Annotated in this window: 45 protein-coding genes, 2 tRNA genes and 1 other RNA gene (2 of these 48 running past the window's edge); 27 read left to right on the top strand and 21 right to left on the bottom strand. The window is 58.3% G+C overall.

Annotated elements, in window-relative coordinates:
* Positions 1-2,128 carry the 3' portion of an Orn/Lys/Arg family decarboxylase gene (locus tag AB4N84_RS06600; RefSeq protein ID WP_460045681.1) on the top strand. Its footprint begins 158 nt before the window's first position, so 2,128 of the gene's 2,286 nt are visible here — the last part of the coding sequence; the start codon falls outside the window, past its left edge; its stop codon occupies positions 2,126-2,128.
* Positions 2,129-2,688: 560 nt separating this feature from the next.
* Here AB4N84_RS06600 and AB4N84_RS06595 read toward each other — a convergent pair.
* Complete coding sequence (locus AB4N84_RS06595; protein WP_460045680.1) at positions 2,689-3,117, bottom strand: hypothetical protein; 429 nt, start codon at positions 3,115-3,117, stop codon at positions 2,689-2,691.
* A gap of 38 nt (positions 3,118-3,155) precedes the next feature.
* On the opposite strand from AB4N84_RS06595, the gene AB4N84_RS06590 reads away from it, so the two are divergent.
* Positions 3,156-4,019 carry a LysR family transcriptional regulator gene (locus tag AB4N84_RS06590; RefSeq protein WP_460045679.1) on the top strand — a complete coding sequence of 288 codons (864 nt, stop codon included), beginning with the start codon at positions 3,156-3,158 and terminating at the stop codon, positions 4,017-4,019.
* 30 nt (positions 4,020-4,049) lie between these two features.
* Here the strand turns inward: AB4N84_RS06590 and AB4N84_RS06585 are convergent, their stop codons facing one another.
* The 4 genes from AB4N84_RS06585 to AB4N84_RS06570 all read right to left on the bottom strand — a co-directional run bounded on the left by AB4N84_RS06585 (position 4,050) and on the right by AB4N84_RS06570 (position 7,789).
* Positions 4,050-4,898 carry an HPP family protein gene (locus AB4N84_RS06585; RefSeq protein ID WP_460045677.1) on the bottom strand — a complete coding sequence of 283 codons (849 nt, stop codon included), beginning with the start codon at positions 4,896-4,898 and terminating at the stop codon, positions 4,050-4,052.
* Between the two features lie 462 nt (positions 4,899-5,360).
* The gene (locus tag AB4N84_RS06580; protein ID WP_460045676.1) at positions 5,361-5,642 is read right to left on the bottom strand and encodes a hypothetical protein; all 282 of its coding nucleotides are present in this window, start codon (positions 5,640-5,642) and stop codon (positions 5,361-5,363) included.
* Positions 5,643-6,069: 427 nt separating this feature from the next.
* Complete coding sequence (locus tag AB4N84_RS06575; RefSeq protein WP_460045675.1) at positions 6,070-7,248, bottom strand: sugar transporter; 1,179 nt, start codon at positions 7,246-7,248, stop codon at positions 6,070-6,072.
* A 256-nt stretch (positions 7,249-7,504) separates the two neighbouring features.
* The gene (locus AB4N84_RS06570) at positions 7,505-7,789 is read right to left on the bottom strand and encodes a hypothetical protein (RefSeq protein ID WP_074752147.1); all 285 of its coding nucleotides are present in this window, start codon (positions 7,787-7,789) and stop codon (positions 7,505-7,507) included.
* Between the two features lie 250 nt (positions 7,790-8,039).
* On the opposite strand from AB4N84_RS06570, the gene AB4N84_RS06565 reads away from it, so the two are divergent.
* Complete coding sequence (locus tag AB4N84_RS06565; protein ID WP_460045674.1) at positions 8,040-10,700, top strand: autotransporter family protein; 2,661 nt, start codon at positions 8,040-8,042, stop codon at positions 10,698-10,700.
* Between the two features lie 525 nt (positions 10,701-11,225).
* On the opposite strand, the gene AB4N84_RS06560 is transcribed toward AB4N84_RS06565, so the two are convergent.
* The 7 genes from AB4N84_RS06560 to AB4N84_RS06530 all read right to left on the bottom strand — a co-directional run bounded on the left by AB4N84_RS06560 (position 11,226) and on the right by AB4N84_RS06530 (position 21,822).
* Complete coding sequence (locus AB4N84_RS06560; protein WP_460045673.1) at positions 11,226-12,161, bottom strand: restriction endonuclease; 936 nt, start codon at positions 12,159-12,161, stop codon at positions 11,226-11,228.
* Positions 12,162-12,187: 26 nt separating this feature from the next.
* Complete coding sequence (locus AB4N84_RS06555) at positions 12,188-13,585, bottom strand: restriction endonuclease subunit S (RefSeq protein ID WP_460045672.1); 1,398 nt, start codon at positions 13,583-13,585, stop codon at positions 12,188-12,190.
* On the bottom strand, positions 13,582-15,129 hold the full coding sequence (locus tag AB4N84_RS06550) for a class I SAM-dependent DNA methyltransferase (RefSeq protein ID WP_460045670.1): 1,548 nt from the start codon (positions 15,127-15,129) through the stop codon (positions 13,582-13,584). The genes AB4N84_RS06555 and AB4N84_RS06550 overlap by 4 nt, the downstream gene beginning before the upstream one ends.
* A 66-nt stretch (positions 15,130-15,195) precedes the next feature.
* Positions 15,196-16,707: an RNA-binding domain-containing protein gene (locus AB4N84_RS06545; protein WP_460045669.1), complete on the bottom strand. Its 1,512-nt coding sequence runs from the start codon at positions 16,705-16,707 to the stop codon at positions 15,196-15,198.
* Positions 16,708-16,805: 98 nt separating this feature from the next.
* Entirely contained in the window at positions 16,806-20,270 is a 3,465-nt protein-coding gene (gene hsdR / locus AB4N84_RS06540; protein ID WP_460045668.1) for a type I restriction-modification system endonuclease, read from the bottom strand.
* Positions 20,271-20,569: 299 nt separating this feature from the next.
* Complete coding sequence (locus tag AB4N84_RS06535; RefSeq protein WP_460045666.1) at positions 20,570-20,845, bottom strand: hypothetical protein; 276 nt, start codon at positions 20,843-20,845, stop codon at positions 20,570-20,572.
* Positions 20,842-21,822: an integrase domain-containing protein gene (locus AB4N84_RS06530; protein ID WP_460045665.1), complete on the bottom strand. Its 981-nt coding sequence runs from the start codon at positions 21,820-21,822 to the stop codon at positions 20,842-20,844. The genes AB4N84_RS06535 and AB4N84_RS06530 overlap by 4 nt, the downstream gene beginning before the upstream one ends.
* 715 nt (positions 21,823-22,537) lie before the next feature.
* Here AB4N84_RS06530 and AB4N84_RS06525 point away from each other — a divergent pair.
* A complete protein-coding gene (locus AB4N84_RS06525) occupies positions 22,538-23,539 on the top strand; it encodes a restriction endonuclease (RefSeq protein WP_460045663.1) in 1,002 nt (333 codons plus the stop codon).
* Positions 23,540-23,918: 379 nt separating this feature from the next.
* Here AB4N84_RS06525 and ssrA read toward each other — a convergent pair.
* The 5 genes from ssrA to AB4N84_RS06500 all read right to left on the bottom strand — a co-directional run bounded on the left by ssrA (position 23,919) and on the right by AB4N84_RS06500 (position 30,719).
* Positions 23,919-24,310, bottom strand: a transfer-messenger RNA (tmRNA) gene (ssrA, locus tag AB4N84_RS06520).
* Positions 24,311-24,422: 112 nt separating this feature from the next.
* Positions 24,423-24,713, bottom strand: a complete 291-nt coding sequence (locus AB4N84_RS06515; RefSeq protein ID WP_460045662.1) for a hypothetical protein — start codon at positions 24,711-24,713, stop codon at positions 24,423-24,425.
* Between the two features lie 208 nt (positions 24,714-24,921).
* The gene (locus AB4N84_RS06510) at positions 24,922-27,732 is read right to left on the bottom strand and encodes an FAD-binding and (Fe-S)-binding domain-containing protein (protein WP_460045661.1); all 2,811 of its coding nucleotides are present in this window, start codon (positions 27,730-27,732) and stop codon (positions 24,922-24,924) included.
* Positions 27,733-27,807: 75 nt separating this feature from the next.
* Complete coding sequence (gene lldD, locus AB4N84_RS06505; RefSeq protein WP_460045659.1) at positions 27,808-28,953, bottom strand: FMN-dependent L-lactate dehydrogenase LldD; 1,146 nt, start codon at positions 28,951-28,953, stop codon at positions 27,808-27,810.
* Positions 28,954-29,021: 68 nt separating this feature from the next.
* Positions 29,022-30,719 (bottom strand): lactate permease LctP family transporter, encoded by a 1,698-nt coding sequence (locus AB4N84_RS06500; protein WP_460045658.1) that lies wholly within the window; start codon positions 30,717-30,719, stop codon positions 29,022-29,024.
* Positions 30,720-31,139: 420 nt separating this feature from the next.
* Between AB4N84_RS06500 and AB4N84_RS06495 the strand changes: the two genes are divergently transcribed.
* A complete protein-coding gene (locus AB4N84_RS06495; RefSeq protein WP_460045657.1) occupies positions 31,140-31,907 on the top strand; it encodes a GntR family transcriptional regulator in 768 nt (255 codons plus the stop codon).
* 162 nt (positions 31,908-32,069) lie between these two features.
* Here AB4N84_RS06495 and smpB read toward each other — a convergent pair whose 3' ends face one another.
* A complete protein-coding gene (smpB, locus tag AB4N84_RS06490; RefSeq protein WP_062389795.1) occupies positions 32,070-32,552 on the bottom strand; it encodes an SsrA-binding protein SmpB in 483 nt (160 codons plus the stop codon).
* Positions 32,553-32,680: 128 nt separating this feature from the next.
* Here smpB and AB4N84_RS06485 point away from each other — a divergent pair, with 128 nt between their 5' ends.
* Genes AB4N84_RS06485 through AB4N84_RS06475 form a run of 3 tightly spaced genes read left to right on the top strand, consistent with a single transcriptional unit; the run spans position 32,681 to position 34,839 of the window.
* The gene (locus tag AB4N84_RS06485) at positions 32,681-34,084 is read left to right on the top strand and encodes a sodium-dependent transporter (RefSeq protein ID WP_460045655.1); all 1,404 of its coding nucleotides are present in this window, start codon (positions 32,681-32,683) and stop codon (positions 34,082-34,084) included.
* Between the two features lie 7 nt (positions 34,085-34,091).
* Complete coding sequence (locus tag AB4N84_RS06480) at positions 34,092-34,526, top strand: type II toxin-antitoxin system RatA family toxin (RefSeq protein WP_074756400.1); 435 nt, start codon at positions 34,092-34,094, stop codon at positions 34,524-34,526.
* Entirely contained in the window at positions 34,519-34,839 is a 321-nt protein-coding gene (locus tag AB4N84_RS06475; protein WP_460045654.1) for an RnfH family protein, read from the top strand. The genes AB4N84_RS06480 and AB4N84_RS06475 overlap by 8 nt, the downstream gene beginning before the upstream one ends.
* Positions 34,840-34,924: 85 nt before the next feature.
* Here AB4N84_RS06475 and AB4N84_RS06470 read toward each other — a convergent pair whose 3' ends face one another.
* Positions 34,925-35,449: an outer membrane protein assembly factor BamE gene (locus tag AB4N84_RS06470; RefSeq protein WP_074756396.1), complete on the bottom strand. Its 525-nt coding sequence runs from the start codon at positions 35,447-35,449 to the stop codon at positions 34,925-34,927.
* 98 nt (positions 35,450-35,547) lie between these two features.
* On the opposite strand from AB4N84_RS06470, the gene fur reads away from it, so the two are divergent.
* Complete coding sequence (gene fur / locus AB4N84_RS06465; protein ID WP_346829045.1) at positions 35,548-35,961, top strand: ferric iron uptake transcriptional regulator; 414 nt, start codon at positions 35,548-35,550, stop codon at positions 35,959-35,961.
* A 65-nt stretch (positions 35,962-36,026) separates the two neighbouring features.
* On the opposite strand, the gene recN is transcribed toward fur, so the two are convergent.
* Positions 36,027-37,700: a DNA repair protein RecN gene (gene recN, locus AB4N84_RS06460; protein ID WP_460045653.1), complete on the bottom strand. Its 1,674-nt coding sequence runs from the start codon at positions 37,698-37,700 to the stop codon at positions 36,027-36,029.
* Between the two features lie 276 nt (positions 37,701-37,976).
* Between recN and grpE the strand changes: the two genes are divergently transcribed.
* The 7 genes from grpE (at position 37,977) to greA (ending at position 48,109) form a co-directional block, all read left to right on the top strand.
* On the top strand, positions 37,977-38,543 hold the full coding sequence (grpE, locus tag AB4N84_RS06455; protein WP_074756390.1) for a nucleotide exchange factor GrpE: 567 nt from the start codon (positions 37,977-37,979) through the stop codon (positions 38,541-38,543).
* 105 nt (positions 38,544-38,648) lie between these two features.
* A complete protein-coding gene (gene dnaK, locus AB4N84_RS06450; RefSeq protein WP_460045652.1) occupies positions 38,649-40,565 on the top strand; it encodes a molecular chaperone DnaK in 1,917 nt (638 codons plus the stop codon).
* Between the two features lie 337 nt (positions 40,566-40,902).
* Positions 40,903-42,033, top strand: coding sequence for a molecular chaperone DnaJ (dnaJ, locus tag AB4N84_RS06445; protein WP_074756386.1), 1,131 nt, complete (start codon positions 40,903-40,905; stop codon positions 42,031-42,033).
* 10 nt (positions 42,034-42,043) lie between these two features.
* Positions 42,044-42,850, top strand: a complete 807-nt coding sequence (gene dapB / locus AB4N84_RS06440; protein ID WP_460045651.1) for a 4-hydroxy-tetrahydrodipicolinate reductase — start codon at positions 42,044-42,046, stop codon at positions 42,848-42,850.
* Between the two features lie 293 nt (positions 42,851-43,143).
* Positions 43,144-44,280 (top strand): glutamine-hydrolyzing carbamoyl-phosphate synthase small subunit, encoded by a 1,137-nt coding sequence (gene carA, locus AB4N84_RS06435; protein ID WP_460045650.1) that lies wholly within the window; start codon positions 43,144-43,146, stop codon positions 44,278-44,280.
* A 128-nt stretch (positions 44,281-44,408) separates the two neighbouring features.
* Entirely contained in the window at positions 44,409-47,630 is a 3,222-nt protein-coding gene (gene carB / locus AB4N84_RS06430) for a carbamoyl-phosphate synthase large subunit (protein WP_460045648.1), read from the top strand.
* Positions 47,631-47,632: 2 nt separating this feature from the next.
* Positions 47,633-48,109 carry a transcription elongation factor GreA gene (gene greA, locus AB4N84_RS06425; RefSeq protein WP_074756533.1) on the top strand — a complete coding sequence of 159 codons (477 nt, stop codon included), beginning with the start codon at positions 47,633-47,635 and terminating at the stop codon, positions 48,107-48,109.
* A gap of 142 nt (positions 48,110-48,251) precedes the next feature.
* Here greA and yhbY read toward each other — a convergent pair whose 3' ends face one another.
* Positions 48,252-48,560: a ribosome assembly RNA-binding protein YhbY gene (gene yhbY, locus AB4N84_RS06420; protein WP_062390112.1), complete on the bottom strand. Its 309-nt coding sequence runs from the start codon at positions 48,558-48,560 to the stop codon at positions 48,252-48,254.
* 102 nt (positions 48,561-48,662) lie between these two features.
* Here yhbY and rlmE point away from each other — a divergent pair, with 102 nt between their 5' ends.
* From rlmE to infB, 11 genes are all read left to right on the top strand, one after another.
* On the top strand, positions 48,663-49,316 hold the full coding sequence (rlmE, locus tag AB4N84_RS06415) for a 23S rRNA (uridine(2552)-2'-O)-methyltransferase RlmE (RefSeq protein WP_460045647.1): 654 nt from the start codon (positions 48,663-48,665) through the stop codon (positions 49,314-49,316).
* Between the two features lie 191 nt (positions 49,317-49,507).
* The gene (gene ftsH / locus AB4N84_RS06410; RefSeq protein WP_346829054.1) at positions 49,508-51,418 is read left to right on the top strand and encodes an ATP-dependent zinc metalloprotease FtsH; all 1,911 of its coding nucleotides are present in this window, start codon (positions 49,508-49,510) and stop codon (positions 51,416-51,418) included.
* Positions 51,419-51,426: 8 nt separating this feature from the next.
* Positions 51,427-52,278 carry a dihydropteroate synthase gene (gene folP, locus AB4N84_RS06405; protein WP_460045646.1) on the top strand — a complete coding sequence of 284 codons (852 nt, stop codon included), beginning with the start codon at positions 51,427-51,429 and terminating at the stop codon, positions 52,276-52,278.
* Positions 52,279-52,293: 15 nt separating this feature from the next.
* A complete protein-coding gene (glmM, locus tag AB4N84_RS06400) occupies positions 52,294-53,637 on the top strand; it encodes a phosphoglucosamine mutase (protein WP_460045644.1) in 1,344 nt (447 codons plus the stop codon).
* Between the two features lie 66 nt (positions 53,638-53,703).
* Positions 53,704-54,459 carry a triose-phosphate isomerase gene (tpiA, locus tag AB4N84_RS06395; RefSeq protein ID WP_460045643.1) on the top strand — a complete coding sequence of 252 codons (756 nt, stop codon included), beginning with the start codon at positions 53,704-53,706 and terminating at the stop codon, positions 54,457-54,459.
* Between the two features lie 4 nt (positions 54,460-54,463).
* On the top strand, positions 54,464-54,847 hold the full coding sequence (gene secG, locus AB4N84_RS06390) for a preprotein translocase subunit SecG (protein ID WP_460045642.1): 384 nt from the start codon (positions 54,464-54,466) through the stop codon (positions 54,845-54,847).
* A gap of 45 nt (positions 54,848-54,892) precedes the next feature.
* A tRNA-Leu gene (locus AB4N84_RS06385) sits at positions 54,893-54,978 on the top strand.
* A 98-nt stretch (positions 54,979-55,076) separates the two neighbouring features.
* Positions 55,077-55,153, top strand: a tRNA-Met gene (locus AB4N84_RS06380).
* Positions 55,154-55,282: 129 nt separating this feature from the next.
* Complete coding sequence (gene rimP / locus AB4N84_RS06375) at positions 55,283-55,741, top strand: ribosome maturation factor RimP (RefSeq protein ID WP_074756531.1); 459 nt, start codon at positions 55,283-55,285, stop codon at positions 55,739-55,741.
* A 47-nt stretch (positions 55,742-55,788) separates the two neighbouring features.
* Complete coding sequence (gene nusA / locus AB4N84_RS06370; RefSeq protein ID WP_074756367.1) at positions 55,789-57,270, top strand: transcription termination factor NusA; 1,482 nt, start codon at positions 55,789-55,791, stop codon at positions 57,268-57,270.
* 27 nt (positions 57,271-57,297) lie between these two features.
* On the top strand, positions 57,298-57,671 hold the start of the coding sequence (gene infB / locus AB4N84_RS06365; protein ID WP_074756365.1) for a translation initiation factor IF-2. Its footprint extends 2,161 nt past the window's final position; the window shows 374 of its 2,535 coding nt (coding positions 1-374); its start codon is at positions 57,298-57,300; the stop codon falls past the right edge of the window.

Raw genomic sequence — 57,671 nt, 5'->3', positions numbered from 1 at the left:
GTCGATTCTGAGCACCGATCCGGCGATTCAATGCGTGCTGCTCAGCTGGGAAATGGACACCAGTGAAGACCACCAGGAGTGCATTGATCTGCTCACCACCTTGCGTGAGCGCAACACCCGCGTGCCAGTGTTTCTGATCAGTGATCGCAGCACCGCGTCCAGTGTGCCGCTGATTGTCATGCAGCACGCCGATGACTTCATCTGGCTGCCCGAAGACACCAGCCGCTTCCTGAGCGGGCGGATCATGGCCGCAATCGAACGCTACCGTCAGGCGGTGCTGCCGCCGATGTTCGGTGCGTTGCTGAAGTTTGCCCGCAGCTACGAATACTCGTGGCACACGCCGGGTCATGCAGGCGGTACCGCCTTCCTGAAAAGCACGGCGGGCCGGGCGTTTTATGAATTCTTCGGCGAAAACCTGCTGCGCTCCGACCTGTCGATTTCTGTGGGTGAGCTGGGCTCATTGCTCGATCACAGCGGGCCGATCGGCCAGGGCGAGCGTTATGCGGCGAAAGTGTTCGGCGCCCACCGCACGTATTACGTGACCAACGGCTCGTCGATGTCGAACCGCGTCATTCTGATGGCCAGCGTGACGCGTGATCAGATCGCCTTGTGTGACCGCAACTGCCACAAGTCTGCCGAACATGCGATGACGCTGTCCGGCGCGATTCCGACGTATCTGGTCCCCACCCGCAACCGCTTCGGCATCATCGGTCCGATTCTGCCGCAAACCCTCAGCGCCGAGGGCGTGAAAGCGGCAATTGCCAACAACCCGCTGGTGAAAAGCCACATCGATCCGACGCCGGTGCACGCCATCGTCACCAACTCCACCTACGACGGTTTGACCTACAACGTGACGCGCGTGGAAGAACTACTGGGGCAAAGTGTTGACCGGCTGCATTTCGACGAAGCCTGGTATGGCTATGCGCGCTTCAATCCGCTGTACAAGGACCGCTTCGCGATGCACGGCAGTCCCGACGATCACGACGCCTCCAAGCCAACGGTGTTCGCCACCCAGTCGACCCACAAGCTGCTGGCGGCGCTGTCTCAGGCGTCGATGATCCATGTGCGTAACGGGCGCAACCCGATTCCCCATGGCCGCTTCAACGAGTCGTACATGATGCACGCCTCGACCTCGCCGAACTACGCGATCATGGCCTCGTGCGACGTGAGCTCGGCCATGATGGAGGCGCCGAGCGGGCAGATTCTGACCAACGAATCCATCGAAGAGGCCATCGCGTTCCGGCAGGTCATCTCGCGCATGCAGAGTGAGATGCTCTCCAACGACGACTGGTTCTTCTCGTGCTGGCAGCCACCGTCAGTGCCGATCGGCGCGACCTCCATTCCCTTTCACGAGGTCGATCCGGTCCGGCTCAAGACCGACCCGAACTGCTGGGTGCTGCACCCCAATGAGGTCTGGCACGGTTTCGGCGACATCGAAGACGGCTATTGCATGCTTGACCCGATCAAGGTGTCGATCCTCAGTCCCGGCATGGGCGACGACGGCAACCTGCTGGACTTCGGCATTCCGGCCTGTGTGTTGACCGCCTACCTCGGGCGGCAGGGCATCGTGGTCGAGAAGACCACCGATTTCACCATTCTCTTTCTGTTCTCGATCGGCATCACCAAGGGCAAATGGGGCACGCTGGTCAATGCGCTGCTGGACTTCAAGCGTGACTACGACACCAACCTGGAACTGGAGCTGTGCCTGCCCGATCTGCTGACCGCCAACCAGCAACGTTATGCCGGCATGGGGCTCAAGGACCTGGCGCAAGACATCTTTGCCGCCATGAAAAAGACCAAAACCACAGCCGCCATGTCGCAGGCGTTTGGCACGCTGCCCAAGGCCGAGTTCAGCCCGGTGGAAGCCTACGAAAAACTGGTCAGGAATGAAGTCGAACAGGTCACGCTGGAAGAGGCGGCCGGGCGCATCGCGGCCACCGGTATCGTGCCTTATCCGCCGGGGATTCCCCTGCTGATGCCGGGGGAAAACGCAGGGCCTTCCGACGGCGCCTTGCTGGCGTATCTGAAAGCACTGGAAAGCTTCGACCGATCCTTCCCCGGATTCACCCATGACACCCACGGGATCGAGAGCGAGGCGGGGGTTTACCGGATGCTGGTGTTGAAGTGATCAGCCGGACCGCTTCGACTGACGTCAAACGGTCTGACAGGATGCGGTTGTGTGGGGGATTCTATGGTTCTCAAACCATTGGTGTCAGTCCGTTTCTTGAGGGCCGCAACGCCTGATAGCATGCGCCACATCCCAGATGACGCAGAGCGTCATTGAATGCGTTACCACGCGGAGCGTGGGAACAATCAGCAGCGCAGCGCGTGCTTTGGCTTTTGATTTTCATGCCGCAGCAGGGCAGACACCACAAAACGCGACTTGGGTGCAGGCTGAACGCAGGCGGCGCGGAGTGGGACGAGCGGCATGGATGCCGCGAGAGCGCCGCAAGGACATGGATGTCCGTTCGGCGCGGGCCCACGGAGCGTCGCCGAAGTGAAGGAACCCGACGAAGTCGGCCCAACCAGGAGCATAGGACCCTTGGTTACTTGGGGTCTTTTCAAGTAACCCGCCGAAGGCGGAACAGTTTGGCCGTTAGGACAAACCATCAGCGTCACCCCGGGCAGTGGAGTCGCACACCAGAGCAAGTCCGCTTCCACAATGGATCTATTGCGTGGCGACTTGCCTCAATTGCTCTGAAGCTTCTGCAGCGCCTGCTGCGTCAAGGAAACACACTCTCTCGCGCCATCATCGTTATGCCGCGCCAAGGCTGATTCGGCACGGTGGACGGTGGTGTCGACGTCGCTTCTCACCGCATCGCTGAGGTCCGGTTTAGACGCTTTGGTGTCGCGAATCTTGCTCAGGTTTATCTGGCACAAGCTGTTGTCGTCGTTGGCCGTTGCGGTGAAGGGCAAGGCAAAGGCAGTCAGGAGCAGGCCGGTGAGCAGGGCGTGTTTCATGTTGTTTTCCGCAGAAAGGTAGGTAAGGGGTTCGTGATGTGGACGAACCTGCTGCATGAGACAGCGGATTTTGGATTTGCGCCAGATACCGGGCCTGTTTAACGTCGGATATCGCTCAGGTTTTTCAGGTCGGGCGACGGGCTGCTGCGCTACCATGGCCCGGCCACCCTGACGCCAGCCGCCGAGCCGTACCGATGGACATCGACCTCGCCCGTACCTTTCTTGAAATCGTTCGACTGGGCAGCCTGATGGCTGCTGCTGAGAAGCTGCACGTCACCCAGACCGCGATCACCGCGCGCGTGCAGAAGCTCGAAAGCCACCTCAACTGCCGGCTGTTCATCCGCAATCGCACAGGCGCGAAGCTGACGTCCGATGGCGAGGCGTTTGTAGTGTTCGCCAATCAGCTCGTCCAGACCTGGGACGCCGCGCGGCGGGAGCTGCCGTTGCCGGATGGCTATCGCCATGTGTTGCGCGTGGGCGCGGAAATGAGCCTGTGTAACCCGTTGATGCTCAGTTGGGTGCGTGAGATCCGCAATGCGATCCCGGACTACGCGTTGCATGCCGAGGTCAAGGACGGTGACGTGTTGATGAAGGAAGTCGAGCGCGGCGTGCTGGATGCCGCGTTGGTCTACCAGCCGGCCTATTGGCCCGGGCTTCAGGTCGAGGAGTTGCTGGAAGAGAAGCTGATACTGGTACGGGTGGTGGGCAAGCCCGATCCGTATGTGTACATCGATTGGGGCCCTTCGTTTCGCGAGCAGCACGACGCCGCGATGCCGGAAAAATCCAGGGCCGCCGTGGCCTTCAATCTGGGGCCCTTCGCGTTGCAGTACATCCTCGATAACGGTGGCTCGGGCTATTTCCGCACGCGCGTGGTTCAGTCCTGGCTGGACCGGGGCGTCCTTGAGCGCGTGCCGCTGGCGCCGGAGTTCAGCTACCCGACGTACCTGGTGTATGCGCGGGACAATCCCTCGGCGACCTTGCAACGGGCCTTCGAGCTGTTGCGTGAGATTGCCAAAGAGAAGGGTGACTGGTCCCAGCGTTGGGATCCGTCGGTGTAGTGCACAGCGCCCTTAAAGGGCGAGGCTCAGTCAATCCACCAGACTGATGATGCCGATCACCTTGCGGTCTGCGTCGAGCACCGGCAGGTATTTGCTGCTCTGTCCGGCCAGCATCTTCATGGCATCTGCCACCGAGTGTTCCAGCGACAAGCTGTGGGTGCTGCGCGAGATGATGTGCTCGGTGTCGATGTCCGTCCGGTTGCGATGCTGGGCGTGCGCCTCGGTCTTGTGCAGGATCGTCTCCAGGTCTTCGCGCGACACGTCGACAAACGCGCCCACGTCGTCGAGTGCCTTGTCCAGGTCCTGACTGTTGAAACCTGCCGATTCTGAAGTCGCGACTTGGGCCTGCGGCGCTGCTTTCGTCTGCGCTCTGGGATAGCGCACGAGTGTCAGGTTGTTGTAGACCAACGCGGCAACCAGCAGGCAGATGGCGTTGAGCATGACAGGGAAAAGCACCTGCAAGCCGAGCGCCGACAGCTCCTGTTTCGAGGTGATGATGCTGATCGCGACGGCAGCGCCAGGCGGGTGGAGGCAGCGGCATACGCACATGATCACGATGGCCGAACACACCGCGACACTCGCCGCGGTGATGGTGTTGCCGAACAGGCGAATGCACAACAACGCGACCAGCGTCGAGATCAGGTAACTGCCAATGATCGACCACGGCTGCGCCAGTGCGCCGGTCGACACGGCAAACAGCAACACCGCCGATGCGCCAATCGGGCCGAGCAGATGCAGCGTGATGTCAATGCCGAACAACTGTCGGCTCAGCAATGCACTGATGAAAATGCCCAGGCAGGCGCCCAGGGCCGCGCGCGTCCATTCAGCGGGATGGGTGTTGAGGGAGTGGGGGATGAAGCTGCGCAAAAGCGTTTTCAACGGGTGAGTTTCCGAGTCTGAAAAAAGGAGCTCGTCGGCAGAGACAAAGCTCCCGCACAAAGGGGCAAGTGCCAGATATTTCAAGAGGCAGAACAACGATTGGAGAGCCGTTGCGGCAGCTTTCCGTTCGGATATGAAGCACGCCGATTGTGGTCAGGAAACGGGCGGGAGGCAAATTCGAAATAATGCACTCATGATTCAATAATTTTGAATTAATCAGCTTATAAGCCGTATTTAGATTTTTAACCTCACTGCTGGTGAGCTTAATGCCTGGCTTGGTGAGATAAATGAGGGGGGCGATATGGCAAATGCTGACGATACGGTCAGGTCAGGCAAAGCGTGTCTGGGGAGGGAGGGGCGTTACCAGGCATCAGAAACAGAAGGGGGAAAAGCAACAGGCCATTGGCGAGGTTGTTGGCGAGCAGGGGGACTCGCAAAAACCGGCGTCAATGGCCTGTGATCTTACAGGCTGCGCGGCTGCGCCCACTGGCGGGTTCTCTTGGCAGGTCGCGCGCTTTCAACATCCAGCAGATGCATGGCCAATACATCAGTCAAGAAACGGAACTGATCGTTAAAGCCCACCACTTCATTGCTGAAGTGATTTTCCGCCGACGGCATCATGAAGGCATCGAAGCGTTTGTCTTCAATCAGGCTGTGACGGTTTTTACGAACGACGACATGTTGTGAGTAATAGTTATTACCAAATTTGGGAAAACTAACGTGCAGGGTGACGTCTCGGGTCATGTCGAGTGCTCCGCATCAAACAGAAAGTTGAAAGGTGAAAAGTGCTGATAAGTGTCAGCTACTGGGGCCTTAGTTGGCCCGAGCCATAACACGATGACTGTCTTCGTCCGCCGTGACGTGCACGGGTTCCAGAGCGAAGAGTTTGAGGGCGACGACGTAACTGGTGAAAGCGGTCAGCGTCAAGCAAGTCAGAAGATGAATAACCATTTTTCCTGCCCTCAGTTCGTGTTTGGGTGTGAGGTGATAGTACGCCCCTGAAATTTGAGCGGAAGGCAAACGCAGGAATGTTGGTTATCGACAGGAATGATGGTACGGGCGGAACCTGGAAACGTAGCGTTAATCCTGCGGCACTCCGTGTCAGGCTCGCCAAGGCGTCCGACACGGCGCAACCGCGGGCAGAGGCGCTGCTACAGCTGCTGCCCAGCCCTCACGCGCGAAGGGTCTCGCCGTAGCGATAGGTCGCCAGCCCTGCCAGCACCAACCCGCTGAACGCCACGAGGCCGCCCACCAGGCCGATGTTGGCGATGCCCAACTGGCTGATCACGACGCTGCCCAGCAGTGCGCCCCCACCGATGCCGATGTTGTAGATGCCCGAGTGAAGCGACATCGCGACATCGGTTGCATCCGGGGCCATCGCCAGTACCTTGGATTGCATCACCAGGCCAAAGCACATGATCGCCATGCCCCATACCACGCTCAGGGTCGCGACCCATGAGGCCTTGCCGGATAACGGCAGCAACAGAATCAGACACAATGCGATCGCGCCAATGGCGGTGATCAACAGCCCGCGCGGGTAGCGGTTGTTGTAGCGGCTGAACACGATGGAACCGAGGATGCCGGCGCCGCCGAACAGCAATAGGATAATGGTGGTCATCTCGCCGCTCATCTTGGCGACGACGTCGGCGAAGGGCTCGATGTAGCTGTAGGCGGTGAATTGCGCGGTGATGACCAGCGCCGTCAGCACATAAAGCGACACCAGTGCCGGACGCTTGAACAGGATCGGCAGGCTGCGCAGAGAACCTGAATTCTGGCTTGGCAGCAGCGGCAGCGATTTGATCAGCACCAGCACCGTGAGGCCCGACGCGATGGCGATGGCCAGGAACGTTGTGCGCCAGCCCAGCGCTTCGCCCAACACGCGACCCAGCGGAATCCCCAACACCATCGCAAGAGATGTGCCAGTGGCCAAAAGGCCCAGCGCCTGAACCTGTTTGCCAGCAGGCGCTACCCGCACCGCCAGCGACGCCGTGATCGACCAGAACACCGCGTGAGCCAGGGCAATGCCGACGCGGCTGACCAGCAACATGCCGAAGCTGGACGCCATGCTCGACATCACATGGCTGGCAATGAACAGGATGAACACGAAGGTCAACAACTTGCGCCGCTCGATGTTGCGGGTCATCAGCATCATCGGCAACGAAGTCAGGGACACGATCCACGCATACACCGTCAACATCAGGCCGACTTGCGCGGTGGTCATGTCGAAGCTGTGGCCGATGGCGCTGAGCAGCCCGACCGGCACGAATTCGGTGGTGTTGAAGATAAAAGCCGCAAGGGCCAGCGCGATAACGCTGAGCCAACTTCCAGTGCGAGCATCGGTGGTGTTCATCAAAGGACGCGTCAGCCTCAAGGTAAATGTTCTAACTGCCAGGGCCGCCGAGCTCACACATACAAAACGCCAACAAGCAAAAACGCCGCGCGAGGCTCGGAGCCTGTGCGGTGCGTGCAGTCAGCAGAATATTATGAGTATGGGAGGGTACGACCAGATGAGGCGGAGTCTACGCCGTTGTTAACGTTGTCACAACCTGCGCCCCGTGCGTCAAAGTGGCTCATGAGGCGCAGATGAAAAGTCCAAGGCAGCCGCCTCAAACGCTGGGTTGACCACCAAACCCGCGTGGCAGACGGTGTGTGCCAGGCAGCGCCGTCAAGCGCTCGGTCCAGGCGGCGCGCCAGTCGGTGGCGGTGTGAGGCGATTTTGATTTACGTGCGGCTCTGCGCGCGGCATTGCGCTTGTTGCGCTGGGCTTCTTTATAAGCATCGGTGTTACGGCAGGAGCGGCATTTAACCGTTTTAAGGTCGGTGCTCGAACTCAGGTTTGCGCCGTGATGACCGCAAGCCAGATGCCCTGACACTTTGAAGTGAGTAACCATTGGTGTCTCCTTCTTATTCATGGATGCAGGCAGCAACACTGCATGCGGAATTCGACACTTATCCACCGCCATCGTTCGCTTTTGACGGGACAGCATCTCCCGAACGGTCTGTTGATAAATTGACGTAAGCCAAAATCTGCTCTTAGCTAATGAATGAAGAGGAGCAATTATGGTGCGCGTATACAGGAACCGCACCGTTATCTAAAAGGAAGTAAAACCGCCTCGGGTTATACCCGCAGGAGCACTCCTGATGAAAAGGCCCGTTCGGGCTCGCGTCGGCAATATTCTTTATCTGTCTTGCGTATTCATGTTGTTATTGCCAGCCACGGAAGTTAAAGCCGCCTGTACCCTGACACCAGGGCCGGGTAATGACAGCTATGTCTGCGACAGCGGTACCAGTCCCGGTTTTACGGATTTACTGGGCAACAACACACTCACGTTTCCTGTCAGTGGGACGGGCACCATCGTCGGCAATATTGTGCTGGGCGGCGGGATAAATCGACTGACGATGGATTCCGGAAACCTGCAAGGCAGTATCGATCTGGGCGATGGCGCAAACATCATTCGTATCGGTGCCGGTACGATCACGGGCGCCGTGTTGCAAGGCAACGGTCCGGATAACTTTCTGATGACGGGCGGATCGATACTGTCGTTATCGCAAGGTGACACGCGGGACGTATTCTCCATGAGCGGCGGTACGATCATTGGCGCGTTCGAAGATGGCGATGTGGCGACACTGAGCGGTGGCACTATCGGCCGTGTCGACATGAAGCTCGATGACAATATCTTTGAGATGTCGGGCGGGCGGATCATCGCGAATCTGGTCACCGGGTTCGGTCGCGACACCATCAGCGTTTCTGGCGGCAGTATCGGCGGCAACATCAGCGTGAGTGGCGGGGACGACAGCATCAGCGTGACGGGCGGGATCATCTCCGGGCAGATCCGCATCAGTTTCGGCAACGACACCTTCAACTGGGACGCTGGCGGGCAGATCCAGTCCGCCGTGCTGATGGGCGATGGCAACGACGCCGCACGTATTGCGAACCTCACGGAGAGCACCCTCAGCACGACACCTTTGATCGACGGCGGTTTGGGCACAGACACGCTGACCTTCATCGGCACCTCATCGGCCACGCCGTCACGTTATATCGGTTGGGAGACAGTCAGCCTCACCCACCAGTCGCGCTTCGATCTGAACGGCGATTTCTTTCTGGGGGACAGTGCGACCGGCACTGGCAACTTCAACATCGACAGCAGCAGTACGCTGTTTCCGGTGCAGGGAGCGCTGCGGCCCTATATCGCGGGCGATCTCGCTACGCTTACTAACGCCGGCGTGATCGACATGACCTCCCGTAGCGCGGTGGCTGGGGATACGCTCAGCGTGTTCGGCAACTACGTGAGCAGCAACGGCCAGTTATTGCTGCAGACCACATTGGGTGGTGACAGCTCTGCAACTGACCGGCTGGTGGTGTCGCAGGGCACGATCAGCGGCAATACCCAGTTGGGCATTACCAATCTGGGCGGCCTGGGTGGGCTGACTCAGGCCAGCGGCATCGAAGTGGTTCAGGCCGCCAATGGTGCGACCAGCAGCAGCGATGCCTTTGCGCTGAAGGGATCCGTGTCGGCGGGCGCTTATCAGTACTACCTGTTCAAGGGTGGCGTGACAGCGGGAACCGAGAATAACTGGTACTTACGATCCTCGGTTGTGGCAATCGCCCCGTTGGCTGTTCCGACCCCTCCGGCAGCGCCTGTGATCCCCCAGGCCACTGTGCCAGTGGCCGCGCCGCCGCCGACGGTGAGCGTCGATGAGCCAGCTGTCGAACCGCCGACTGCAACGCCCGTTGCGCCGGCAGCGCCTGCGACCTCCGACTCGACCGCAGTGGCAAGCACCTCGCCGGTGCCCGCAGCGACTACTCCTTCAATACCGCAGGCCCTACCGGGAGCCGAGGCGATTCCGCTTTATCGACTGGAGGTTCCGGTCTATTCGGTTGTCGTGCCGGCGGCACACATGATGACGTTGTCCGCGCTCGGGACCTTCCACGACCGACAGGGCGATCAAAGCCTGCTCACTGAAACAGGAGGTGTTCCGGCCGGATGGGCACGCATCTATGGCAGTGATCTGAAGAAGACCTGGTCGGGCACCGTATCGCCCCGCCTCGACGGTTCGACGCAGGGTTACCAGATCGGCCACGACCTCTACGTCGCCGTCACCGATTCAGGCCAACGGCAACGTGCAGGATTCTTTGTCGGGCAGAGCCGACTGCGAGGCGATGTCGACGGATTCGCCGAAGGCTTCCAGCATCGCAAGGCGGGGCACCTGAAGATGGAGGGCGACCATTTCGGTGCCTACTGGACCCTCGTCGATCCAAAGGGTGGGTACCTCGATGCCGTAGCAATGGGCACTCGTCTTCGCGGCAACAACCGGTCTGATCGAGGCATCAAACTCGACACCGAAGGTCGCGCGGTCACACTGTCGCTGGAGAGCGGTTATCCGTTGCCGGTCTCTGAACACTGGGTCGTGGAGCCGCAAGTGCAGGTCATTCATCAGAGCATCGATCTGGACAAACAGAATGACGGCATCTCCGATGTGTCATTCGACTCCCAAGACTACTGGACCGGCCGAGTCGGCGCGCGCCTCAAGGGACGGTATCTGGTCAACAACCTCCCAGTCGAACCCTACCTGCGTGCCAATACTTGGCACACCTTCGGCGGTAAAGACACCGTGACGTACAACGGCGTCGACCGGATCAAGAGCGATCACAAGTCATCTTCCGCTGACGTTGGAGTCGGGGTTGTGGCAAAGGTATCAACAAGCGTCAGCCTGTATCTGGCGGTGGATTACGACACCCACCTCGACAGCCAGGCGCTTGAAGGTGGAAGCGGGACGTTAGGGGTGCGAGTCAGTTGGTGAATGTGCTGTGCGGGTTGGCGTTGTCGGGTGTTGGGTCCGTAAAGGGTTCGGTCTCCGGCTCTGAGAGGATCAAGCGGAATAGTGGAATTGGCGAGGATCGATCATGCGGGGCTTTAGGCGTCTCAAGTGTGGCGGGTGTTGTCTTGAGCGGTCCTGGGATGGCAATCGGGGCGGGCTGAGTGGTTTTGCCGCTTGGGCTATGCACCTGAGTCCGCGTTTATAAATTCCAGGCAAAAAAAAAGACGCCCTAGGACGTCTTTCATTTGTTTGGTGGGCCGGGGTAATCTGAAAAAAGTCTGTAGGTCTCTACTTTTATTGGTTAATAGCTGATCGGCTAAGTCTTTTGGAATACCACTTGGAATGCTGCGTGATTTGGCTTCCGATAGACGGTGTTTGTTGGGCTCAGCCGCTTCAGGATTCTAGATCGAAGTTTAGTGGATGGCTTTTGATCACCACGTTCATCACTAATTTTAAGCTATGAGCGACACCCCATCGAACTCTGGTATTAGAGCTCGGAGCGTCGGCTCAGCCGAGCGACTCGTCGAAGTAATCGCTGTCGAGCCTGGGGACCTTGTAGATCTGCGAGCTAATGCCCACATCGTGGTCGAGCATCAGATTGACCAGGAGTTTGCCATCGACCAGTACCAGCCCCTCGACCGAGCGCGCGAAGTCAACGGCCTGGGCGGTGAAGCCGGAAGTGGTGATGAATACACCGCGTTTGGCTTTCTGCCCGGCCAGGGCGCCATAAAACGCTTGCAGGTCGGGGCGGCCGACGGTGTTCTGCCAGCGTTTGGCCTGCACGTAGACTTTTTCCAGCCCCAGCGCGTCCAGAGAGATCACGCCGTCAATGCCGCCGTCGCCACTACCGCCGACTTGTTGCAGCGCCTGACGATTCGCGCCGTAGCCCAGGCTGTGCAGCACATCGAGTACGATGTGCTCGAAGCGCGTCGGGCTCGCTTGCAGCAGGCTGTCCAGCAGGTCGCCCGCGACGCTGGTACGCAACTCGAGGATGGCTTGGTTCAAGCGCTCCTGCGGGCTGCTAGTGGCGAGGTCGGTTTGGGCAATCAGCGTTGACGTGTCGTTGCTTTCATCCAGCGAGGCGGCATCCGGCGCTGTCTTCAGTTTCACGCTCATGAAGTTCACAGCTAGATGCTCGACCTGTTTTGCGCTCAACGGGGCAGGGTTGGCCTGAGCGAACGCGCGGCCGGTGTCGGTCAGTTGCCAGTAGCCACGCTTGGCGCTGCTGGAGTAGCCGGCGCGCTTGAGCCGGTCATGTGCCCAGCCTGAGCGGTTCTTGTAGGTGGCCTGGCCACTGGCGATGGTCTCCTGCCGCTGTGCCTCGCTTAGGCCAAGCGTGACGGCGGCCGCTTCGTGGGCTTCGCCCGCCGTGGCACCATCCGGGTGGAAGGCGAGAAAACGTAGGATGGGCTCGATGAACTGGTCGTAGGTTGGGACGGACATGGTTCGTTTTCTTCCTGATGTGAGGCTTAGCTCAATTTGGCAGCCTGGCGACCGCGTTTGGCCTTGGGCATGGCGGCGCGTTGAGCCTTGATGCGCTCAAGCAGCATACTGGCCGGTTCGTCGTTCGGGTCTTGCGGCACCAGTTCGCCGCGGAAGGCTTTAGCCAGAATGCTTTGGGCCAAATGGTCGACGCGGCTTTTAGCCAAGACAACTTTCGCTTCCACTTGCTCGGCAAAGGCGAAGAGTTGTGCGGTCCGGCAGACTATTTCAGCCTGCTCTTCAATTGGGGGACTTGGGATAAGACACTTTTTGATGTGCTCTGAGCCGACGTTGCCCTGACTCACTTGACCAGTTTCACCAGAGAAAAATTGCTCGCGAAACCCTGCAGTTTGTAGGCACAGCAACAAAAAACGGCCATCTACCTTGTCCCTCTGCGGCCGTAATTTACCTACCCTTTGATTTACAAGAATCCCGGCAGGAGCACTGCATGCATTGCCATAGTCTCTTTTGTATTTTGTGCCTGTCATCGATAGAAGGATGTCACCCTCTAAGGTCATAAAGCGCTGGTATTCAGAGCCGACCTCATAGGAAACAAATGCTGGGGAGTTCCCCAAGTCTACTTTTCCGTTTCTGACATTTCCAATCTTGGCGACCTGAATATCCCCAGTTTTTGAAAACCAGTCACTTTTAAAGGCGAATCCGTTTTGAAAGTCAGCGAGCAAATCTAGGGGGACCTCGGGATAGGTGCTATTACCTAGCTGATCAGCAGAAGCTTTCTTCGAGCGCCATTCTTCTGTTAATTGCCCGGAAACTGCGGCGGCGAGGACGGACTGGCGGAAGCGTTTTAGCAGTGCGGGGATGCTGTCGATGCGGGCTTTGAGGGTATCGATCTGGGCCAGTAGTTCGTCAAGCTTGGCGGCGATGCGGGTTTGTTCGGCAAGCGGTGCGATAGGAATCTTAATTTCATCAAAGTGAGATGGTTTTAAGTTGTTGATGTTCATGCCAGCAGAAAGCGTCGATACTCTCTGGCGATACTCCGCAGATTGCGTGAAGTAATAAAAGTACCGTTTGTTTATTTCACTTGACGGACGAATGGCGCCACAAAAAGCGCCGAAGCTACCGTTCCAATTCGTTACTGCTTGTGCCGCTTTCCCTACCACATTTTTGCTGCCGCTAGACATCGCGACTATTATGTCTCCGGCCCTTATAGTTTGCCGTAAAGATATGCAGTTCTCGGGAACAAAAACCAGGTTGGATGAGTTAAGTCGCCCGTCTTGAATGTTATTTGCGCGCAAAACAGGTAAGTAGCCATTCTCTTGGGAGTCACGACTCTCACTCTTGTTATAGGTGACGCCACGGATGATCTCACAAATAGTAGAAACTTCAGTTGTTACCCATTTGCTGAGTTTTTGGTGGGTAGTCATTTCAGATCCGCCTCATTCAGGTCTAACCCCATCACCTCCGCTATTAACTGCTTTTGCGCTACCACTTCGTCCCCCGCACCCAGCGCCTTCATCAGCTCTTCCAACTCACGAAGCGCCTCGGTCAGTTCAGCCATGGCCTCACCCGCCAGTACTTCCGGAGCGGGCAGGTCAACGGCATCTAGGCTGCTGTCGTCCTTTAGCCAGCTTAGATCCAGCGAGTCACCACGTTCGTTACGGATGTAATCGCGAGTAAAGCAGCGGAAGCGGCTGGATTCACCAATACCCTCGACGTTTTCCGCGCGCGGGCTTCCGCCGTTGGGATCATCACCATAGGCGTCTTCGAAGGGCTTGAGGTGCGTGGGCCCGAAGGGCGTGCGCTTGCCGAAGCTGGGCATGTTGCTGCGCAGGTCATAGATCCACACGCGCTTGGTGCAACCTTCCTCCTGCCGCGGGTTTTCCACGGTGCCCTTCTGAAAGAACAGTATGTTGGTCTTCACACCCTGTGCGTAGAAGATGCCAGTAGGCAGGCGCAGGATGGTGTGCAGGTTGCACTTGTCCATCAGGTCGCGACGCACGTCGGTGCCGACGCCGGCCTCAAACAGCACGTTGTCCGGCAACACCACGGCAGCGCGGCCACCGGGCTTGAGGCCACGGTAGATGTGTTGGAGAAAAGCCAACTGCTTGTTACTGGTGCGGTAGGTGAGGTCATCACGAGTCGGGCCACCGCCACCCTTGGCAGTGCCGAACGGTGGGTTGGAGAGGATGACGTCGACCTTGGGTAAGCTGGCCCCGGTCTGACCTAGGGCGTTGCCCAGGTGCACCACGCCTTCTTCGTCGCCTTCCATGCCATGCAGCAGTGTGTTCATCAGTGCCAGACGGCGAGTGCCGGGCACCAGCTCTACACCGACAAAAGCACGATTGCGCTGGAATGCCTGGGCTTTGGCGTCGAGGTCGTAGTAATCGTCGGTTTGACTTTTGATATAGGCGTCAGCAGCGATCAAAAAGCCCGCAGTACCGGCGGCCGGGTCTTGGACGGTCTCGCCCGGCTGCGGCTTGATGCAGCGGATGATGCTGTCGATCAGCGGGCGCGGGGTGAAGTACTGGCCGGCGCCGGACTTGGTTTCGCTGGCATTCTTTTCCAGCAGGCCTTCATAAAGATCGCCGAGGCCGTCTTGGCGGGCGCTGAACCAGTCGATGCCGTCGAGGCTCTTGATCAACTGCTCGAGGTGGCGCGGTTCCTTGAGGCGAGTCTGAGCGTCGGCGTAGATGGCGGCGATCAGCGGGTCAGGGTTTTTGCCAAGGTCCAGCAGCATCTGTCGGTAGTGATCGAGCAGGTTAACGCCGGACTTGCCAGCCAGGTCGGGCCAGCGCGCGCCTTCGGGCAGCTTGTGGCCGAAGCTGTCGTTGTTCTGCACCTGTTCGTATTCCATCTTGATGAACAGCAGAAGCACGAGCTCGGTGACGTAGTCGCTGTAGTTGATGCCATCGTCGCGCAGGACGTCGCAGAGGTTCCAGAGTTTCTGGACGATATCGGAGTTGGTCATGGGGTACCTGTGGCGAAGTGTGTAAAGCGCCAGATTCCGCTGGCGCAGAGAAGTGGTTGTCTGGGCTCAGTCGTCTGAGGAGTGTTGTTCGGCCTTTAGCGCTCGGCCGGCCGCAGTCAGGCGATAGCGTTGCTTGCTGCTGTTGGGCTTGTCTGGAATGGTCATCTCGACCACGCCAATCGTCAGTAGTGGGGTCAAAACCTGCTCGCGGAACTTGCTGCGGTTTCTGCGCCCGACGAAGGTCATTAGCTCTGGCGCAGTGTGATCGCCTGTCATTTTGCACAGCATCGTCATCTGCTCTTGCTGCAAAGACAGGCGAGTTTCGGCTTGTTCTTCTTCGACAGCGGACTCAGTCCCTACTTGGTCCCTACTTGGTCCCGACTTAGTCCCTACTTGGTCCCCACTTGGGCCCGAAAGAGGCCCTTTTTCAACGGCGCGCTGAATCACCACCTTGAACTGATTACTCTGCCGGTCGTCCTCCAGCTGGATCATTGGCCAAGCATCGATAGCCCGCGGGATGCCGGTGCCCAAACCGCGATAGGGGAGAATGTGCACAGCATGGGAGGTGAGCGTCGGGTTACGACGGTTTGACAGGCCGAATCGAATTTTCTCTGTATCGAGCACGTCAGGCAGGTGCCCGGGGCTGATCAGTTCGATGCGATCGGCGAAGATCATGATCCGGATGGAGGCGCTGACAAAGTAGTCGCGGTGGATCAGGGCATTGACCAGCAGTTCTTCAAACACCTCCTCCGGCACTTCCAGCTGGCCGAGGGTATTGAAGCCCTGCTGGCGCTGCACGTGGTGTAGGTTGCGCTTTATGAAGGCAAGGCTGCGTCGGTACTGTTCCTGCAGATTGCCGTCGATATCTTCGCTGTCTAGATAGTGGCGGTCATGCAGAACCGTGCCCGGAAACGCCACGGCCTTGATATCGAATGCCGGGCACAGACGTTGTGGCGCCTGGCCGAAGAGCAGCAAACCGGCCAAATTGGGTGTGTCGCCACTGGCGAGGCCAAGATTTTCCAGGATGCGGGTGGTTTCCAAACCTGTCTGGTCGGGGCTTTGCCGAAAGCGTCTTTGAAAGTACTCGCCGAGCGCCTTGGCATCGATATCCGCTAAGCTGCTGCCCGCGACCGGTACTGCATCGGCACACACCAGCCCGGCCTGCTGGAACAAACGCTGCAGTTCCTCACGGGCCGTGACCCGACGCTTGTCGGCGCCGTTCTTTACCCAGATGCGACCTTGGTTGTCGACATAGGGTTTATTCAGCCCTTGTTCGACTGTCACCACCATGACCAGCCCGTGTTCGGTCTGAAGGTTGCTGGACAATGGATTGATCGCCGGGCGGACATTCTGTGAGGCCGCGTTGGAGAGCAACTGATTGAGTCGCGAAATGTCGGCGCTACTCAACCCGCTCACCGCGCCGGAGTCGTCTACGCCGATCAGCAAGTAGCCACCGGACGTATTGGCGAACGCTACCAACTCGGCTGCCAAGGCATCGATATTGCTAAAATCGCGCTTGAACTGATGGCGGCTGTCCTCACCACGGTTAAGGATCTGATGAAGCTCGGCAAGGGTCATTAAGCGTCTCTAGGTGCTGCAGTCGATAACTCGTGCAATAGGAGGGCATTATCCCTCATGAACGAGTACGGTGGCCAACCCAGCGTTCAGGATCGGCTTCATCCCGTCTGTGCCCACAGGTTGTCATTCAGGGCGTCCAGTACCACGCCCAGATTGCCGCCGAGCATCTTGTCCAGCCGCGTGCTGCCGCCATCGCTCTTGAACGCCTCACCAATCTGCTTCTTGTCAATAACGACCTCGTGCACCAGTTGCTTGGCCAGGCGATCAAGCCACTTACGCTGAATTTGAGTCCAAGGCTGCAGGGTATAAATCGTCTCCATCGCCTTGGTTACGCGCTGCTCAAATGGCAGCAAAGCCTCTCCGAGGGCGGCGCGTCGGATGAAGCCGACGATACTGGCAGCGATTTCCTGGTTGGTTTGGTTGCGCCAGGCGCTTTGCAGATTCACCTCGCTATAGCCATGCCCGTCGAGCAGCAGGCGCACTTCGCGCAATTGTTCACGGGTCAGGTCTTGCGGGCGGTTGACCACTACGCCGAGTGCCACTGACTGGTTCAACTGATTCTTAATGAAGTCGTTGAAGCTCTCCAGATAGTCCCCGGGCTTTTGGTAATCGCCGTAGTTCTGCTCACGGACCATCAGTTCGTCCGTGTGAGTGGAGATCACCGGGTAGTTCAGCGATCCCAGCAGGGCATTAACCGTGGCGAGTTGATCGAGCAGTTGGGCATGCCGTTGGATGAACTGGGCAGCTTGCTGTGGGCCGAGCTGGTGCAGGTGCTGATGCAGTTTGTCCGGGGCTACGCCCCAGGTGTTCTCTAGTTCGGCGAGCTTGGCCTTTAGGGCTGGCTTTTGCTCGGCCTTATGGCTGGCCTTGCGCAGAATACGCATGATCCGCTGGCTGAGCTGGTCCAGGACGTCGTGGGCATGACTAGTGTCTGGCTGGTTACCAGGAGCATCGAGGCTGGCTGGGGTGCTTAGCTCGCTGACCAGTTGTTCGAGGCTGATACTTGGGTCTTTCACTAGCGGCTTCATTGTATCTACTGGCTCGAGGGCAGCGTACAGATCAACCGGATCGTAGATTCTGAACACCGTCTTGCCGATTTCATCGCAGCGGCGAGTCGCGCGGCCCTTCATCTGTTCGTAGAGAATGCGCGAACGCACCCGGCGCATGAACACCAAGTGGCAAATGCGTGGTACGTCGATACCGGTGGTCAACAGGTCGACCGTGATGGCAATGCTTGGGTAGCGCTCGTTCTTGTACTGGCGGATCAGTTGTTTAACCTTGTCACTTTGCCCGGTGATGATCTGTACGGCTGCCTGGTTGTAATCCTCGCCGTGGACGTCCTTGAAGGCTCCGTCGAGAAGGTTTTTGACTCGCTCGGCATGGGCTTGGTGAACGCAAAAGATCATCGTTTTTTCGTCGCCCGACGGGTCGAGCTCTTGTGCCAGTTGCTCGCAGATGACCTTGTCGAAACCGGGCGTAATCACGCGGCGATTGAAGGACTCAATTTCGAAGTCGAGCTCGTCCTCGAGCTCGGCGACATCTACCTCGCCGGTGCTCGTATCGATGACGCTGACACTCTCGCCCTTGGCAAAGTGGATGCCATTCTGGCTCAGCAGGGTCTGGTAGCGGATTGGAGGTTCGTGATCAATCAGCCAGTCGTCAGCAACGGCCTCACGATAGCTGTAGGTGTATATCGGAGCCCCGAAGACCTCGCTGGTGTGCTTGGCTGGGGTAGCGGTGAGCCCGACGCGGCAGGCGTCGAAATAGTCGAGCACGCGACGATACTGCGATAGATACTGGTTGAAGTCGCGCACTGCCAGCTCGCCTTCAGTCATTTCCTGATCGAGGGTATAACCGCGGTGGGCTTCGTCGACGATGATGCAGTCGAAGGCATCGATGGGTGGCGGAGTGTCCGACTGGAAGATGCGCTTGACCATGGCCTGCACAGTGGCGACCTGAACCCGTGTTTCAGCTTCGGCAGCCATGTCACCTAGTTCTTTGACATCGTAGATCTGCGCCAGCGTGTGGTTCTGTTCCAGCGTCGCCTCATTGAAGGCTTCGATGGCCTGTTCCCCCAAGGCGCTGCGATCGACCAGGAAAAGAATACGGCGAAAGCGCTCGGCCTTCAGCAGGCGGTACATCAAGCCAATGATAGTGCGCGTTTTGCCGGTTCCGGTCGCCATGGCCAGCAGACAGTTGCGGCGATTGGCGGCTAGGGCCTGTTCGACGGCGCGGATGGCGTTTTCTTGATAATCACGCAGCTTGAGATAGGCGAACCCTTCCTGCTGTAGTTTCGCCTCAGCGTCCTCACGGCTTCGTTTGAGCAGGTCGAGTAGGCCGCCCGGCGTGTGGAAGTCCTGTAGCGGCCGGCGCAGGTTGGCCGTACTGCGCAAGTCACGAAACCAGATGCCAGACAGCTCAGCGAGCTGCTTAATGAAGGGCCGGCCATTGCAGGCAAAGGCAAACGGGACTTTGAAGTGGCCGCCCTGGCCATCCGCCCAGCCCGTGTTCTGCCCGGCCGGCTGCAGATTGTCGGTAACGATCAGTTGGCGTGAATAGCGCTCGGCTTGGGGAATGCGGTCCGCTATGTTGACACGCTTGCGCTTGGCTTCGACGATGGCGACTGGGATTAGGCCGGCGAACAGCACGTAATCAGCGTTTTCTTTCGGCTTGCTGGTTGGCCATTCGGCGATGGCCTTGTTCTTGCCCTTTTCGGGCCGAGCGCCCTTGCTGTAGGTAAGATCGAGCGAATCGGCTTCCCAGCCGGCATCGTTCAACTGTTGATCGATGAGAATACGGGTGAGGTCTTCATTGAGGTCGAACTGGCTACTTGCCTGCTGAGTTTTACGCGTGACCTGCTGGGCAGCTTGCGGCTGATCTTCAAGCTGTTGTTGCAGCACTTTCAGCCGCGCCTCGAAATCGACTCGGGCCTTCGATAGTTCAGCCTCGCGTTCAAGGGCAATCTGCTCGTAGACGCGGGCTTCCTCGTTCATCTGCCCAACTAGACTGGCTTGCTCATGCTTTTCTTGCGCCAGTAGCTCGGCTAATTGGTGGTTGTTCTCCAATTGCTGGCGACTGTCGCCCAGCTCTGCGCGAAGTTTTTCGATCTGCCCCTGCAGCTCACGTAGAGGCTCACTCGGATCGGCCGGAACCATGAAAGGCCCAGGCTTGAAGGTGTTGCCGCCCGTGCCAAATGACTGGTGATACCAGATCGCCAAGGCGCGGGCGACCCTCAGCCCGTCCAGTGCCTCACGATGCTGGGTGCGGAATTCATGGGTAGCCTTATTGCCTTCGATGCGCAGCGTATGGAATAGGTTACGGATGTTACCGTCGAGCTGGATTTCACGACTCAGGCGGAACAGCAGATCAGCTTGGGAAGTGGTGGCGTCGAACTCAATGCCTGCTCTTACCGCCAGATCCTGGGCGAGCGCTTCGCCCAACTGGCGCAGTTTGATCAGCGTCGTGTTGGGGTCGCTGGAAAATACTCGCTCGGCCGCATTGGCAAGCTGGAAAAAAACCGGATCGTGTTCTTTGAAAAAGGCGAAGTTGCTGTTCTCTGCCATGTTCCGTCCCTTGAGTTCGTCACCAGCCATCCCGAGAGTGGTGGCGCTATAAAGGCATAATGCCAGACGAAGCGTGGTGCGTGTGTAATTGTAAGCCCCGATCCGGCGTGATCAGTTACCGGCCGAGATCGAGGTCTCACTCTCGTATCCGGCGCTACATTGCTACTTACGCAAGGCCGGGGCGGCCCTGAAAAGTCATGGTTTTATCAGCACTAAGGAAATTGCTTGTAGCTGCGTCGAGGCGGTGATTGTCCGAGGCGGAGGTGGTGATTAGCGATAATTAGGAACGGAAGTTCGGCTCAACGTTTAAAAACCCATGACCTCTCCAGGCGTCGCGCGAGCAGTCGGATAGTGAGCAAATAGTAATATCGGGTTGCCTCACTGCGACAGGTGAGGAAGTGTTCGAGAAACCATACCAAATGCTTCCGCTGCCAGGCCCAAGGATTTGCTCGCTGCCAGCGCTTTGCGATTTCAGATTGGATAATCTTCGCCTGTTGCAAATGTCGCTCCCTCGTCGCATGTGACCCAGTCAGCACGCCACCCAAAAACAACTTCATATCAAACGCGTTGGTCATACCCGCCCACCAATGTATGCCGCGACGACTTCGATGCGGCCATGTCCCAGCTCATAGCTGATCTGTATGCGAGCCTCAAGATCAAGGCACCGATCTACGGAATAGCAATTACCGCCGTTAATAGGCGCACGGTGCAGAGTGATCTGCTCGTAGCGCTCACACGCAAACGCAGCCCGCAATTCATGAAAGCCTTTGAGGCCTTGTGCTTTCAGGACCTCTCTCGCTGACCGGGCGATGTGCTGCAAGACGTTCAGATAGCTCTCGTTTGGAGCAATCAGGTTGCGTATGTCCGCGGAAGATATTTGCAATGCAAATCCAAGTGCGCCACGAATATGGTCATCCACCTTAATCCAACGTGGGGCCGAGGCTCCGGCGCGGCCGCCTTTGGTGCCATCCTGAATGTTAATCCTGCCTAGTTCGTTAGCCTCACGGCTTAGCCGTGGCAGATCAGCCAAGATGGCCTTACGCAATCGCATGCCGGTGGTTCGCGCCAACAGAACGATCGCAGCGGCTCGTAACTGGTGACGGCTGCAAAGCGCGTCAACGATCTGTTTAACCTGTTCGCGGTCTTGGCCTTGAGGCACCGAGTGTCGAACCCCGATGCGCTGCATACCCAACGCCTTGCTCGGGCTTGGTAACTTCACGTACTGATCACCGCGAAGCGCTGCCATGGTCCTGTTAACGCTGGATAGCCGATTTTGTGCGGTGCTAATGGCGAGATCACCGCGCCTAACCATGTCGCGCAGATACGCCGCATAGTCGGCCAACACCTTCCGATCAATCTGCCGCGCATCATTGATACCCGGCCCCTGTTCTGAGCGGCCCCACTTAACGAATGCCAACCAGCGATTACAGTGAGCCTTGACTGTGCCGTAGTGGCCGCCGCCGAACATGTCTTTTAGCGCCTGCGGCCCTGCGTAGCTCAATTGCCTGCCGTAACCGAAATTGCGGCCATCGCGTCTACCCACCAGTGCCATATCGCCCACCTCTTCTTCCGCTCTCCGATCCTCGCCCCACGTCATCCCGCCAAGAATGCTGAGTGTTATCAGGGATCAAGGCCCCTGCGACCTGTGGGGAATGTCCACTACGCGGGACTGGCGGCTCCTTACGACCGGGAGCAAGGGCATCTCATGATCTGGCCTCCTTAACACCGTTGCCGGTGGGCGGGTGGAGGCAGTGCTGGCTGACTAAACCAACGCCTGAAGATCCTGAGTCGGGTGAACGCAGCAATGCGATGACTGGGGCATGCCTGACTGTCAGTCAGGTGCAGTCCATTCCGTGGTCTGCGGCACCATCATCTACAGCGCTGTTGCTGGTGACATCGGCGTTTGTCACGGGGGGGGATTGCCGCAAAGCCATGTGCGATTAGGGCCGCAGCAGTGTCAGGAGAGCCCGTCTCTTAGACGGGCGCAAGTTGGCGCAAGAATCGGCCACGCGGATAGGTTGTTGCAGGGCAACGGAGTACGGTGTAGCTGGCACAGTAGGGCTATTAGGTTAGAGAGCATCCATCACGGGCGGGAGGCGGACGAGCTTCCGGATCCAATCGCCATTGGGAGAACCACCGTATGAAGCTGTCGACATCGGACCTGTTAGCCCCAATCACGTGATGTAGCAATGTCGTGCTTTTCGTTCACACAGGCGATCACCATTGCTACAGTCTTGCCTCGAATTATGGGAATAGTGAGTGTCAGCATGCCAGCGATGTGGATGATCCGAGGTGACGGCGGCCGTCTCTATGACGATTTTAGAGATCGCAATATCGCAGCAATTGGTTGGGCTCAATTGGCGCTTGAGGCCAAGCCAGGTGTTTCTCGGAAGGCATTAATTCAGGCCTATAAAGACCTCCAGCCAGGGATAAAGGACGCGAGTGCCGTATCAGGTGCGTCACAGGTATTCCGTTTCGTTAACGAAATCAGCATTGGTGATACGGTCGTTACTTACTCTCCTGCGAACCGGACCTACCTGGTCGGTCGTTTCACTGGAGCGTGCCAGCTTCGCCTCGATCTGGCAGATGATGGGATGTCTCTGACCAGATCAGTTGAGTGGTACCCGCAGGAGGTTGATCGCGACAAGCTCACCGGCGCGAGTAGGAACAGTCTGGGATCTACGTTAACCGTATTTAATGTTGCGGAGGATGCTCAGAAGGAATTGCTGGCCCTGGCTACTGGTAAAGACGTCTGCGCTGCGCCGAAAGATCTGATTGAAGATCCAGAAGCCCTAGAAGACCCTCTGAAGGGCGTTCAAGAGATCGCATTCGAGCGAATTAAGGACCAAATCAACAGTCTGGATTGGGCTGAAATGCAGGAATTGGTAGCTGGGATCTTGCGAGCAATGGGCTACAAGACTCTCGTTTCCCCAGCAGGTGCTGATCGGGGTAAAGACATAATTGCTTCCCCCGACGGTTTTGGATTTGAGCCACCACGGATTGTGGTGGAGGTTAAACATCGAAACGCTCGGATGGGGAGTAATGAAATCCGTAGCTTTTTGGGCGGTAGGCACAAGGATGATCGCGGGCTGTATGTCAGTACTGGCGGATTCACTAAAGAGGCGCTCTACGAGGGTGAGAGGGCCAATGTGCATCTCACCATGTGGACGCTAGATGAGCTGGCTCGTACCTTGATGGCGCACTATCCAGCCACTGATCCTGAGACTAAACGGTTGGTACCGTTGAGCTATTTTTACGTGCCTGCATAAGGACCTTCCTTGTTCCAAAATTGCGCGGGCTGGGTTTGAACGGTATGTCCAACCCAGCCTCGCCAAGCGCAATTGTGCGTCGCGCGTTCCGAATGAAGGGTGTTATTGATACCTCCATGGCTGAAACCGGATTCGTACTCAGCGGATCGGCAATACGTTCCTGGCTCTGATTTGGCCGTACGTGGCCAGACCGCTCACCGGGATGCTGTGAGGACAACGCTACGTCATCCGCTCAGCCCGATAGTCCAGAGGCGCCTGGTTGGAATACCCGAACGGCCGGAACTCAAAAACTCTCAAAAAACCGCAAAAGCGCTGGAAGCCGCGTATTTTCCGGATCGCAGGCACAAAAAAAGACGTCCGAGGACGTCTTTCATTTGTTTGGTGGAGCCGGGGGGATTTGAACCCCCGTCCGCCAGTACTCCGCTGTCGGGACTACATGCTTAGCCGTGTCTATTAAGTTAACCCTCAGCGACCCGACGGGCAGGGTGCTTTGGGCGAGCTGTGTAAGTTTTAGCCGATTCGTCCACAGCGTACTGCACGGCGATCCTGTTCTGTATGACAATCATTTTGGGTTTACAGGCATCCCCTGATGATTGCTGGAGCCGAAGCTACCAGAAGGAAGGCTAGCGCCGCTTACGCAGCGAGAGCTTGTTCCCCGTAGGTTTCGTCATTGGCAACTATAGAAAGTTGCAACAGTGGATTTACGACTTCTGTTACCAAGTCGGCATGCCCCTAGAGTTTCATCACCGGCGTCGAATCCTAATCGGCCCCAATTCTGCTGCTCTAGCAGTCAGGCCGCGGAGTGTACCCGAATCAACGGGATACGTCACCTTGAGCCTTTCGCAGATCGGCGGGCCGACTCACGGCCGGCCCAGCCCGAGCGTTACTTGGCTGCGCCGCCGTCCGAACCGTCGCCGCCGGTTTTCAGGTCAGTCATTTCTTTGGTGGTCAGCTCGATGCATTTTTTGTCATCGCCCGCGGCCTGAGCCTTCTTCGCTGCATCAATCGTTTTTTCCAGGTCAGCCTTGCTGTCGGCACTCAGGTTGGTGCTGGTCGACGTATGGGCGTCCTTCAGGGCCTGCAGGTTGGCACCGCACAGGTCATCAGCAGCGAATACCGGGGAACCCATCAGTGCAGCGGTCAGAAACAAACCAGTCAGTGCTGTGCGTTTCATGTGTATCTCCTTAAGCCTGGGGACTCGGTATGGCCGGTTAACAGTGGCCGATGTCCGAGATAGAGGAATAAGCGTCCCATGTTGTGGCGCTTAAAGAGATGGACTGCCCTCAAACGCAGGGGTTCTATTTATTTTTGAGGTGGTGTGAAAAAGCCATGTTGCAGGATGTTTCATTCATATGGAGCGAAAATCGCTCCATATGAATGCATCAAGCGGTTCTTGGCCGGGTCACGCGGTCAACGAGGTACACGAGCCCGTGGTAGTCGATTTCGCCGTGTTGTGTCAGGCCGATTTCACAGGTGCGGCTGGTGGAGATGCCCTCGCTGCAGTACTGCACGGCATCCTTCAAGGTGCGTAACGAGTGGGCATTGAGCTCGGGCGTGGTGAAGCCTTTGTCGCCTGCGAACCCACAGCAATGGATGCCTTCGGGAATCACGACGTTGACGCTGCACAGCCGCGCCAGTTCGATCAGCGCCTGGCTTTCGCCGAGGTGTTGAGTGCTGCACGTGACGTGAACCGCGATGGCTTCCTGCTGAGGTGTGAACACCAGTTTGTCGAGCAGATGTGTGCGGATGAAACGCACCGGATCGTAGAGGTCGAGGCGGGTGTCCTTCAGGTCCTGGACCAGTCGAAGCGTGCAGGGACTGGTGTCGCAGTAGATCGGGTCGAGGCCTCCGCGACTGGCTTTGGTCAGCGCCGCCAGCAGTTGCTGACGCTTCTCTTCGGCTTGCGCTGCGTAACCTTTGGAGGCGAAAGGCTGGCCGCAGCACAGGCTGTCCTGATCATCGGGGAACACCACTTGGTAACCGGCTTTTTCCAGCAGGCCACGGGTTTTGTCCATCAGGGACATCTGTTCGTGATCCGCGGCTGCCGGGCCCATGACCCGTGAGACACATGCGGCGAGGTAGACCACACGCGGGCGTTGATCGTCGACCGGTGGATTGAAGCGAATGGCGTTTTCCGGCTGGGGCATGGCGGGTGTCCACAGCGGGACACGACCCGAAGAGGCCTTGGTCAGCGCAGCGGAAATCTTCGCCAGTCTCGGCGCACCCAACAACATGCGGGCGCCGTTCGCGGCATGCAGGGTAAAGCGCGCGCCTTTGAGCGCCGTTGTGAAGTGATGCGCCAGCCAGTCGGCGGTCGTGCCGTGCGTGGCTTCTTGTCCCCGCAGCTTTTTCACCAGCTCCCCGGTGTTGATACCGACTGGGCACCGCTGTGCGCACAACCCGGTGGCGGCGCAGGTCTCGATGCCCTGGTAGTGATAATCACGCTCAAGGTCGGTGGTGTCGGTGCCGGCTCGTTTTTTGGCCTGGATGTCGCGCCATATCACGATGCGCTGGCGCGGGCTCAGGGTCAGCCCTTTGGACGGGCAAACCGGCTCACAGAAACCGCATTCGATGCATTTGTCGACGATGGCGTCGGCAGCCGGCATCGGCTTGAGGTGCTTGAGGTGGATCTGCGGGTCTTCACTGAGCACCACGTCAGGGTTGAGGATGCCGTTGGGGTCGAGCACGCGCTTGAGTTGCCACATCAATTGATAGGCGTCACTGCCCCACTCGAGCTCCACGAACGGCGCCATGTTGCGCCCGGTGCCGTGTTCAGCCTTGAGCGAACCGTTGAATTCCACGGCAACCAGTTGTGTTACATCGTCCATGAAGGCCGAGTAGCGGGCGATTTCTTCGGGGTCGTTGAAGCCTTGGGTGAAGACGAAGTGCAGATTGCCCTCCAGTGCGTGGCCGAACAGGATGGCTTCGTCGTAGTGATGCTTTTCGAACAGCTCGATCAGACGTCGCACGCCAATCGCCAGTTGTTCGACGGGAAAGGTGACGTCCTCGATGATTACCGTGGTGCCGGTTTCGCGCACGGCGCCGACGGCGGGGAATGTGTCTTTGCGGATGGCCCACAGCCGCGCGTTTTCAGCGGGGTCTTCAGTGAAGTCCACCTGCTTTTCCACCGGGAAGTGCGCGATCGACGCCATGATCTGCGCCAGTTGTTCGTGCAGCAGAGGCTGCGTGGCCGCCCGGGCTTCGATCAGCAGCGCGCAGGCGTTTTCCGACAGCTCTCGTACGAAGACGGGCATGCCCGGTTTGTTCTGCACCGAGCGCATGCTACGGCGGTCGAGCAGTTCGACGGCAGAGACCGGCTGGGTTTTCAGCACGGTGACGGCGTTGCAGCAGGTTTCCACATCTGGAAACACAATCAGCGCGGAGGCCTTGTTCGGGTGATCGAGCACAGTGTCGTAGGTCACTGCGCTGATGAACCCAAGGGTGCCTTCGGAACCGACCAGCAAATGGCTGAGGATATCCAGCGGCTCTTCAAAGTCGACCAGGGCGTTCAGAGACAAACCGGTGGTGTTTTTCAGGCGGTATTTGTGGCGAATCTTTGCGGCGAGTTCGGGGTTGGCGCGGGTCTCGCGACCCAGCTCACGCAGACGCTCGAGCAGCGTGCGGTGACTGGCGCGGAACGCGGCGACGCTCTGGGCGTCTTCGGTGTCGATGCGTGTGCCGTCGGCCAGCACCAGGCGAATGCCTGCCAGCGTGTGATACGTGTTTTGCGCCGTGCCGCAGCACATGCCGCTGGAGTTGTTGGCGACGATCCCGCCAATCTTCGCGGCGTTGATGGAGGCCGGGTCAGGTCCGATCTTGCGTCCGAACGGTGCCAGCCAGGCATTGGCCTGTGCGCCGATCACGCCTGGTTGCAGGCGAATCTGTTCGCCTTCGCGACGGACTTCGCGCCCGTTCCAGTTATCGCCGAGGACGATCAGCACCGAGTCGCTGATGGCCTGGCCCGAGAGGCTGGTCCCCGCCGCACGAAACGTCACGGGAACCCGGTCGACTTGCGCCAGCTTGAGCAGCGTGACCACTTCCTCTTCGGATTCGACGCGGATCACCAGTTTGGGGATCAGCCGGTAAAAGCTGGCGTCGGTGCCGAAGGCGAGCGTCGACAGCGGGTCGTCGAAACGGCGGTCGGCAGGAATCAGGCGCTTCACATCGTCCAGAAACGAGGCGGGCAGGCTCATACGGTCTTCCTCACGGGGTCATCTTCATGGCGCCGCGGCATCTGGCGTGCCGCGTGCGTTTTCTACAGCGTGCGCTCAGGCGCCGAGCTCGCGAACCAGTGAGTCGCGGGTGATTTCGCTGACGGATTTGGCGCCTGTCAGCACCATGGCTACGCGCATTTCCTTTTCGAACAGTTCGAGCAAATGCTTCACGCCTGCTTCGCCGTGGGTGGCGAGGGCGTAAATGAACGCGCGGCCGATCAGCACGGCGTCGGCGCCCATGGCAATCATGCGCACCACGTCCAGGCCGCTGCGAATGCCGGAGTCGGCGAGGATCTTGATCTCGCCTTTTACGGCGTCGGCGATGGCGGGCAAGGCACGGGCGCTGGACAGCACGCCGTCGAGCTGGCGGCCGCCGTGGTTGGAGACAACGATGCCGTCCGCGCCGAATTTCACGGCGTCGCGGGCGTCTTCGGGGTCAAGGATGCCTTTGATGATCATCGGGCCGTCCCAGAATTCGCGAATCCATTCCAGGTCTTTCCAGGAAATCGAAGGATCGAAATTGTTACCGAGCCAGGCGATGTAATCCGTCAGGCCGGTGGGGTTGCCGCGGTAGGCCGACACGTTGCCCAGATCGTGCGGGCGGCCGTTCACGCCCACATCCCAGGCCCATTGTGGATGGGTCATGGCCTGCAGGACACGGCGGATCGGGCCGTTTTTGCCGCTCATGCCGGAGTGCAGGTCGCGATAGCGGGCGCCAGGCACCGGCATGTCGACGGTGAACACCAGCGTCTTGACCCCGGCGGCTTTGGCGCGCTCCAAAGCATTGCGCATGAAGCCGCGATCCTTGAGGACGTAAAGCTGGAACCACATCGGCCGGTCGATGGCCGGGGCGACTTCTTCGATCGGGCAGAGCGAGACGGTCGACAGCGTGAAGGGAATCCCTTTGGACGCCGCAGCGCGAGCCGCCTGCACTTCGCCACGGCGAGCGTACATGCCGCACAGACCGACCGGCGCCAGTATCACGGGCATGCTCAGGGTTTCATCGAACAGCCGGGTTTCAAGGCTGAGCTCGGACATGTTCTTCAGCACGCGCTGGCGCAAGGCGATTTCGGACAGGTCCGAGACGTTGTGGCGCAGGGTGTGTTCGGCGTACGCGCCACCGTCGGCGTAATGAAAGAGAAACGGAGGCAGCTTGCGTTGCGCAGCGGCACGATAATCGGTGGAGGCAGAAATGATCATGGGGTCTCGCAACATTGAGTGAGCGGGGCAACGCCGGGTGCGCGTGAGCACACCCGGCGCTCGTCTCGTTAATGAACCAGCATGCCGGTCAGCCAGTACGCCTGGACGTAGGTGATGCAGCCCACGATGGCCGCGAAGAAGATGCTGTGCTTGAGCGTGAAGCGGAACAGGTCCGATTCCTTGCCGACCAGACCGGTCGCGGCGCAAGCCACGGCGATCGATTGCGGGGAGATCATCTTGCCGGTCACGCCGCCGCTGGAGTTGGCGGCAACCATCAGCACGTCACTGACGCCCAACTGGTGCGCGGTGGTCGCTTGCAGCGAGCCGAACAAGGCGTTGGACGAGGTGTCGGAACCGGTCAGGAACACACCGAGCCAGCCAAGGAAGGGCGAGAAGAACGGGAATGCTGAACCCGTACCGGCCAGAACCAACGCCAGTGTCGAGGACATGCCCGAGTAGTTCATGACGAAGGCGAAGGCCAGCACCATGCCGATGGACACGATGGCCCAGCGCAGTTCGAACAGGGTCTCTTTAAAAGTGGTAAGACCAGTTTTGACGCCGATTCGCAGCACGATCATCGCCAGAATCGCCGAGATCAGAATGGCGCTGCCGGAGGCTGCCAGCAGGTCGAACTTGTACACAGCAGGCATGGCCGTCGCTGTTGCAACGATCGGTGCGCCTTTCATGACCAGTTGATCCAGGTGTGGAACCGGGAAGTTCATGGTCAGCGAGGCCAGTGGACCACCTGCAGCGAAGAGGGCCTTGAACGGCTTCAAGGTCCAGATCGTTACGATGACGGTCAGAATCAGGAACGGTGACCAGGCCTTGAGGATGACGCCGGCGGAGTACGGGGATTTTTTGGTGGTGCGTGGCTGACCGAAGCCGCCAGGACCGCCGCCCATCACGACTGCACCGCCACCTGCGCTCGCCACTTGCGCGTCGGTTGCGCGGGCGGGTTGCCAGACTTTCAGGAAGAAGGTCAGGGACACGAGGCTGACCAATGCCGAGGTAATGTCAGGCAGTTCCGGGCCAATGTAGTTGGAGGTCAGGAATTGCACGACGGCGAAGCTGCCGCCAGCCACCAGCGCGGCGGGCCAGGTTTCCTTCACGCCTTTCACGCCGTCCATCATGAACATCAGCCAGAACGGCACGAAGACCGACAGCAGCGGCAGTTGACGGCCCGCCATTGCGCCGATCTTGAATGCGTCGATGCCAGAGACCTGGCCAGCGACGATGATCGGAATTCCCAGTGCGCCGAACGCGACTGGCGCGGTGTTGGCGATCAGGCACAAGCCTGCTGCGTACAGGGGGTTCAACCCCAGGCCTACCAACAAGGCTGCCGTGATCGCGACCGGCGCACCGAAGCCTGCCGCACCTTCCAGGAAGGCGCCGAAGCAGAATCCAATCAGCAAGACCTGTATGCGTTGGTCGTCAGTGATCGACATGACCGAGCTGCGGATGATCTCGAACTGGCCGCTCTTGACCGTCAGTTTGTAGAGGAACACCGCCGCAACGATGATCCACGCAATTGGCCACAAGCCGTAAAGGAATCCATAGGCCGCCGAAGCAACCGCCATGTCCGCAGGCATCTGAAACGCGAAGATCGCGATCAGGACGGCAAGCAACAGGGTGATGGCGCCTGCAACATGGCCTTTGAGCCGGAATACGGCCAGGGCGAGGAAGAAGAACACGATGGGAACGACTGCAGCGAGTGCCGATAGGCCCAGGCTGCCGAGAGGTGTGTAGAGCTGTTGCCAGGTTTGCATGTATGAGGCCCCTAATTGTTGTTGGTTAGGCCCGGTGTCCATGTCGTACGTGCGCTGCTCCTGCAGGGGACAACTGCATGTCTGTCGTCCTGCCGGTGCTGACGAACGAAGTCGCACAGCTCACCAGCTCAAGCGTTCCGCCGTCGCGAATTGCTTGCGGCGTGTCGTGGAGGATGACCACTAGTCGCCGGCATTCATAAATTGGTAATACCAATTTACAATGTCTTGTCGCTAGGTTAAAAGCCTTGGCATTGGTGTGTCAATTTAAGCCGTTAGAACTTTTGTAGCACTTATCTGGGTTTTCGCCTGAATCGGAGATTTGTCCTACATCTGCTGGGTGAATGTCTGATCACAATCAGCGAGAATAATCGCCCCCCGCAGTCGTGTCGGACGGGGCAGCTGAGGATGTGGAGAAAGGGGATGGGCTTCGATCAGGTGCGTCAGCGCCGTTTGTCAGACGATATTGTCGAACAGCTCGAGAGGATGATTCTCGAAGGCACGCTGCGGGCGGGTGAACGTCTGCCGGCGGAGCGTACGCTGGCCGAGCAGTTCGGTGTGTCGCGCCCGTCCCTGCGTGAAGCGATTCAGAAGCTCACTGCCAAAGGGTTGCTGATCAGTCGTCAGGGTGGCGGCAATTATGTGGTGGAAAGTCTGGGGTCTACCTTCAGCGATCCGTTGCTGCACCTTTTGGAAAGCAGCTCCGATGCGCAACGCGACCTGCTGGAGTTTCGGCACACCCTCGAAGCGTCCTGTGCTTACTACGCCGCGATCCGCGCGACGGACGTCGACCGTGCACGGCTGCGCGAGGCCTTTGACGCCTTGCAGGATTGCTACGCGCGGGTCGATGAGGTGAGTCGTGCGGAGGAGGGCGCGGCCGATGCGAATTTCCACCTGGCGATTGCCGAAGCCAGCCACAACGCGGTGCTGCTGCACACCATTCGCGGGCTGTTCGATCTGTTGCGGCGCAATGTCGTGACCAACATCGGCGGTATGTACAAACAACGCTCCGAGACGCGCGACATGCTGATCAGTCAGCACCGTGAGCTGTATCTGGCGATTATCGAAGGTCGGGCGGACGATGCCCGGGAAGTGTCCAGTCGACATCTGTTGTACGTGCAGGAAGTGCTGGAAGAGGTGCGTCAGCAGGTGCAGCGCACGGCGCGGGCCGAACGGCGTAACGGGATTTGACGCAAATGCCTGCGGTGAACTGAAACCTGTGGGAGCGAATTCATTCGCGAAAAATCTGCGAGGCGCTAGACAGTTGCCGCCTGTACTGGCCATTCGCGAATAAATTCGCTCCCACAGTTGATCTGTGTCCGTCAGGCGCGCATCGCCACGCCTTCGAAAGAATCAGTCTTCCTTGCCTTTGTTCCGCACAGCGCGTTGCAGCTCGCGATTGGAGTCGCGTTCGCGCTCGGTATCACGCTTGTCGTATTCCTTCTTGCCTTTACCCAGAGCGATTTCGCACTTGATCAAGTGCGCTTTCCAGTAAAGGGCAAGGGCGACCGCGGTGTACCCTTTTTGCGCAACGGCGGCGTTGAGCCTTTCCAGCTCGCGCTTGTTGAGCAGCAGTTTACGGGTGCGTGTCGGGTCAGCGATGACGTGGGTACTGGCTGTCGTCAACGGCGTGATGTGGCTACCCATCAGCCAGGCCTCACCGTCCTTGAGCAGCACGTAACTGTCCACCAGCTGCACCTTGTTGGCACGCAGGCTTTTTACTTCCCAACCGGCCAGGACCAGACCGGCCTCGAACTTGTGTTCGATGAAGTAATCGTGACGCGCCTTTTTATTTTGCGCGATGGTCCCTGTGGGATGTTTCTTGAGCTTAGCCATAGGCGACGCATTATAGGGATCAACGGTGCTCTCGGCTATGGGCTCGGCAACGTGAAGCAGTGTGCTTGAGCACGTTGAGTGAATCCCGGACAATGCCCGATCTTTTTTGCGTGTTGGACGTGTCAACGATGTCGACGGACAAGGTTTCGGTTCACGGCAGCTGGGCGAGCCGCTGGGTGTTTATCCTGGCTGCCACCGGCTCGGCCGTGGGGTTGGGAAGCATATGGAAATTCCCCTACATGGTCGGCGTCTATGGCGGCGGTGCGTTCGTGCTGGTGTTCCTGGCGTGCATCGCGTTGATCGGCATTCCGGTGATGATGGCCGAAACCCTGATCGGCCGTCGTGCCCGCCAAAGTCCGGCCAATGCCCTGAAGGTGCTGGCGCTGGAGGTGGGGCATTCGAGCAAATGGTCGTGGGGCGCATTTGCCGGAATGATCACCGCGCTGCTGATTCTTTCTTTTTATAGCGTCGTCGGTGGCTGGTCGCTCGAATACATCATCGATGTCGGGAAGGGTGATTTTCAGGCCGTCACGCCCGATGGCGTAGGGGCGTTCTTCGGCGAGTTGATCGCCGACCCGTGGCGTCTGGTGGCATGGCACACGCTGTTCATGCTGCTGTCGGCAATCACCATCGCCAAGGGCGTCAATGCCGGTCTTGAGCGCAGCCTGCGAATCCTGATGCCGCTGCTGTTCGTGCTGATGGTGATTCTGCTGGGCTACAGCCTGACCACCGGGCACTTCATGGAAGGCGTGCATTTCATGTTCGACTTCACGCCTGAGAAGCTCCTCGACGGGTTGCTGCCTGCCATGGGGCACGCGTTCTTTTCGCTGAGCGTCGGTGTCGGTTCGATCATGATTTATGGCGCCTACATGACCAAAGAGGCTTCGATTAGCGCGACGGTTGTCGGTGTGGCGCTGCTGGATACCTTTGTTTCGTTGCTGGCCGGTCTGGCATTGTTTCCGATTGTGTTTGCGGCAGGTCTGAATCCGAGTGAAGGCCCGGGCCTGATGTTTGTCACCTTGCCTTACGCGTTTGGTAACGTAGCGTTCGGCACGGTCATGGGCGTGGTCTTCTTCATCCTCGTCGCCGTGGCGGCGTGGAGTTCGGCGATCTCGCTCCTGGAGCCGATGGTTGCCTACCTGGTAGAGCGCACCAAGGTGCGTCGTGGCTGGGTGACCTTCTGGCTGTCGTTCATCTGCTGGTTTGTGGGGCTGGGAACGGTGTTCTCGTTCAACATCTGGAAGCAGGCCAAATTTTTCGTGAACGAAGGCGGCGCGTTTCATCTCTACCAGTGGGGCGCGACGGCTGGCCTGGATTTCTTCGGCGTGATCGATTTCTTCACGTCGCGGATCATGCTGCCGCTGGGTGGATTGTGCTTTGTGATTTTCGCGGGTTGGGTGATGGGCCGTGAAGCCGTGCGCGACGAGTTGTCGGTACGCAGTCCGGTTCTGTTCGCTCTAACGTTTTTTTTGATGCGCTATGTGGCGCCGATCGGCATTCTGATTGTGTTTGCCGCTCAGCTTTGGAAATGACGCTGACATGACTACGCATATTCAACGTTCGGCCCTGTTGCCGTATCCCGCTCAGGCGCTGTACGACCTGGTCAACGACGTGGCTCGTTACTCCGAGTTCCTGCCCTGGTGCTCCGGCGCCACGGTGCTGGAGCAGAGCGATACGATGATGCGCGCTCGCGTCGAGGTGGCCAAAGGTGGTCTGAGTCAGCATTTCGTGACACGCAACACGCTGACGCCTGGGCAGATGATCGAGATGAATTTGGAAGAGGGGCCGTTCAGTCAACTGCATGGCATCTGGACTTTCAAGGCGCTGGGCGAGAAGGCCTGCAAGATCAGCCTGGATCTGTCCTTCGATTATTCCGGCTCCATCGTGCGTGCCACGCTGGGCCCGTTGTTCAATCAGGCAGCCAACACCTTGGTTGATGCGTTCTGCCAGCGCGCTAAAGAGTTGCATGTCTGAGGTGATGATCAACGTCGAGGTGGTGTACGCCGCTGTTGATCGTCAGGAGCTGCTCAAGATTGAGGTGCCCGCGGGTACTACGGTGTCGGGCGCCGTGACGGCCTCCGGCATCGCTGAGCGCTTCGCGGATGTCCAGCTCGATCAATGTGCGCTTGGGATATTTGGCAAGGTGATCCCCGATCCCTCAGTGCGTCGAGTGGAAGAGGGCGATCGGGTCGAAATTTACCGCCCGCTTTTGGTGGATCCCAAAGAAGTGCGGCGATTGCGCGCGGAGAAGGCGGCCAAAGCGAAAAAAGCGCAAAAACCGATTTAACTTTTTCCTCGGCTCGATTGAGAGGCATAAAAAAGCCCGGCATTGCCGGGTTTTTTTTGCAGCTGCTTTTGGCAGCCCGCGAGGATCAGCGTGGATTGGTATCCAGCGGTTCCTGAGTCGGGACCGGAACGGTTTCGACCTTGTCGACGTCGTTCTGGATCTGCTCGAGCAGGGAGCCAGGTTTTGGCGGCTCTTCCTTCGGCTGCTGTTCCCCTTTGTTTTCGGGGGTAGTCGTCGTATCGCTGCTCTTGCCAAGGATGGCTTCGTCGCGGCTCACGCCCGGTTTGAAGTCACCGGACAGGCTCGCCAGCTGATCGTTACCATTGAAGATCAGGCTGATGCGTTCCTGTTGGCGTTCACCGCCACCGGGCTGCAGGCTGTACAGGTAGTCCCAGCGATCAGGGTGGAAGGTATCGGCCAACAGGGGATTGCCCATGATAAACCTTACTTGCCGACGGGTCATTCCGGGCCGTAACTGGTCTATCATGTCCTGCGTGACGACATTGCCCTGTTGGATGTCGATTTTATAAACCCCGGGGAATGAACAACCGGCGAGTGCGAGCAGTCCCACGAAGGTGAAACTGGTTAGCAAGAGCTTGGTGTTTTGCATCGGTGGGCGACTTCCACTATCTTGGCTGGGACAACGTAAACCCCGATCATACCTGCATTAAGAGAAGCTGCGAAGCAGCGTCTGCGAGAAAGCTGACCATGGTTGAAAATAGCGAACTACGCAAAGCTGGACTTAAAGTGACCCTGCCACGGGTCAAGATCCTTCAAATGCTCGATTCTGCAGAGCAGCGCCACATGAGCGCGGAGGACGTCTACAAGGCACTTATGGAGGCCAACGAAGACGTCGGTCTGGCAACGGTTTACCGTGTTTTGACTCAGTTCGAAGCAGCCGGGTTGGTGGTTCGCCACAACTTCGACGGCGGTCATGCCGTGTTTGAGCTTGCCGATGGAGGCCACCACGACCATATGGTCAACGTGGAGTCCGGTGAGGTGATCGAGTTCTTCGACGAAGAAATCGAGAAACTGCAAAAAGCCATTGTGACCAAGCACGGTTTCGAGCTGGTGGATCACAATCTGGTGCTTTACGTACGCAAGAAAGAGAAGCTGGACTGAGTCTTTTTCGGATACACAAAAAAGGCGACCCTCGGGTCGCCTTTTTTGGTTCAGGCACGCTGTTTTCAGGATTTGGCGGTAATCACCATCTTTTTCGCGTGGGCCAGGGACTCCTTGGTCAGGTCGATCCCTCCCAGCATCCTCGCCACTTCTTCTACGCGCTCACTCTTGCTCAGTTTGGAAACGGCGGTGCGCGTCACGTCTTCCTCGCGAACCTTGTGCACGAACAGATGCTGATGCCCCTGCGCGGCGACCTGCGGCAAATGCGTGACGGTCATGACCTGGCCACGCTCACCGAGCCTGCGCAGCAGCTGCCCGACGATTTCCGCAGTTGGGCCGCCGATGCCGACGTCGACTTCGTCAAAGACCAGTGTGGGCACGCGTGAGGTCTGCGCGGTAATGACCTGAATCGCCAGACTGATCCGGGAGAGTTCACCGCCTGAAGCCACTTTGGCCAGTGCCTTGAGCGGTTGCCCCGGGTTGGCGCTGACCAGTAGCTCCACCTGTTCAAGGCCGTGAGGTGACAGTTCCTTCTCCGCGTTTTCACGCAATTCGATATTGAAGCGACCCCCCGGCATGCCCAGTCGCTGAATTTCATGCTCCACGGCATGGGCCAGTTCAGGGGCTGCACGATGGCGAAGGTCGCTCAGTTCGCGGGCCTTTTCCTGATAGTGGCGGGCATATGAGCCAAGTTCGTGCTCAAGGCGCTCGATGGCTTCGTCATTGGCGTTCAGCGTTTCGATCTCATCCAGCAGCTTCTGATGCAATGCCGGTACGTCGGTTGGCTGAACCCGGTGTTTGCGCGCGAGCGTGTAAATGGTGTCGAGCCGCTCTTCGATCTGTTGCAGGCGTGCGGGGTCGGCTTCAAAACGATCCAGGAAGCGATTGATTTCGCCGACGGCTTCTTCCACCTGAATCTGTGCGCTGGAAAGCAGGTTGGTCGCTTCATTCAGCGCGTCTGGCGAGTTGTTTACGCTGGTCAACCGGTTGAGGCTGGCGGTCAGGGCATTCAGTGCGTTGCCTGAATCGCTCTCGCTGCACAGTTCGACGACTTGCCGGCAGATGCCCAGCAGGCTTTCTGCATTGGTCAGCGTGGTGTGTTCCTGCTCCAGATGTTCGAGCTCGTTCTCGCCCAGGCTCAGGCTTTCGAGTTCTTCCAGCTGATAGCTCAACAGTTGGTGCTTGGCGCGCTGTTCGTCCCCGGAGTTGGACAGTCGTTCAAGCTCCTGGCGAGTCTGGCGCCAGCGTTGAGCGGCCAGCTGCACTTGGCGGGCGAGGTCGGTGGCGCCCGCATATTCGTCCAGCAACCGACGATGAGTGTCGGTCTTGAGCAGCGACTGATGCTCGTGCTGGCTATGGATATCGATCAGCAATTCACCCAGCGCTTTAAGATCGCCCTGTGGGCACGGCGTGCCGTTTATATAAGAACGCGAACGGCCTTCGGCGGTGATGACCCTGCGAAGAATGCAGGGGCCGTCGGTTTCGAGGTCGCGTTCCTTGAGCCAGGCGTCTGCTTCCGGGATGTCGGACACATCGAACGTCGCCAGAATGTCAGCCTTGTCGGCGCCCGGTCGTACTACGCCGCTGTCGGCACGATCACCCAGCGTCAGGCCGAGCGCGTCGAGCATGATCGACTTGCCGGCACCGGTTTCACCGGTTATCACGCTCATGCCGCGATCCAGTTCCAGATCGAGATGTTCAACGATGGCGTAGTTATGTATGGACAGGTGCACCAGCATACGGGCGGCTCCCAAGCGATTTGTCTGGTTATTTATACAGTGTTTTGCTTTGGGCTGACAATGCCCGGCCTTAGCTCGATTTGGCAGGGTCCCGGTATTTCTTAGCACCATTGGCGAGTTTTAGTGAGCGCGATCACGAAACGCATCATGTCGGAATATTTGTAGGGTTATTCGCCCCATCCTGCATCGAAACCCCTTGAAGCCGAAAATTAAGGCCCCATATAGCCGGGCAGAAGCGTGAGTTCTGCTCACGGACGTAATTAGAAGGAGAAAACTATGGCTGACGAACAGAACCCGGATACGCAGGCTCAGGATCAGGCTGCAGGCGCGGCGAATTCCGGAGAAGATTTGGCAACGCGTGTGCAGGTGCTGGAAGAGCAACTGGCTGCGGCACAGGACCAGTCTCTGCGTGTCGCTGCGGATCTGCAAAACGTCCGCCGCCGCGCTGAGCAGGACGTGGAAAAGGCTCATAAATTCGCGCTGGAGAAGTTCGCTGGCGATCTGCTGCCGATCGTCGACAGCCTGGAGCGTGGTCTGGACCTGTCCAACCCGGATGACGAGAGCATCCGTCCGATGCGTGAAGGCATCGAGCTGACCCTGAAGATGTTTGCGGACACCCTCAAGCGTTATCACCTGGAAGCCATCGACCCGCACGGTCAGCCGTTCAACGCTGAGCATCACCAGGCAATGGCGATGCAGGAAAGCGCAGACGTCGAGCCGAACAGTGTCCTGAAGGTGTTCCAGAAGGGTTATCAGCTTAACGGCCGTCTACTGCGCCCGGCCATGGTCGTGGTCAGCAAGGCGCCGTCGCCTGTTGCACCGTCAATTGACGAGCAGGCTTGAAATCAGCTGAGTGGCCCCCATTTACAGGCCATGCGTTTAAAGAATTACCGCAATTTGTAAACGCAGTTGCGGCAACCTAATTAAAAAGTTTCGGGAGAGTCAAAGATGGGCAAGATTATCGGTATCGACCTGGGGACCACCAACTCCTGCGTCTCCATTCTGGAAAACGGTAACGTCAAGGTTATCGAGAACGCTGAAGGTGCGCGTACCACGCCTTCGATCATTGCGTACGCTAACGATGGCGAAATCCTGGTCGGTCAGTCGGCCAAACGTCAGGCGGTCACCAACCCGCACAACACTCTTTACGCGGTAAAGCGTCTGATCGGTCGCCGCTTCGAAGAAGAAGTCGTACAGAAAGACATTAAAATGGTCCCTTACAAAATCGCCAAGGCTGACAACGGTGATGCCTGGGTTGAAGTGAACGGCCAGAAAATGTCTCCGCCTCAGATTTCTGCGGAAATCCTGAAGAAGATGAAGAAAACCGCCGAAGACTACTTGGGCGAGACTGTGACTGAAGCGGTCATCACCGTTCCGGCCTACTTCAACGACAGCCAGCGTCAGGCAACCAAAGACGCCGGCCGCATTGCGGGTCTGGACGTAAAACGCATCATCAACGAACCGACCGCAGCTGCTCTGGCTTACGGTATGGACAAAGCGAAGGGCGATCACACCGTCATCGTTTACGACCTGGGTGGCGGTACTTTCGACGTGTCGGTCATCGAGATCGCTGAAGTCGACGGTGAGCACCAGTTCGAAGTGTTGGCCACCAACGGCGACACCTTCCTGGGTGGTGAGGACTTCGACATTCGTCTGATCGACTACCTCGTTGACGAATTCAAGAAAGAAAGCGGCATGAACCTCAAAGGTGACCCGCTGGCGATGCAGCGTCTGAAAGAAGCTGCTGAAAAAGCCAAGATCGAGCTGTCCTCGAGCCTGCAGACCGACGTTAACCTGCCGTACATCACTGCAGACGCCACCGGCCCTAAGCACTTGAACGTGAAGATCTCCCGCGCCAAGCTGGAATCGCTGGTGGAAGACCTGGTTCAGCGCACCATCGAGCCATGCCGTATCGCGCTGAAAGACGCCGGTATCGACATCAGCAAGATCAACGACGTGATTCTGGTCGGCGGTCAGACCCGTATGCCGCTGGTTCAGCAGCAGGTCACTGAGTTCTTCGGTAAGGAAGCTCGTAAAGACGTCAACCCGGACGAAGCGGTTGCCATGGGTGCTGCTATCCAGGGCGCGGTTCTGGCGGGCGACGTCAAAGACGTTCTGCTGCTGGACGTCAGCCCGTTGACCCTGGGTATCGAAACCATGGGCGGCGTGATGACTGCGCTCATCGAGAAAAACACCACGATTCCTACCAAGAAATCGCAGGTTTTCTCGACTGCCGATGATAACCAGAGCGCTGTGACCATTCACGTGCTGCAAGGCGAGCGTAAGCAAGCGGCTCAGAACAAGTCGCTGGGCAAGTTCGACCTGGCTGAGATTCCACCGGCTCCACGCGGTGTGCCTCAGATCGAAGTGACCTTCGACATCGACGCCAACGGCATTCTGCACGTCGGCGCGAAAGACAAGGCCACTGGCAAGACTCAGTCGATCGTGATCAAGGCCAACTCGGGTCTGTCCGAGGAAGAAATTCAGCAGATGATTCGTGATGCTGAAACAAACGCCGACGAAGACCGCAAGTTCGAAGAGCTGGCCTCTGCCCGTAACCAGGGTGATGCGCTGGTCCACTCGACTCGTAAAATGGTTGCTGACGCGGGTGACAAGGTCACTGCAGAAGAGAAGACCGCTATCGAAGCCGCTGTTGTTGCTCTGGAAGCGGCTGTCAAAGGCGACGACAAGGCTGCCATCGATGCGAAAGTCGAGGAGCTGTCGAAAGTCTCCGCGCCTGTTGCTCAGAAGATGTACGCCGAGCAGGCTGAAAAGCCTGAAGCCGGTGCTCAGGCTGCACAGGAAGAGCACAAGGCTGACGACGTTGTCGATGCCGAGTTCGAAGAAGTGAAAGAGAACAAGTGACAGGCCATTAACAGGCGCAGGCTCACTTGATCGCCGGTTGACCACTTTCGAGTGGTCGCTGGTAGGATGTCGCCGCGCGGGAGCTTGCTCCCGCGTTGGCGTGTCTGGAATACCCAAAATTTTAAGGCCTGCAAAGTTGCTTTGCGGGCTTTGTGGCAAAGCCGGGAGCTCCTGCAATCCGGCTTGTTCTGCCGCTTTTCTCGGTCGATCAAAGGCCGTTGAACCAAGACCAGGATCGTTGAATTGACGTGAGTTGGGTCCGGGCCTGAAAGGGGCTCAACGAGTTCGACAAGCTCAGGAGGGTTATGTCGGACGTCCTCAAGAGTGCAGAAAACTTATGTCAAAGCGTGATTATTACGAAGTATTGGGGGTGGAGCGCGGCTCCAGCGAGGCGGACCTGAAGAAGGCATACCGCCGTCTCGCGATGAAGTATCACCCTGACCGCAATCCGGGCGACAAAGCCTCGGAAGACGCCTTCAAGGAAGCCAACGAGGCTTACGAAGTGCTGTCCGACGCCAGCAAGCGTGCTGCGTACGATCAATACGGCCATGCCGGTGTGGATCAAGGCATGGGCGGTGGCGGTGCCGGTTTCGGCGGTGCGAACTTCTCCGACATTTTCGGCGATGTCTTCAGCGACTTCTTCGGCGGTGGTCGTGCAGGTGGCGGCGGTCGTGGCGGCGCTCAGCGTGGCAGCGACCTGCGTTACACCCTGGAACTGAACCTGGAAGAAGCCGTGCGCGGCACCACGGTCAGCATCCGCGTGCCGACGCTGGTCAATTGCAAACCGTGTGATGGCAGCGGCGCCAAGAAAGGCTCCTCGCCGGTGACGTGCCCGACGTGTGGCGGTATCGGTCAAGTGCGCATGCAGCAGGGCTTCTTCTCTGTTCAGCAGACCTGCCCGCGTTGCCACGGCAACGGCAAAATCATTTCCGACCCTTGCGACTCCTGCCATGGCGAAGGTCGCGTGGAAGAGTACAAGACGCTGTCGGTCAAGGTGCCTGCGGGTGTCGACACAGGCGACCGCATTCGTCTGTCGGGCGAAGGCGAGGCCGGTGTTCAGGGTGGCCCGACCGGCGATCTGTACGTGGTGATCAACGTGCGTGAGCACGCGATTTTCCAGCGCGATGGCAAGCACCTGTATTGCGAAGTGCCGATCAGCTTCACGGATGCAGCCTTGGGTGGCGAGCTTGAAGTGCCGACGCTGGATGGTCGCGTCAAGCTGAAGATTCCGGAAGGGACTCAGACCGGCAAGCAATTCCGTCTGCGCGGCAAGGGCGTTGCCCCCGTGCGTGGTGGCGGAGCAGGCGATTTGATGTGCCGCGTCGCGGTCGAAACCCCGGTCAATCTGGGGCGTCGTCAGCGTGAACTGCTCGAAGAATTCCGTGCATCGCTTGAAGGTGACAGCTCTCACTCGCCCAAAGCCAGTGGCTGGTTTGAAGGCGTGAAGCGTTTCTTCGGCGATCTCTAAGGAGCAGGGCATGCGACGCATTGCTGTGATGGGCGCCGCCGGGCGTATGGGCAAGAACCTGATCGAGGCGGTGCAGGATCGCGCGCCGCTCACCGGACTGACAGCGGCAATCGTGCGCCCCGGCAGCACGATGATCGGTGCCGACGCCGGCGAACTCGCGTCACTGGGGCGGATCGGCGTTCAGTTGACCGGTAATCTGGAGCAGGTCGCCGACGAGTTCGACGTGCTGATCGACTTCACCTTGCCAGACGTCATGCTGAAAAACCTGGCGTTCTGCCGCAAGGCGGGCAAGGCGATGGTCATTGGTACCACTGGCTTGAGCGTCGAACAAAAGCACCTGCTGGTGGAGGCGAGCCGGGACATCCCTGTCGTCTTTGCGTCCAATTTCAGTGTCGGTGTGAACCTGTCGTTCAAGTTGCTGGATCTGGCGGCGCGAGTGATGGGTGAGGATGCCGACATCGAGATCATCGAAGCTCATCACCGCAATAAGGTCGACGCGCCGTCGGGTACGGCGGTCAGTATGGGTGAGGTCGTTGCCAATGCCTTGGGTCGCGATCTGAGCAAAGTCGCCGTCTACGGTCGTGAGGGTTACACGGGTGTCCGCGAGCGCGAAACGATCGGCTTCGCCACTGTGCGTGGTGGTGACGTCGTAGGCGATCACACCGTGCTGTTCGCCGCCGAGGGTGAGCGTCTGGAGATTACGCACAAGGCGTCCAGCCGCATGACTTTTGCCAAGGGCGCGGTGCGTGCTGCGCTCTGGCTTGATGGCAAATCCGCGGGCCTGTACGACATGCAGGACGTGCTCGACCTTCGCTGATCGACGGTTCGTTTCACGCTGTCTGGCGCGCAACAATGCGGGCAGGAAGGGTGTTTTACCTGTATCCTGCCCGCAGTTTTAACCCGCTACGCGATGTCCTGTCGCATTCCTCTGCCTTAAAGGCGTTTTAGCGGTGGATTAAAAAAGCCTTTTTCTGTAACCTACAGCTTTAGTGTGTCCACTAAAAGCGCGCAGATAATTCGATGAAAAAAAGCGGGGTGACGTGTCTATACGTCATTCCGCTTTTTTACAACCTGCGATCGCCCTTTCAGGCTTTATTACGGGAGGTCTTCTTGACTAAGCCAGCCATACTCGCCCTTGCTGATGGCAGCATTTTTCGCGGCGAAGCCATTGGAGCCGACGGTCAAACCGTTGGTGAGGTGGTGTTCAACACCGCAATGACCGGCTATCAGGAAATCCTTACCGATCCTTCCTATGCCCAGCAAATCGTCACCCTGACTTACCCTCACATCGGCAACACTGGCACCACGCCAGAAGACGCCGAGTCCGACCGCGTGTGGTCGGCGGGCTTGGTGATTCGTGACCTGCCGCTGGTAGCGAGCAACTGGCGTAACAAGATGTCCCTGGCTGACTATCTGAAAGCCAACAACGTCGTCGCCATTGCCGGCATCGACACGCGTCGCCTGACCCGCATTCTGCGTGAGAAAGGTGCGCAAAACGGCTGCATCATGGCCGGCGACAACATTTCCGAAGAAGCCGCTATCGCAGCAGCGCGCGGCTTCCCGGGCCTGAAAGGCATGGATCTGGCGAAAGAAGTCAGCACCAAGCAAAGCTATGAGTGGCGTTCCAGCGTCTGGAGTTTGAAAACCGACAGCCATCCAGAGATCGCCGCTGCTGATCTGCCGTACAACGTGGTTGCCTACGACTACGGCGTCAAGACCAACATCCTGCGCATGCTGGTAGAGCGCGGTTGCCGCGTGACCGTGGTGCCGGCCCAGACGCCTGCCAGCGAAGTGCTCGCGCTGAATCCCGATGGTGTGTTCCTGTCAAACGGCCCTGGCGATCCGGAGCCTTGCGACTACGCGATTCAGGCGATCAAGGACGTGCTGCAGACCGAGATTCCGGTGTTCGGCATCTGCCTGGGTCACCAGTTGCTGGCGCTGGCTTCCGGTGCCAAGACCGTCAAGATGGGTCACGGTCACCACGGTGCCAACCACCCGGTTCAAGACCTGGACACTGGCGTGGTCATGATCACCAGCCAGAACCACGGTTTCGCGGTGGACGAAAGCACTTTGCCGACCAACGTACGCGCCATCCACAAGTCGCTGTTCGACGGCACCTTGCAGGGTATCGAGCGCACCGACAAGGAAGCGTTCAGCTTCCAGGGTCACCCTGAAGCGAGCCCGGGCCCGAACGATGTCGCGCCGCTGTTTGATCGCTTCATCACAGCCATGGCCAAGCGCCGCTAAGCGGCTGACTTGCGACTGTAGCGAGCAGGTGACTGCGGCGAGCCGGATCAGATCCGACAGCTCGCCCGGCCACCTCAGAGAATGTTCAAGACGGCTTGCCGACTGACACAGGATTCGAGTGACAACCCATGCCAAAACGTACAGACATTAAAAGCATCCTGATTCTTGGCGCTGGCCCGATCGTGATCGGCCAGGCCTGTGAATTCGACTACTCCGGCGCCCAGGCCTGTAAAGCCCTGCGCGAAGAGGGCTACCGCGTCATCCTGGTGAACTCCAACCCGGCCACCATCATGACCGACCCGTCCATGGCCGACGCCACCTACATCGAGCCGATCAAATGGGCGACCGTCGCCAAGATCATCGAGAAGGAGCGTCCGGACGCCTTGCTGCCAACCATGGGCGGCCAGACTGCTCTGAACTGCGCGCTGGATCTGGAGCGCGAAGGCGTTCTGGAGAAGTTCGGCGTAGAAATGATCGGTGCCAACGCTGACACCATCGACAAGGCTGAAGACCGCTCGCGTTTCGACAAGGCCATGAAAGCCATCGGTCTGGAATGCCCGCGCTCCGGCATCGCCCACAGCATGGAAGAGGCCAATGCGGTCCTCGAGAAACTGGGCTTCCCGTGCATCATTCGTCCGTCCTTCACCATGGGCGGCACAGGTGGTGGCATCGCGTACAACCGTGAAGAGTTCGAAGAAATCTGCGCCCGCGGTCTGGATCTGTCTCCAACCAAAGAGCTGCTGATCGACGAATCCCTGATCGGCTGGAAAGAGTATGAGATGGAAGTGGTCCGCGACAAAAAGGACAACTGCATCATCGTCTGCTCCATCGAGAACTTCGACCCGATGGGCGTCCACACCGGTGACTCCATCACCGTTGCTCCTGCGCAGACCCTGACCGACAAGGAATACCAGATCCTGCGTAACGCCTCGCTGGCGGTCCTGCGCGAGATCGGTGTTGAAACCGGCGGCTCCAACGTTCAGTTCGGTATTTGCCCGGACACTGGCCGTATGGTCGTGATCGAGATGAACCCGCGCGTTTCCCGTTCCTCGGCGCTGGCTTCCAAGGCCACCGGGTTCCCGATCGCCAAGGTCGCGGCCAAGCTGGCAGTGGGCTACACGTTGGACGAGCTGCAGAACGACATCACCGGCGGCAAAACGCCTGCCTCGTTCGAGCCGTCCATCGACTACGTCGTGACCAAGCTGCCACGCTTCGCGTTCGAAAAATTCTCCAAGGCCGACGCACGCCTGACCACCCAGATGAAGTCTGTCGGTGAAGTCATGGCCATCGGTCGTACCTTCCAGGAATCCCTGCAGAAAGCCCTGCGCGGCCTGGAAGTCGGTGTGAGCGGCCTCGATCCGAAACTGGATCTGAGCAATCCTGAAAGCGCGAGCATCCTCAAGCGCGAGCTGACCGTGCCGGGCGCCGAGCGTATCTGGTATGTGGCTGACGCTTTCCGTGCGGGCATGACCGTCGAGCAGATCTTCGGCATGAACATGATCGACCCTTGGTTCCTGGTTCAGATCGAAGATCTGATCAAGGAAGAAGAGAAGGTCAAGACCATGGGCATGTCGGCCATTGACCGTGACGTGATGTTCCGTCTCAAGCGCAAGGGCTTCTCCGACGCGCGTCTGGCCAAGCTGCTGGGCGTCACCGAGAAGAGCGTGCGCACGCACCGTCATAAGCTGGACGTGCTGCCGGTCTACAAGCGCGTTGATACCTGCGCGGCCGAATTCGCCACCGACACTGCGTACATGTACTCCACGTACGAAGAAGAGTGCGAAGCCAATCCGTCGACCCGCGACAAGATCATGATCCTGGGTGGCGGTCCTAACCGTATCGGTCAGGGCATCGAGTTCGACTACTGCTGCGTACATGCGGCACTGGCGCTGCGCGACGACGGTTACGAGACCATCATGGTCAACTGCAATCCGGAAACCGTATCCACCGATTACGACACCTCCGATCGCCTGTACTTCGAGCCGGTAACCCTGGAAGACGTGCTGGAAATCGTCCGCGTCGAGAAGCCGAAAGGCGTCATCGTCCAGTACGGCGGCCAGACGCCGTTGAAGCTGGCACGTGCATTGGAAGCAGCCGGCGTGCCGATCATCGGCACCAGCCCTGATGCCATTGACCGCGCTGAAGACCGCGAGCGCTTCCAGCAGATGGTTGAGCGTCTGAACCTGCGTCAGCCGCCAAACGCCACGGTGCGCAGCGAAGACGAAGCGATTCGTGCTGCGGCGAAGATTGGCTACCCGCTGGTGGTTCGTCCGTCCTACGTACTGGGCGGTCGTGCGATGGAAATCGTCTACGAAGAAGAAGAACTCAAGCGCTACCTGCGTGAAGCGGTTCAAGTGTCCAACGACAGCCCGGTGCTGCTGGACCACTTCCTCAACTGCGCCATTGAAATGGACGTGGATGCTGTGTGCGATGGCACCGATGTCGTCATCGGCGCAATCATGCAGCACATCGAGCAAGCGGGTGTTCACTCCGGTGACTCTGCGTGCTCGCTGCCGCCGTACTCGCTGCCTGCGCACATCCAGGACGAGATGCGTGAGCAGGTCAAGAAAATGGCCCTGGAGCTCGGCGTCGTCGGTCTGATGAACGTCCAGCTGGCACTGCAGGGCGAAGACATCTACGTGATCGAAGTGAACCCGCGTGCCTCGCGCACCGTACCGTTCGTTTCCAAGTGCATCGGTGTCTCCCTGGCAATGATCGCGGCTCGCGTCATGGCGGGTAAAACCCTGAAAGAGCTGGGCTTCACCAAGGAAATCATTCCGAACTTCTACAGCGTGAAAGAGGCAGTGTTCCCGTTTGCCAAATTCCCTGGTGTTGACCCGATCCTCGGGCCAGAGATGAAGTCGACCGGTGAAGTCATGGGTGTCGGTGATACCTTCGGCGAAGCCTTCGCCAAGGCCCAGATGGGCGCCAGCGAAGTATTGCCTACGGGCGGTACAGCCTTTATCAGCGTGCGCGACGACGACAAGCCATTGGTGGCAGGCGTGGCTCGCAATCTGATCGAGCTCGGTTTTGAAGTCGTCGCAACGGCCGGCACTGCCCGCATCATCGAAGCGGCGGGTCTGAAAGTTCGTCGCGTGAACAAGGTGACCGAGGGTCGCCCTCACGTGGTCGATATGATCAAGAACGACGAAGTGACGTTGATCATTAACACCACTGAAGGTCGCCAGTCGATCGCGGATTCTTATTCCATTCGTCGCAACGCCTTGCAGCACAAGATTTACTGCACCACCACCATTGCCGCGGGCGAGGCCATCTGTGAAGCGCTGAAATTCGGTCCTGAAAAAACCGTTCGCCGCTTGCAGGATCTGCATGCAGGATTGAAAGCATGAGCATTACCAAATATCCGATGACCGTTCAGGGCGCTCGCGCCCTGGAAGAAGAACTGACCCATCTGACCAAAGTGATTCGCCCAAAGCTCAGCCAGGACATCGGTACTGCGCGTGAGTTGGGTGACCTGAAGGAAAACGCCGAATACCATGCTGCCCGCGAGCAGCAGGGTATGGTCGAGGCGCGGATCCGTGATATCGAGGGTCGCATGCAGAACGCTGTGGTCATCGACGTCACGACGATCGCGCACACCGGTAAGGTGATTTTTGGTTCCACCGTGGAAATCGCCAACGTTGAGACTGATGAAAGCGTGACCTATCAGATCGTGGGTGAAGATGAGGCTGACATCAAGCTGGGCAAGATCTCCGTCGGCTCGCCCATCGCCCGTGCCTTGATCGCCAAGGAAGAGGGTGATGTGGTGGCCGTGAAAACGCCAAGCGGTGTGATCGAGTACGAGATTGTCGAGGTCAAGCACATCTGACCGGTGCGTGCGGAGGTCGTCCTAAGGGCGGCTTCCGACAGCGAGCGGGTTCGGGTGGGAAGTGGTGGAAGTGCTGCTTCTTGCTGATGATCAGGTGGTTCCGGTCAGGGCGCGCAATCCGCGCCCCTGACAGGGTTCACCCTTATTTGTAGCGGTGAATGTTCGACAGCTGTTTGTTAGGCTGTGGGTTCTTGCGGTAGATCAGCGCCATCTTGCCGATGGTCTGCACCAATTCCGCGCGACCTTGTTTGCACAGTTCTTCGATGACGGCACGGCGGTCATCGCGATCTTCCAGCTTGATCTGAACCTTGATCAGTTCATGATCGACCAAAGCGCGATCAAGCTCGGCCAGCACGCCCTCACTCAGGCCGTTGCCGGCAACCATCAGGACCGGCTTCAGGTCATGTCCAATGGATTTGTACTGTTTCTTCTGCTCGTTAGTGAGCGGCATAATCTGACCCTTTTCGTCTGATTCTGTAAAATTGGCGGCCATTTTACCCGAGGGCTCGTGGCTCCGCCCAGTTAATCACGACGCATATCATCGAGGTGCCCCGTGGCGCAGCGTTCCAAGAGCAGCCATAACTGGCTAAGAGAACATTTCGACGACAAGTACGTCAAAATGGCACAGAAAGATGGCTACCGTTCCCGTGCCAGTTACAAGCTTCTGGAGATCCAGGAGAAGGACAAGATCATTCGTCCGGGCATGACCGTCATCGACCTCGGCGCAGCGCCGGGTGGATGGTCACAGGTGACCAGTCGTCTGATTGGTGGTCAAGGCCGTTTGATTGCATCCGACATCCTTGAAATGGACAGCATCCCCGATGTGACCTTTATCCAAGGGGATTTCACTGAAGATGCGGTACTCGCGCAAATCCTGGAGGCGGTCGGTAATACTCAAGTAGACCTTGTGATTTCCGATATGGCCCCCAATATGAGTGGATTGAGCGCTGTGGATATGCCACGCGCCATGTTCCTTTGTGAATTGGCGCTCGATCTCGCAGGTCGGGTTCTGCGTCCAGGTGGTGATTTTTTGATCAAGGTCTTCCAGGGTGAAGGCTTCGATGTGTACCACAAGGATATTCGCAAGCTGTTCGAGAAGGTCCAGATGCGCAAGCCGTTGTCATCGCGCGATCGTTCCAGAGAGCAATATCTGCTGGGTCGTGGGTTCCGCGGGATCGAAGGTTCGGCGAGCGATGAGCGCCTTTGAGGTCAGGCGATAGCTTTTTTCAAATGGCTTTATTCGTGAAGCATAACGAACATCTTGTAGTCAAAGTTTCACAAAGGGTTACAGACGCCGCCTGCCACACCTGTAGGATCTGTAGTAAGTTAGGCCGGTGAATATCATGCGAGGCACGCTCCAGCGTGGAGCTTGCTTCAGAGGGTAGCTAATTGAACGATATGGCAAAGAATTTGATCCTGTGGTTGATCATCGCTGCGGTCCTTGTGACGGTGATGAACAACTTCTCCAGCCCGAACGAGCCGCAGACCCTCAACTACTCCGAGTTCATCCAGCAAGTTAAGGATGGCAAGGTCGAGAAAGTTGCCGTTGACGGTTACGTCATCACGGGTAAACGCAGCGACGGCGATACCTTCAAGACCATTCGTCCGGCGATCCAGGACAACGGCCTGATCGGTGATCTGGTCGACAACAATGTCGTGATCGAAGGCAAGCAGCCTGAGCAGCAAAGTATCTGGACTCAGTTGCTGGTCGCCAGCTTCCCGATCCTTGTGATTATTGCTGTCTTCATGTTCTTCATGCGCCAGATGCAAGGTGGTGCGGGAGGCAAGGGCGGCCCGATGAGTTTCGGCAAGAGCAAGGCGCGTCTGCTCTCCGAAGACCAGGTCAAGACCACGCTGGCTGACGTTGCAGGTTGCGACGAAGCCAAGGAAGAAGTGGGCGAGCTCGTAGAGTTTCTGCGTGATCCGGGCAAATTCCAGCGCTTGGGCGGTCGCATTCCGCGCGGCGTCTTGATGGTTGGTCCTCCGGGTACCGGTAAGACCTTGCTGGCCAAGGCGATTGCCGGTGAAGCGAAAGTGCCGTTCTTCACTATTTCCGGTTCTGACTTTGTCGAGATGTTCGTGGGCGTCGGCGCGAGCCGCGTTCGTGACATGTTCGAGCAAGCCAAGAAACATGCACCTTGCATCATCTTCATCGACGAAATCGATGCGGTCGGTCGTCACCGTGGCGCCGGTATGGGCGGCGGTCACGATGAGCGTGAACAGACCCTCAACCAGTTGCTGGTGGAGATGGACGGCTTCGAGATGAACGACGGCATCATCGTCATCGCCGCAACCAACCGTCCTGACGTTCTGGACCCTGCGTTGCTGCGTCCCGGCCGTTTCGACCGTCAGGTCGTGGTCGGTCTGCCGGACATCCGCGGTCGTGAACAGATTCTCAAAGTCCACATGCGCAAAGTGCCCATGGGCGACGACGTCAACCCGGCGGTCATCGCGCGTGGTACCCCAGGTTTCTCCGGTGCGGATCTGGCGAACTTGGTCAACGAGGCTTCGCTGTTTGCCGCCCGTGTCGGTAAGCGCATCGTTGAAATGAAGGAGTTCGAGCTGGCGAAGGACAAGATCATGATGGGCGCCGAGCGCAAATCCATGGTCATGTCCGAGAAAGAGAAGCAGAACACGGCTTATCACGAAGCGGGTCACGCGATCGTTGGTCGTGTCGTGCCCGAGCACGATCCGGTCTACAAGGTTTCGATCATTCCGCGTGGTCGCGCGCTGGGTGTGACGATGTTCCTGCCTGAGGAAGACCGTTACAGCCTTTCCAAGCGTGCGCTGATCAGTCAGATCTGTTCGCTCTACGGTGGCCGTATCGCTGAAGAGATGACGTTGGGCTTTGACGGTGTCACCACCGGCGCATCCAACGACATCATGCGGGCCAGTCAGATCGCCCGGAACATGGTCACCAAGTGGGGCCTGTCCGAGAAACTGGGTCCTCTGATGTACTCGGAGGATGAAGACGGCGGTTACCTGGGTCGGGGTGGTGGCGGTCAAAACGCCAGTCTGTCGGCAGACACCGCTCGAATGATTGACTCCGAAGTGCGCAGTATCATTGATCAGTGCTACGGCACCGCCAAGCAGATCCTGACGGACAATCGCGACAAGCTGGACGCGATGGCTGATGCGCTCATGAAGTACGAGACCATCGACGCTGAGCAGATCGATGACATCATGGCCGGTCGCACACCTCGCGAGCCGCGTGACTGGGAAGGTGGCTCAGGTGCGTCCGGTACGCCTACAGCTCCAGTGGGTCCACGCCCTGAAACTCCGATTGGCGGCCCTGCTGCTGACCACTAAGGCCTGACATGACTTCTGCGCTGTACCCAACCCGGTTGCCTTGCGGCAACCGGGTTCTTGATTTATCCCGGACGCATGTCATGGGAATCCTCAATATCACCCCTGATTCGTTCTCCGATGGCGGTCGTTTCGCACAGCGTGATCTGGCTCTGCGACACGCTGAGGCCATGGTTAATGCAGGCGCGACGCTGATCGATGTCGGAGGTGAGTCCACGCGGCCCGGTGCGCGTACGGTTTCCTCGGTCGAAGAGTTGGAGCGCGTTGCGCCGATCGTTGAAGCGATCAGTCGTGAGCTGGATGTCATTATTTCGGTGGACACTTCAACGCCCGCGGTCATCCGTGAGACGGCGCGCCTGGGTGCAGGCCTGATCAACGATGTGCGCTCGTTGCAGCGTGACGGTGCCCTGGACGCGGCAGTGGCGACCGGATTGCCGGTGTGCCTGATGCACATGCGTGGCGAACCGACGGACATGCAGAACGATCCTCGGTATGACGATCTGTTGGATGAGGTCAGTTCGTTCCTCGGTGAGCGGATGGACGCCTGTATCGCTGCGGGCATTGCGAGAGAGAGGATTATCCTCGACCCCGGTTACGGGTTCGCCAAAACGCTGGAGCACAACCTGAGTCTGTTCAAGCATATGGAGGCCCTGCACGCGTTGGGTCGGCCGCTGCTGGTTGGCGTCTCACGCAAGAGTATGATCGGCAAAGTCCTGGATAAGCCCGTTGATCAGCGGCTTTACGGCGCGCTCGCGCTGGCGGGGATGGCCATGATCAAGGGTGCGCGAATCTTGCGTGTGCACGATGTCCCTGAAACCGTCGATGTCGTCCGCATGATTTCCGCTGTTGAATCGGCAGAATAAGAATCTGGAGCACCCATGAGTACTAAGAAATATTTCGGAACCGACGGCATTCGCGGTCGTGTAGGTCAATTCCCCATCACTCCTGATTTCATGCTCAAGCTGGGCTGGGCCGCCGGGATGGCATTTCGCAAGATGGGCGCGTGCCGCATCCTGGTGGGCAAGGACACTCGCATATCGGGTTACATGTTCGAGTCTGCGCTTGAGGCTGGATTGTCCGCGGCCGGCGCAGACGTCATGTTGCTCGGTCCGATGCCGACCCCTGCGATCGCCTACCTGACCCGCACCTTTCAAGCGCAAGCGGGCATCGTGATCAGTGCGTCACACAACCCGCATTACGATAACGGCATCAAGTTCTTTTCCGGGCAAGGCACCAAGCTCCCTGATGAGGTCGAAATGATGATTGAGGAGTTGCTCGATGCGCCGATGACGGTGGCGGAGTCTGAGCATCTCGGTAAGGTGTCCCGGATCAACGATGCGGCAGGCCGCTACATTGAATTCTGCAAAAGCAGCGTGCCGACCAGCACCAGTTTTTCAGGGCTCAGGATTGTGGTCGATTGCGCCCATGGCGCGACCTACAAGGTGGCTCCAAATGTGTTCCGGGAGTTGGGTGCGCAAGTGACGGTGCTGTCGGCTGCGCCCAACGGGCTGAACATCAACGATGACTGTGGTTCGACCCATATGGGTGCTCTGCAGGCGGCTGTCGTTGCCGAGAAGGCCGATCTGGGCATTGGCTTCGATGGCGATGGTGATCGCGTCCTGATGGTCGATCACACCGGGGCTATCGTCGACGGGGATGAATTGATTTACATCATCGCCCGAGACCTGCACGAGCGTGGCCGGTTGCAGGGCGGCGTCGTGGGCACTCTGATGAGCAATCTGGGCCTTGAGCTGGCGCTCGCCGACCTGAGCATTCCATTCGTGCGGGCCAATGTGGGCGACCGCTATGTCATCGCCGAATTGCTGGAGCGTAACTGGCAGGTCGGTGGTGAAAATTCGGGCCACGTCGTCTGCTTCCAGCACACTACTACCGGCGATGCGATTATTGCTGCGCTGCAGGTGCTGCTGGCGCTCAAGCGCTCGGGACAGAGCCTGGCGGAGTCCCGTCAGGGACTGAAAAAATGCCCGCAGGTGTTGGTCAACGTGCGCTTTGAGGGTGGCGGTGTGGACCCAGTCCAGCACCCTGCGGTCAAGGAAGCGTGTGAGCGCGTGACGGCGGCCATGGGTGGTCGTGGTCGCGTGCTGCTGCGCAAGTCCGGCACCGAACCGCTGGTGCGTGTGATGGTTGAAGGTGAGGACGAAACACTGGTCGCTGGCTACGCCGACGAACTCGCAAAACTGGTTGCTGAAGTTTGCGCCTGATTTCGGCTTGCCAGTGTTGAAACTGTTGGGTAACATCTGCGCCCACTTTGACCGACGAGGTACAGCATGCGTCGCCCTATGGTAGCTGGTAACTGGAAAATGCACGGTACCTGCGCCAGCGTCGCTAAGCTGGTCGAAGGTTTGGCGAATATGGCCATTCCTGACGGTGTCGATGTCGCGGTATTCCCTACGAGCCTGCACGTCAGCTTCGTTGTCGAGTGCTTTGAAGGGCACGCGATTTCGGTAGGTGCGCAGAACTGCGCACACGAGCTGGGGGAGGGAGCGTTGACAGGTGAGGTCTCGCCGACTCAGTTGCAGGATGCAGGTTGCAAGCTGGTGCTGGTTGGGCACTCTGAGCGTCGCCAGATCATGGGCGAAAGTAACGAGGTCCTGATACGCAAGTTTGCTGCAGCCCAGGAAATTGGTTTGACACCGATCCTGTGTGTCGGTGAAACACTGGAGCAGCGCGAAGCCGGTAAAACGCTTGAGGTTGTCGGGCAGCAGCTCGACAGCATCATCGAAGCGCTGGGCATCGGTGCTTTCGTGAATGCGGTAATTGCTTACGAGCCGGTCTGGGCCATTGGTACCGGATTGACTGCCTCGCCGGAGCAGGCGCAGGAAGTGCACGCAGCCATTCGTGCGCAGTTGGCGAAAAAGAATTCTGAAGTCGCGCAAGGTGTGCGTCTTCTATATGGCGGCAGCGTGAAGGCGGCCAATGCGGTTGAGCTGTTCAGCATGCCGGATATCGATGGGGGGCTCATTGGTGGAGCGTCCCTGAAAGCAGACGAGTTCGGTGCGATCATTCGCGCCGCGGGAAACTGAAAAAATGCTGGAAACAGTCGTAGTCGTTCTTCATCTGCTGGGCGCTCTGGGCGTTGTCGCTCTCGTATTGCTGCAGCAGGGTAAAGGTGCGGACGCTGGCGCGTCGTTCGGAGCAGGTGCATCAAATACTGTCTTCGGAGGCCAAGGTTCCTCTACCTTTCTTAGTAAGTTTACTGCTATACTTGCCGCCTGTTTCTTCATGACTAGCTTAGGGTTAGGTTACTTTGCTAAGGAGAAAGCTCACCAGCTGACTCAAGTAGGTTTGCCAAATCCAGCGGTGTTGGAAGTTAAGCAAAAGCCGGCAGCAGATGATGTTCCGGTCCTGGAAGGACAACAGAAACCAGCCGCTGTACCTGCTGACGTTCCTGTCGCTCCAGAACAGAAGTAACACAGGATTCGCAGTCGATATTGGGGCTGCAAAAAGAGTTGTAATGCCGAGGTGGTGGAATTGGTAGACACGCAACCTTGAGGTGGTTGTGCCCATAGGGTGTAGGGGTTCGAGTCCCCTTCTCGGTACCAATTGAACAAGTCAGCCCGCAGTAGCGGGCTTTCTTGTAGGTGGATGTGTCGGATTGACCCAAATCGGGATCGGTCGTATACTTCCGCCCCAGCTTTGTCGCGGGGTGGAGCAGTCTGGTAGCTCGTCGGGCTCATAACCCGAAGGTCGTTGGTTCAAATCCAGCCCCCGCAACCAGTTTTAGCGGAGCCCCTTTTCAGGGGCTTTTTGTTAGCTGGACACTTTATTACGCCGCTGTTGACGGCGTTTTTCATGATGGGCGCTTTGCCCATTTTTTATTTGCACAGCATGCACGAGGGGGTTCAGGTGTCGAGCAAGCTAGAACAGTTGCAGGCCTTGTTGGCCCCGGTGGTCGTGGCCCTTGGCTATGAATGCTGGGGTATCGAGTTTTCGGCCCAGGGTCGTCACTCAATGTTGCGCGTTTATATCGATAAAGAGGGCGGCGTGCTGGTGGACGATTGTGCCATCGTCAGCCGTCAGATCAGCGGTGTTCTGGACGTAGAAGATCCGATCAGCTCCGAATACACGCTCGAAGTTTCTTCTCCTGGCATGGAACGCCCACTGTTCACGATTGAACAGTTTGCCTCGTTTGCCGGGGAACAAGTGAAGATAAAGCTGCGCTCGCCCTTCGACGGTCGACGCAACTTTCAAGGCCTTCTCCGCGGGGTGGAGGAGCAGGATGTCGTGGTGCAAGTGGAAGATCACGAATACCTGTTGCCGATCGATCTGATCGACAAAGCCAACATTATTCCCACGTTTGACTGAGACGCGGATCCCGCGGATCCAATGGCTTGCGAAAGGCGAGGCGTACGATGAGCAAAGAAGTACTGCTGGTTGTTGAGTCGGTATCGAATGAAAAAGGCGTACCGGCCGATGTGATTTTTGAAGCGCTTGAAATCGCTTTGGCCACGGCCACTAAAAAGCGTTTTGAAGACGAAGTTGACCTTCGTGTGGAAATCAATCGCCACACGGGCGCCTACGAGACGTTCCGTCGCTGGACGGTTGTCGAAGAAGACGATCTTGACGATCCTGCGATTGAAACCTGGCCGACCAAGGTTGCCGAAACGCATCCGGGCGCCAATGTCGGCGACGTTGTAGAAGAGAAAATCGAATCCATCGAGTTTGGCCGCATCGCCGCTCAGACTGCCAAGCAAGTCATTGTGCAGAAAGTCCGCGAAGCCGAGCGCGCTCAAGTCGTAGACGCTTATCGTGAGCGCCTGGGCGAAATCATTTCCGGCACTGTTAAAAAAGTTACACGTGACAATGTCATCGTCGACTTGGGTAACAATGCCGAGGCGCTGCTGGCGCGTGAAGACATCATTTCCCGGGAAACTTTCCGTGTCGGTGTCCGCGTTCGTGCATTGCTCAAAGAGATCCGCACTGAAAACCGTGGTCCTCAGCTGATCCTGTCGCGTACCGCGCCAGAGATGCTGATCGAGCTGTTCCGGATTGAAGTTCCGGAAATTGCCGAAGGTCTCATCGAGGTGATGGCTGCCTCTCGTGACCCTGGTTCGCGTGCAAAAATCGCAGTTCGCTCCAAGGACAAACGCATTGACCCGCAAGGCGCTTGCATCGGCATGCGCGGTTCGCGTGTCCAGGCAGTTTCCGGCGAGTTGGGCGGCGAGCGTGTGGATATCGTGCTGTGGGACGACAACCCGGCACAGTTCGTCATCAACGCCATGTCGCCTGCCGAAGTGGCAGCGATCATCGTTGATGAAGACGCACACGCCATGGACATCGCTGTAGGCGCAGACAATCTGGCCCAGGCGATTGGTCGCGGCGGTCAGAACGTGCGTCTGGCGAGCCAGTTGACTGGCTGGACCTTGAACGTAATGACCGAATCGGACATCCAGGCCAAGCAGCAAGCGGAAACCGGTGACATCCTGCGCAACTTCATCGACGAGCTGGAAGTCGACGAAGAACTTGCTCAGGTACTGGTAGATGAAGGCTTCACCAGCCTGGAAGAGATTGCCTACGTACCGTTGGAAGAAATGCTCAACATCGACGGCTTTGACGAAGACATCGTCAACGAGCTTCGCGCTCGTGCCAAGGATCGCTTGTTGACTAAAGCCATCGCTACTGAGGAAAAGCTGGCAGACGCCCATCCGGCCGAAGACCTGCTCTCGCTTGAGGGTATGGACAAGGATTTGGCGATGGAACTGGCGGTGCGCGGCGTAATTACCCGCGAAGACCTGGCCGAGCAGTCTATTGACGATCTGCTCGACATCGACGGCATTGACGATGATCGTGCCGGCAAGTTGATCATGGCCGCCCGAGCCCATTGGTTCGAGTAAGTAGATGCGGCCTGAGGAGAGAAGTGCATGACGCAAGTCACGGTGAAAGAACTGGCCAAAACGGTCGACACACCGGTAGAGCGCCTGTTACAGCAGATGCGTGAGGCAGGTTTGCCGCACACCGCCGCCGAGCAAGTTGTGACCGATAACGAAAAACAAGCCCTGTTGACGCACCTGAAAAGCGGTCACAAGGCGAAAGTGGAAGAACCGCGCAAGATCACTTTGCAGCGCAAAACCACCAGTACTCTGCGTGTTGCTGGCAGCAAGAGCATCAGCGTTGAAGTGCGCAAGAAAAAAGTCTTTGTACAGCGTAGCCCGGAAGAAATCGAAGCCGAGCGCAAGCGCGAGCAGGACGAGCGCCGTGCGGTAGAAAATGCCGCCCGTCAAAAGGCTGAAGAAGA

The sequence above is a fragment of the Pseudomonas sp. S2_H01 genome, from assembly GCF_054668305.1.
This window is presented reverse-complemented; position numbering and strand designations above follow the sequence as displayed.

Excerpts from the sequence above, each read along its gene's own strand:
- AB4N84_RS06475 (WP_460045654.1), top strand. The coding sequence starts at position 34,519 with ATGTCTGAGGTGATGATCAACGTCGAGGTGGTGTACGCCGCTGTTGAT.
- AB4N84_RS06590 (WP_460045679.1), top strand. The coding sequence starts at position 3,156 with ATGGACATCGACCTCGCCCGTACCTTTCTTGAAATCGTTCGACTGGGC.
- AB4N84_RS06500 (WP_460045658.1), bottom strand. The coding sequence starts at position 30,719 with ATGCAAACCTGGCAACAGCTCTACACACCTCTCGGCAGCCTGGGCCTA.
- dnaK (WP_460045652.1), top strand. The coding sequence starts at position 38,649 with ATGGGCAAGATTATCGGTATCGACCTGGGGACCACCAACTCCTGCGTC.
- dapB (WP_460045651.1), top strand. The coding sequence starts at position 42,044 with ATGCGACGCATTGCTGTGATGGGCGCCGCCGGGCGTATGGGCAAGAAC.
- AB4N84_RS06570 (WP_074752147.1), bottom strand. The coding sequence starts at position 7,789 with ATGGTTACTCACTTCAAAGTGTCAGGGCATCTGGCTTGCGGTCATCAC.
- ftsH (WP_346829054.1), top strand. The coding sequence starts at position 49,508 with ATGGCAAAGAATTTGATCCTGTGGTTGATCATCGCTGCGGTCCTTGTG.
- glmM (WP_460045644.1), top strand. The coding sequence starts at position 52,294 with ATGAGTACTAAGAAATATTTCGGAACCGACGGCATTCGCGGTCGTGTA.
- smpB (WP_062389795.1), bottom strand. The coding sequence starts at position 32,552 with ATGGCTAAGCTCAAGAAACATCCCACAGGGACCATCGCGCAAAATAAA.
- secG (WP_460045642.1), top strand. The coding sequence starts at position 54,464 with ATGCTGGAAACAGTCGTAGTCGTTCTTCATCTGCTGGGCGCTCTGGGC.
- AB4N84_RS06545 (WP_460045669.1), bottom strand. The coding sequence starts at position 16,707 with ATGACCCTTGCCGAGCTTCATCAGATCCTTAACCGTGGTGAGGACAGC.
- AB4N84_RS06535 (WP_460045666.1), bottom strand. The coding sequence starts at position 20,845 with ATGACCAACGCGTTTGATATGAAGTTGTTTTTGGGTGGCGTGCTGACT.
- AB4N84_RS06555 (WP_460045672.1), bottom strand. The coding sequence starts at position 13,585 with ATGACTACCCACCAAAAACTCAGCAAATGGGTAACAACTGAAGTTTCT.
- AB4N84_RS06525 (WP_460045663.1), top strand. The coding sequence starts at position 22,538 with ATGCCAGCGATGTGGATGATCCGAGGTGACGGCGGCCGTCTCTATGAC.
- hsdR (WP_460045668.1), bottom strand. The coding sequence starts at position 20,270 with ATGGCAGAGAACAGCAACTTCGCCTTTTTCAAAGAACACGATCCGGTT.
- AB4N84_RS06470 (WP_074756396.1), bottom strand. The coding sequence starts at position 35,449 with ATGCAAAACACCAAGCTCTTGCTAACCAGTTTCACCTTCGTGGGACTG.
- AB4N84_RS06560 (WP_460045673.1), bottom strand. The coding sequence starts at position 12,161 with ATGTCCGTCCCAACCTACGACCAGTTCATCGAGCCCATCCTACGTTTT.
- AB4N84_RS06485 (WP_460045655.1), top strand. The coding sequence starts at position 32,681 with ATGTCGACGGACAAGGTTTCGGTTCACGGCAGCTGGGCGAGCCGCTGG.
- AB4N84_RS06595 (WP_460045680.1), bottom strand. The coding sequence starts at position 3,117 with ATGGTAGCGCAGCAGCCCGTCGCCCGACCTGAAAAACCTGAGCGATAT.
- recN (WP_460045653.1), bottom strand. The coding sequence starts at position 37,700 with ATGCTGGTGCACCTGTCCATACATAACTACGCCATCGTTGAACATCTC.
- nusA (WP_074756367.1), top strand. The coding sequence starts at position 55,789 with ATGAGCAAAGAAGTACTGCTGGTTGTTGAGTCGGTATCGAATGAAAAA.
- tpiA (WP_460045643.1), top strand. The coding sequence starts at position 53,704 with ATGCGTCGCCCTATGGTAGCTGGTAACTGGAAAATGCACGGTACCTGC.
- AB4N84_RS06495 (WP_460045657.1), top strand. The coding sequence starts at position 31,140 with ATGGGCTTCGATCAGGTGCGTCAGCGCCGTTTGTCAGACGATATTGTC.
- fur (WP_346829045.1), top strand. The coding sequence starts at position 35,548 with ATGGTTGAAAATAGCGAACTACGCAAAGCTGGACTTAAAGTGACCCTG.
- lldD (WP_460045659.1), bottom strand. The coding sequence starts at position 28,953 with ATGATCATTTCTGCCTCCACCGATTATCGTGCCGCTGCGCAACGCAAG.
- AB4N84_RS06565 (WP_460045674.1), top strand. The coding sequence starts at position 8,040 with ATGAAAAGGCCCGTTCGGGCTCGCGTCGGCAATATTCTTTATCTGTCT.
- yhbY (WP_062390112.1), bottom strand. The coding sequence starts at position 48,560 with ATGCCGCTCACTAACGAGCAGAAGAAACAGTACAAATCCATTGGACAT.
- AB4N84_RS06510 (WP_460045661.1), bottom strand. The coding sequence starts at position 27,732 with ATGAGCCTGCCCGCCTCGTTTCTGGACGATGTGAAGCGCCTGATTCCT.
- folP (WP_460045646.1), top strand. The coding sequence starts at position 51,427 with ATGACTTCTGCGCTGTACCCAACCCGGTTGCCTTGCGGCAACCGGGTT.
- AB4N84_RS06530 (WP_460045665.1), bottom strand. The coding sequence starts at position 21,822 with ATGGCACTGGTGGGTAGACGCGATGGCCGCAATTTCGGTTACGGCAGG.
- carB (WP_460045648.1), top strand. The coding sequence starts at position 44,409 with ATGCCAAAACGTACAGACATTAAAAGCATCCTGATTCTTGGCGCTGGC.
- AB4N84_RS06575 (WP_460045675.1), bottom strand. The coding sequence starts at position 7,248 with ATGAACACCACCGATGCTCGCACTGGAAGTTGGCTCAGCGTTATCGCG.
- AB4N84_RS06550 (WP_460045670.1), bottom strand. The coding sequence starts at position 15,129 with ATGACCAACTCCGATATCGTCCAGAAACTCTGGAACCTCTGCGACGTC.
- AB4N84_RS06480 (WP_074756400.1), top strand. The coding sequence starts at position 34,092 with ATGACTACGCATATTCAACGTTCGGCCCTGTTGCCGTATCCCGCTCAG.
- grpE (WP_074756390.1), top strand. The coding sequence starts at position 37,977 with ATGGCTGACGAACAGAACCCGGATACGCAGGCTCAGGATCAGGCTGCA.
- dnaJ (WP_074756386.1), top strand. The coding sequence starts at position 40,903 with ATGTCAAAGCGTGATTATTACGAAGTATTGGGGGTGGAGCGCGGCTCC.
- AB4N84_RS06580 (WP_460045676.1), bottom strand. The coding sequence starts at position 5,642 with ATGACCCGAGACGTCACCCTGCACGTTAGTTTTCCCAAATTTGGTAAT.
- AB4N84_RS06515 (WP_460045662.1), bottom strand. The coding sequence starts at position 24,713 with ATGAAACGCACAGCACTGACTGGTTTGTTTCTGACCGCTGCACTGATG.